Source organism: Streptomyces sp. enrichment culture, from assembly GCF_964272855.1.
GTDB lineage: Bacteria > Actinomycetota > Actinomycetes > Streptomycetales > Streptomycetaceae > Streptomyces.
In genome coordinates this window covers 7832817-7888181 of sequence record NZ_OZ186847.1, presented here as the reverse complement: position 1 = coordinate 7888181, position 55365 = coordinate 7832817, and the positions used below count along the sequence as shown (strand labels likewise).

Annotated in this window: 50 protein-coding genes and 4 pseudogenes (2 of these 54 running past the window's edge); 26 read left to right on the top strand and 28 right to left on the bottom strand. The window is 72.7% G+C overall.

Features of this window, described 5'->3' with window-relative positions; translation table 11 throughout:
• Together ACSU6L_RS35165 and ACSU6L_RS35160 are read left to right on the top strand one after the other, a co-directional pair.
• A protein-coding gene (locus tag ACSU6L_RS35165) for a cation:proton antiporter (protein ID WP_437063519.1) crosses the window boundary here: on the top strand, positions 1–584 show its 3' portion. 643 nt of this gene lie to the left of the window's left edge; the window shows 584 of its 1227 coding nt (coding positions 644–1227); its start codon lies off the left edge, out of view; it ends in the stop codon at positions 582–584.
• A gap of 59 nt (positions 585–643) precedes the next feature.
• A complete protein-coding gene (locus ACSU6L_RS35160) occupies positions 644–2593 on the top strand; it encodes an NAD-binding protein (protein ID WP_437063517.1) in 1950 nt (649 codons plus the stop codon).
• A 21-nt stretch (positions 2594–2614) separates the two neighbouring features.
• On the opposite strand, the gene ACSU6L_RS35155 is transcribed toward ACSU6L_RS35160, so the two are convergent.
• Positions 2615–3301 carry a potassium channel family protein gene (locus ACSU6L_RS35155; protein WP_437063515.1) on the bottom strand — a complete coding sequence of 229 codons (687 nt, stop codon included), beginning with the start codon at positions 3299–3301 and terminating at the stop codon, positions 2615–2617.
• Positions 3302–3848: 547 nt separating this feature from the next.
• On the opposite strand from ACSU6L_RS35155, the gene ACSU6L_RS35150 reads away from it, so the two are divergent.
• The 3 genes from ACSU6L_RS35150 to ACSU6L_RS35140 all read left to right on the top strand — a co-directional run bounded on the left by ACSU6L_RS35150 (position 3849) and on the right by ACSU6L_RS35140 (position 7169).
• Positions 3849–5384 (top strand): alanine/glycine:cation symporter family protein, encoded by a 1536-nt coding sequence (locus ACSU6L_RS35150; protein WP_437063513.1) that lies wholly within the window; start codon positions 3849–3851, stop codon positions 5382–5384.
• Positions 5385–5613: 229 nt separating this feature from the next.
• On the top strand, positions 5614–6903 hold the full coding sequence (nhaA, locus tag ACSU6L_RS35145; protein WP_437063511.1) for a Na+/H+ antiporter NhaA: 1290 nt from the start codon (positions 5614–5616) through the stop codon (positions 6901–6903).
• The gene (locus ACSU6L_RS35140; protein WP_437065250.1) at positions 6900–7169 is read left to right on the top strand and encodes a hypothetical protein; all 270 of its coding nucleotides are present in this window, start codon (positions 6900–6902) and stop codon (positions 7167–7169) included. Before nhaA ends, ACSU6L_RS35140 begins: the two co-directional genes overlap by 4 nt.
• A gap of 152 nt (positions 7170–7321) precedes the next feature.
• Here ACSU6L_RS35140 and ACSU6L_RS35135 read toward each other — a convergent pair.
• Positions 7322–7420: pseudogene (locus ACSU6L_RS35135) on the bottom strand (DUF1648 domain-containing protein); the annotation flags it as partial.
• A gap of 492 nt (positions 7421–7912) precedes the next feature.
• On the opposite strand from ACSU6L_RS35135, the gene dhaK reads away from it, so the two are divergent.
• The 3 genes from dhaK to ACSU6L_RS35120 are packed head-to-tail and all read left to right on the top strand — an operon-like array spanning position 7913 to position 9972.
• On the top strand, positions 7913–8905 hold the full coding sequence (gene dhaK / locus ACSU6L_RS35130; RefSeq protein WP_437063509.1) for a dihydroxyacetone kinase subunit DhaK: 993 nt from the start codon (positions 7913–7915) through the stop codon (positions 8903–8905).
• Between the two features lie 55 nt (positions 8906–8960).
• On the top strand, positions 8961–9560 hold the full coding sequence (dhaL, locus tag ACSU6L_RS35125; protein WP_437063507.1) for a dihydroxyacetone kinase subunit DhaL: 600 nt from the start codon (positions 8961–8963) through the stop codon (positions 9558–9560).
• A complete protein-coding gene (locus tag ACSU6L_RS35120; protein WP_437063505.1) occupies positions 9553–9972 on the top strand; it encodes a PTS-dependent dihydroxyacetone kinase phosphotransferase subunit DhaM in 420 nt (139 codons plus the stop codon). Before dhaL ends, ACSU6L_RS35120 begins: the two co-directional genes overlap by 8 nt.
• A gap of 25 nt (positions 9973–9997) precedes the next feature.
• Here ACSU6L_RS35120 and ACSU6L_RS35115 read toward each other — a convergent pair.
• Positions 9998–10645, bottom strand: a pseudogene (locus ACSU6L_RS35115) (TetR/AcrR family transcriptional regulator).
• Between the two features lie 75 nt (positions 10646–10720).
• On the bottom strand, positions 10721–11500 hold the full coding sequence (locus ACSU6L_RS35110; protein WP_437063503.1) for a glycoside hydrolase family 75 protein: 780 nt from the start codon (positions 11498–11500) through the stop codon (positions 10721–10723).
• 365 nt (positions 11501–11865) lie between these two features.
• On the opposite strand from ACSU6L_RS35110, the gene ACSU6L_RS35105 reads away from it, so the two are divergent.
• The gene (locus ACSU6L_RS35105; RefSeq protein ID WP_437063502.1) at positions 11866–12840 is read left to right on the top strand and encodes a fibronectin type III domain-containing protein; all 975 of its coding nucleotides are present in this window, start codon (positions 11866–11868) and stop codon (positions 12838–12840) included.
• A 159-nt stretch (positions 12841–12999) separates the two neighbouring features.
• On the top strand, positions 13000–13536 hold the full coding sequence (locus ACSU6L_RS35100) for a hypothetical protein (protein ID WP_437063500.1): 537 nt from the start codon (positions 13000–13002) through the stop codon (positions 13534–13536).
• Here ACSU6L_RS35100 and ACSU6L_RS35095 read toward each other — a convergent pair.
• The 3 genes from ACSU6L_RS35095 to ACSU6L_RS35085 form a co-directional block, all read right to left on the bottom strand.
• Positions 13524–14075 carry a PadR family transcriptional regulator gene (locus ACSU6L_RS35095; RefSeq protein WP_437063498.1) on the bottom strand — a complete coding sequence of 184 codons (552 nt, stop codon included), beginning with the start codon at positions 14073–14075 and terminating at the stop codon, positions 13524–13526. The two genes, ACSU6L_RS35100 and ACSU6L_RS35095, sit on opposite strands and share 13 nt — an antisense overlap.
• Positions 14076–14366: 291 nt before the next feature.
• Positions 14367–16382 (bottom strand): FAD-dependent oxidoreductase, encoded by a 2016-nt coding sequence (locus ACSU6L_RS35090; protein ID WP_437063496.1) that lies wholly within the window; start codon positions 16380–16382, stop codon positions 14367–14369.
• 135 nt (positions 16383–16517) lie between these two features.
• Complete coding sequence (locus ACSU6L_RS35085) at positions 16518–16886, bottom strand: hypothetical protein (protein WP_437063494.1); 369 nt, start codon at positions 16884–16886, stop codon at positions 16518–16520.
• Between the two features lie 290 nt (positions 16887–17176).
• Between ACSU6L_RS35085 and ACSU6L_RS35080 the strand changes: the two genes are divergently transcribed.
• Complete coding sequence (locus ACSU6L_RS35080; protein WP_437063492.1) at positions 17177–19255, top strand: SpoIIE family protein phosphatase; 2079 nt, start codon at positions 17177–17179, stop codon at positions 19253–19255.
• A gap of 71 nt (positions 19256–19326) precedes the next feature.
• On the opposite strand, the gene ACSU6L_RS35075 is transcribed toward ACSU6L_RS35080, so the two are convergent.
• The 3 genes from ACSU6L_RS35075 to ACSU6L_RS35065 all read right to left on the bottom strand — a co-directional run bounded on the left by ACSU6L_RS35075 (position 19327) and on the right by ACSU6L_RS35065 (position 22447).
• The gene (locus ACSU6L_RS35075; RefSeq protein ID WP_437063491.1) at positions 19327–20211 is read right to left on the bottom strand and encodes a hypothetical protein; all 885 of its coding nucleotides are present in this window, start codon (positions 20209–20211) and stop codon (positions 19327–19329) included.
• Positions 20212–20418: 207 nt separating this feature from the next.
• Entirely contained in the window at positions 20419–21231 is an 813-nt protein-coding gene (locus ACSU6L_RS35070; RefSeq protein WP_437063489.1) for a putative protein N(5)-glutamine methyltransferase, read from the bottom strand.
• 178 nt (positions 21232–21409) lie between these two features.
• Positions 21410–22447 (bottom strand): hypothetical protein, encoded by a 1038-nt coding sequence (locus ACSU6L_RS35065; protein ID WP_437063487.1) that lies wholly within the window; start codon positions 22445–22447, stop codon positions 21410–21412.
• Positions 22448–22527: 80 nt separating this feature from the next.
• Between ACSU6L_RS35065 and ACSU6L_RS35060 the strand changes: the two genes are divergently transcribed.
• Complete coding sequence (locus tag ACSU6L_RS35060; protein WP_437063485.1) at positions 22528–22980, top strand: MarR family winged helix-turn-helix transcriptional regulator; 453 nt, start codon at positions 22528–22530, stop codon at positions 22978–22980.
• A 46-nt stretch (positions 22981–23026) separates the two neighbouring features.
• Here ACSU6L_RS35060 and ACSU6L_RS35055 read toward each other — a convergent pair whose 3' ends face one another.
• Entirely contained in the window at positions 23027–23746 is a 720-nt protein-coding gene (locus tag ACSU6L_RS35055; protein WP_437063483.1) for a GNAT family N-acetyltransferase, read from the bottom strand.
• A gap of 181 nt (positions 23747–23927) precedes the next feature.
• On the opposite strand from ACSU6L_RS35055, the gene ACSU6L_RS35050 reads away from it, so the two are divergent.
• The 6 genes from ACSU6L_RS35050 (at position 23928) to ACSU6L_RS35025 (ending at position 29255) form a co-directional block, all read left to right on the top strand.
• The gene (locus ACSU6L_RS35050; protein WP_437063481.1) at positions 23928–24533 is read left to right on the top strand and encodes a sulfite oxidase-like oxidoreductase; all 606 of its coding nucleotides are present in this window, start codon (positions 23928–23930) and stop codon (positions 24531–24533) included.
• A complete protein-coding gene (locus ACSU6L_RS35045) occupies positions 24526–25281 on the top strand; it encodes a ferredoxin reductase (RefSeq protein WP_437063480.1) in 756 nt (251 codons plus the stop codon). Before ACSU6L_RS35050 ends, ACSU6L_RS35045 begins: the two co-directional genes overlap by 8 nt.
• A 104-nt stretch (positions 25282–25385) precedes the next feature.
• Positions 25386–25970, top strand: a complete 585-nt coding sequence (locus ACSU6L_RS35040; RefSeq protein WP_437063478.1) for an Rv1733c family protein — start codon at positions 25386–25388, stop codon at positions 25968–25970.
• 123 nt (positions 25971–26093) lie between these two features.
• Positions 26094–27062, top strand: a complete 969-nt coding sequence (locus ACSU6L_RS35035; protein WP_437063476.1) for an acetylxylan esterase — start codon at positions 26094–26096, stop codon at positions 27060–27062.
• Between the two features lie 102 nt (positions 27063–27164).
• A complete protein-coding gene (locus tag ACSU6L_RS35030) occupies positions 27165–28331 on the top strand; it encodes a serine hydrolase domain-containing protein (RefSeq protein WP_437063474.1) in 1167 nt (388 codons plus the stop codon).
• 141 nt (positions 28332–28472) lie between these two features.
• Positions 28473–29255 carry a GntR family transcriptional regulator gene (locus ACSU6L_RS35025; protein WP_437063472.1) on the top strand — a complete coding sequence of 261 codons (783 nt, stop codon included), beginning with the start codon at positions 28473–28475 and terminating at the stop codon, positions 29253–29255.
• Between the two features lie 15 nt (positions 29256–29270).
• On the opposite strand, the gene ACSU6L_RS35020 is transcribed toward ACSU6L_RS35025, so the two are convergent.
• On the bottom strand, positions 29271–30002 hold the full coding sequence (locus ACSU6L_RS35020) for a class I SAM-dependent methyltransferase (RefSeq protein ID WP_437063470.1): 732 nt from the start codon (positions 30000–30002) through the stop codon (positions 29271–29273).
• A 266-nt stretch (positions 30003–30268) separates the two neighbouring features.
• On the opposite strand from ACSU6L_RS35020, the gene rho reads away from it, so the two are divergent.
• Both rho and ACSU6L_RS35010 read left to right on the top strand, forming a co-directional pair.
• Entirely contained in the window at positions 30269–31414 is a 1146-nt protein-coding gene (gene rho / locus ACSU6L_RS35015) for a transcription termination factor Rho (RefSeq protein ID WP_437063468.1), read from the top strand.
• Positions 31415–31848: 434 nt separating this feature from the next.
• Positions 31849–32730: pseudogene (locus ACSU6L_RS35010) on the top strand (D-alanyl-D-alanine carboxypeptidase family protein); the annotation flags it as partial.
• A gap of 38 nt (positions 32731–32768) precedes the next feature.
• Here ACSU6L_RS35010 and ACSU6L_RS35005 read toward each other — a convergent pair.
• The 15 genes from ACSU6L_RS35005 to ACSU6L_RS34935 form a co-directional block, all read right to left on the bottom strand.
• Positions 32769–34124, bottom strand: a complete 1356-nt coding sequence (locus tag ACSU6L_RS35005; RefSeq protein ID WP_437063466.1) for a glycosyltransferase family 87 protein — start codon at positions 34122–34124, stop codon at positions 32769–32771.
• On the bottom strand, positions 34121–35515 hold the full coding sequence (gene mptB, locus ACSU6L_RS35000; RefSeq protein WP_437063464.1) for a polyprenol phosphomannose-dependent alpha 1,6 mannosyltransferase MptB: 1395 nt from the start codon (positions 35513–35515) through the stop codon (positions 34121–34123). The genes ACSU6L_RS35005 and mptB overlap by 4 nt, the downstream gene beginning before the upstream one ends.
• 108 nt (positions 35516–35623) lie before the next feature.
• On the bottom strand, positions 35624–36943 hold the full coding sequence (locus ACSU6L_RS34995; RefSeq protein WP_437063462.1) for a tetratricopeptide repeat protein: 1320 nt from the start codon (positions 36941–36943) through the stop codon (positions 35624–35626).
• Positions 36944–37173: 230 nt separating this feature from the next.
• Positions 37174–38106, bottom strand: a complete 933-nt coding sequence (locus ACSU6L_RS34990) for a glutaminase (RefSeq protein WP_073944596.1) — start codon at positions 38104–38106, stop codon at positions 37174–37176.
• Between the two features lie 56 nt (positions 38107–38162).
• Positions 38163–39572 carry an aspartate ammonia-lyase gene (gene aspA / locus ACSU6L_RS34985; protein WP_437063460.1) on the bottom strand — a complete coding sequence of 470 codons (1410 nt, stop codon included), beginning with the start codon at positions 39570–39572 and terminating at the stop codon, positions 38163–38165.
• A 124-nt stretch (positions 39573–39696) separates the two neighbouring features.
• A complete protein-coding gene (locus ACSU6L_RS34980; RefSeq protein WP_437065154.1) occupies positions 39697–40707 on the bottom strand; it encodes an asparaginase in 1011 nt (336 codons plus the stop codon).
• A gap of 44 nt (positions 40708–40751) precedes the next feature.
• Positions 40752–42221 carry an amino acid permease gene (locus ACSU6L_RS34975; protein ID WP_437063458.1) on the bottom strand — a complete coding sequence of 490 codons (1470 nt, stop codon included), beginning with the start codon at positions 42219–42221 and terminating at the stop codon, positions 40752–40754.
• On the bottom strand, positions 42218–42895 hold the full coding sequence (locus ACSU6L_RS34970) for a FadR/GntR family transcriptional regulator (RefSeq protein ID WP_073944599.1): 678 nt from the start codon (positions 42893–42895) through the stop codon (positions 42218–42220). Before ACSU6L_RS34970 ends, ACSU6L_RS34975 begins: the two co-directional genes overlap by 4 nt.
• A 173-nt stretch (positions 42896–43068) precedes the next feature.
• Entirely contained in the window at positions 43069–43431 is a 363-nt protein-coding gene (gene crcB, locus ACSU6L_RS34965) for a fluoride efflux transporter CrcB (protein WP_437063456.1), read from the bottom strand.
• The gene (locus tag ACSU6L_RS34960) at positions 43428–43775 is read right to left on the bottom strand and encodes a DUF190 domain-containing protein (RefSeq protein WP_437063454.1); all 348 of its coding nucleotides are present in this window, start codon (positions 43773–43775) and stop codon (positions 43428–43430) included. The genes crcB (ACSU6L_RS34965) and ACSU6L_RS34960 overlap by 4 nt, the downstream gene beginning before the upstream one ends.
• On the bottom strand, positions 43772–44236 hold the full coding sequence (gene crcB, locus ACSU6L_RS34955; protein ID WP_437063452.1) for a fluoride efflux transporter CrcB: 465 nt from the start codon (positions 44234–44236) through the stop codon (positions 43772–43774). Before crcB (ACSU6L_RS34955) ends, ACSU6L_RS34960 begins: the two co-directional genes overlap by 4 nt.
• A gap of 73 nt (positions 44237–44309) precedes the next feature.
• The gene (locus ACSU6L_RS34950; RefSeq protein WP_437063450.1) at positions 44310–45263 is read right to left on the bottom strand and encodes an SMP-30/gluconolactonase/LRE family protein; all 954 of its coding nucleotides are present in this window, start codon (positions 45261–45263) and stop codon (positions 44310–44312) included.
• Positions 45264–45356: 93 nt separating this feature from the next.
• Positions 45357–45641, bottom strand: a complete 285-nt coding sequence (locus ACSU6L_RS34945; RefSeq protein WP_437063448.1) for an ArsR family transcriptional regulator — start codon at positions 45639–45641, stop codon at positions 45357–45359.
• A gap of 229 nt (positions 45642–45870) precedes the next feature.
• The gene (locus tag ACSU6L_RS34940) at positions 45871–47430 is read right to left on the bottom strand and encodes a glycoside hydrolase family 53 protein (RefSeq protein ID WP_437063446.1); all 1560 of its coding nucleotides are present in this window, start codon (positions 47428–47430) and stop codon (positions 45871–45873) included.
• 147 nt (positions 47431–47577) lie between these two features.
• Positions 47578–49599 carry a beta-galactosidase gene (locus ACSU6L_RS34935; RefSeq protein WP_437063444.1) on the bottom strand — a complete coding sequence of 674 codons (2022 nt, stop codon included), beginning with the start codon at positions 49597–49599 and terminating at the stop codon, positions 47578–47580.
• 183 nt (positions 49600–49782) lie between these two features.
• Here ACSU6L_RS34935 and ACSU6L_RS34930 point away from each other — a divergent pair, with 183 nt between their 5' ends.
• Genes ACSU6L_RS34930 through ACSU6L_RS34915 form a run of 4 tightly spaced genes read left to right on the top strand, consistent with a single transcriptional unit; the run spans position 49783 to position 53958 of the window.
• On the top strand, positions 49783–51102 hold the full coding sequence (locus ACSU6L_RS34930) for an ABC transporter substrate-binding protein (protein WP_437063442.1): 1320 nt from the start codon (positions 49783–49785) through the stop codon (positions 51100–51102).
• A complete protein-coding gene (locus tag ACSU6L_RS34925) occupies positions 51099–52028 on the top strand; it encodes a carbohydrate ABC transporter permease (RefSeq protein WP_437063440.1) in 930 nt (309 codons plus the stop codon). Before ACSU6L_RS34930 ends, ACSU6L_RS34925 begins: the two co-directional genes overlap by 4 nt.
• A complete protein-coding gene (locus ACSU6L_RS34920) occupies positions 52025–52930 on the top strand; it encodes a carbohydrate ABC transporter permease (protein WP_437063438.1) in 906 nt (301 codons plus the stop codon). The genes ACSU6L_RS34925 and ACSU6L_RS34920 overlap by 4 nt, the downstream gene beginning before the upstream one ends.
• Positions 52927–53958: a LacI family DNA-binding transcriptional regulator gene (locus tag ACSU6L_RS34915; RefSeq protein WP_437063436.1), complete on the top strand. Its 1032-nt coding sequence runs from the start codon at positions 52927–52929 to the stop codon at positions 53956–53958. Before ACSU6L_RS34920 ends, ACSU6L_RS34915 begins: the two co-directional genes overlap by 4 nt.
• A gap of 396 nt (positions 53959–54354) precedes the next feature.
• Here ACSU6L_RS34915 and ACSU6L_RS34910 read toward each other — a convergent pair.
• A pseudogene (locus tag ACSU6L_RS34910) lies at positions 54355–54633 on the bottom strand (class I SAM-dependent methyltransferase); the annotation flags it as partial.
• 124 nt (positions 54634–54757) lie between these two features.
• On the opposite strand from ACSU6L_RS34910, the gene ACSU6L_RS34905 reads away from it, so the two are divergent.
• Complete coding sequence (locus ACSU6L_RS34905) at positions 54758–55054, top strand: MerR family transcriptional regulator (protein ID WP_437063434.1); 297 nt, start codon at positions 54758–54760, stop codon at positions 55052–55054.
• Positions 55055–55125: 71 nt separating this feature from the next.
• On the top strand, positions 55126–55365 hold the 5' end (the start) of the coding sequence (locus ACSU6L_RS34900; protein WP_437063432.1) for an arylamine N-acetyltransferase family protein. It continues 597 nt past the right edge of the window; the window shows 240 of its 837 coding nt (coding positions 1–240); its start codon is at positions 55126–55128; its stop codon lies beyond the right edge, outside the window.

Genomic DNA, 55365 nt, shown 5'->3' with positions numbered 1-55365 from the left:
AGCCCAAGCTGCAGCCGCTGCTGCCGCTGGCGATCGGTGTGATCCTTTACGCGCTGTGCCACCTCACGCACGCCAACCCCTATCTCGCGGCTTTCTCGGCGGGAGCGGTGCTCACCGCGCGCTCGCTGGAGGCGAAGGAGGCGTTCGAGCCGCTGGGTGAGGCGCTGGCGGAGCTGGCCAAGTTCGCGGCGCTGCTGGTGTTCGGTGCGCTGCTGACCCCACAGCTGTTCGGTGACCTGTCCTTCGGCGGCTACGTCGCCGTCGTGCTCGCGATCGTGCTGATCCGGCCGGCCTCGCTGCTGCTGTCCCTGCTCGGCACCCGCTTCACGCCGCAGGAGAAGCTGGTCGCGGCCTGGTTCGGGCCGAAGGGCTTCGCCTCCGTGGTGTACGGGCTGCTGGTGCTCCAGGCGGGGATTCCGCAGGGGGAGGAGGCGTTCACGCTCATCGCCGTGTGCATCGCCTTCTCGATCGTCGCCCACAGCTCCACCGATGTGCCGATCGCCCGCATGTTCCACGTGGAGGACATCGCCGGAGTGGATGAGGTGTCCGGTACCGCCAAGGTGCCTGAGCGCGTAGGTACTTGAGCGACTATCACCACCTGACTCTGCCCTCTCCTCCGTCCGAGTCGGAGGTGCCGTACAGCATGGCCCTACTTCCTCAGCCCGCTCGGCCGGTCGTCCGGCCGGGGCACATGATCGTCTGCGGTGACGACGCGCTCGCCGAGCGGCTGGCCGCCGAACTCGCCTCCGTCTACCGGGAGCGCGTCACGCTCGTCGTACCGGGCGCGCCTCGGAGCGCCCCGACGGCGTCCACTTCGGCGCTGTACGGGCGGGTGCAGGCCGCGATGCGCCGTGGTGGCGGTAACACGCACGGTCCGCGCGTGATCCAGGCGCCCGTTCTCGACGAGGCCGCCCTCGTCGAGGCGGGCACACGGGAGGCCGCGGCGCTGGCGCTCGTCCATGACGACGATGAGACCAACATTCACGCCGCGCTCGCGGCCCGGCGCCTCAACCCCCGGCTGCGGCTGGTGATCCGGCTCTACAACCGCAAGCTCGGCCAACATCTGGAAGAGCTCCTCGACCAGGCGGCCGTGCTCGCCGTGCCCGGACTGGACCCACATGCCCTCGACACCTCCACCACGGTCCTGTCGGACGCGGACACCGCCGCCCCCGCGCTCGCGGCCACCGCCGTCGCCGGCACCAGCAAGGTCGTCCAGGCCGACGGGCTGCTGCTGCGCGCCGTGGAACGCGCGCCGGCCGGACCCGGTCAGGTCCCGGACCCCGGCCTGTGCACGCTCGCGCTGCTGTCGTCGACCACCAGCGACCCGGCGGGGACGGAAGGTTCGGACACGAGCGGCTGGGAAGGGCCGACGCTGCTCCCCGACGACGCCGCGGTAGCCGCGGTCACGGGGCGTGGCACTGTGGTCCTGGAGACGGTCACGCACACCGGATCCTCTCCCCCACGGCGGCGGCTCGCGGGCCGTGGAGTCCCGCTGGGCTCGCTCTTCTCCCGCCGACTGCGCTGGTCGCTGACCGGACTCGTGACCTGCGTATTGGGCCTGGCGGTCGCGAGCCGTCTGACGACCGGCGACCATCCCCTGCACGCCGGATACGTCGTCCTGCTCGACCTCTTCGCCCTCAACGACCCCGCGCTCGGCGAGACCCCTGCCCGCCAGGTACTCCAGCTCCTCTCCGCACTGGCCGGCTTCCTCCTGCTGCCCGTGCTCTTCGCGGCCGTTCTGGAGGCGCTCGGCACCTTCCGCACCGCCTCCGCGCTGCGCCGCCCACCCCGCGGCCTGTCCGGCCACGTCGTCCTGCTGGGCCTCGGCAAGGTGGGCACCCGCGTGCTGGCCCGCCTCGACGAACTCGGCATCCCCGTGGTGTGCGTGGAGGAGGACCCCGAGGCGCGCGGCATACCCCTAGCCCGCCGCCTGCGCATCCCTACCGTCGTCGGCGACGTCACCCAGGAAGGCGTCCTGGAAGCCGCCGCCGTGGATCGCGCGCACGCCCTGCTGGCCCTGACCAGCAACGACACCACCAACCTGGAGGCGGCCCTGTACGCCCGCTCGGTCAAGCCGGACCTGCGGGTGGCGTTGCGCCTGTACGACGACGACTTCGCCGCGGCCGTCTACCGCACCCTGCGCGCCGCGTACCCCCAGGCGCTGACCCGCAGCCGCAGCGTCTCGACCCTGTCGGCACCGGCCTTCGCCGGAGCCATGATGGGCCGCCAGATCCTCGGCGCCATCCCGGTCGAACGCCGCGTCCTGCTCTTCGCGGCCCTGAACGTCGCCGGGCATCCCCAGCTCGAGGGACGCACGATCGCCGAGTCGTTCCGGCCCGGTGCCTGGCGCGTGCTCGCGCTGGACACCGCCGAACCCGACCATCGCCTGCCCGACCTGGCCGCCACCCCGTCGCACGACGGCACGGAGCGGCCGACCGGGCTCATCTGGGACCTGCACCCGGGCTATGTACTGCGCGGCGAGGACCGGGTCGTACTGGCCGCCACCCGGCAGGGACTGGCCGAGCTCCTCGGCCGGCACCCCCTGCCCACCGTGCGCCCGCCCGACCCCGCGCCCGAGGGCCAGGACCTCTGACCGGGACCACCGAGCCGCCTCTCACGACCGAGCCGGTCTCGTGCCGTGACCGTGGTCCGCCGCGTACGCGGTGATGACTTGGCCTGCGCTTCCCTCGGTGTGCAGGAAACGGTCGTCGAGGATCAGGGCGAGGTCGTCGAGGGCCGTACGCAGAAGGGAACCCGCCAGGCGGACGTCCGGGTGGGCAGCGGCGGCGGCCTGTTGCCCCAGGGAGACCGCGTGGTCGAGCTGGAGCGGCAGGGAGGTGTGGTCGTCGACGTCATAGAAGTAGTACGACTCCGGGTACTGCATGAAGTCGACCGACACCACGGACACCGCGGTGGCGAGGCCGTCCAGCAGCGCGGCGCCCCCGTCCGAGTCGAGCGACGACGCCGGGACATCACTGCGGCGCAGGTGGGACAGGCGCAGAGCAAGTGCCCGGCGCCTGGCCAGGGCCGGATAGATGCCGAGGATCCACGCCACGGTCGCCGACAGCAGGGCGAACCCGGACAGGGCCTCGACAGGGGCGAGGACCCGCAGCCAGCCGGCCGTCGGGGCGATGTCGCCGAGACCGAGCGTGCCCAGCATGACCAGGGATACGTAGAGCGCGTCGAGCGGGCCGGCGTGCTCGCCGGGGGACAACTCAGTGGCGTACGAGAAGTGCTCCGGCATGTGCGGCCAGTAGATGAGTGCCCAGCCCGCTGCCATGGCGGAGGCCCACACGGCCACGACGGCGACCATGCCCAGCGGCCCGGTCAAGCCTGCGGGCCGGCGTCGCAGTGCGAGGTGGGGAGAGAGCCGCCAGACGCAGGTCATCACCAGTCGGCTCAGCCCGCCATGCCGGGTGGGGTGCCAGAGCGTGTGAAACACATCCCGGAGGGCGCCCAGAACGAGAAGGGCGCCCACGAGTGTCGCGAGCCACGTCATCGCTTCCCCCGTCCGTAGATACATGCACAATAAACGGACTCAGGTGTCCGGATAACGGTCGCGTCACGGATGCTGGACTTTCGGAACATTACCGTCCGCAGCGTGACATGCATCACCCCTCGGGGGGTGGGTGCTGTGGTACCAATACGCAACTTCGCAGGTGGCAACCCCTCGCCGCCCTGCGGACCGGCCGGCCCATCCCGGCATGCCAGACCTGACGATCACTGTCCGAGTCCGCGGACAGCATTGTTTTCGGTCGCCGATCGGACAACGGCGTTCGCTCACAGCCCGTCCCCCTCTCCGGCGCAGTCTCCCTGTGCGCCGGCCACGCGCTACGAGGTACCCACCCGTGTCACTCGATGCCTTCACCCAGTCCGTCGACAAGGCAGTCAGCGGATTCTTCGAGCCCATAGCCACCTGGCTCGGCGAGGTCGTCTTCTACTCCGTGCCCGTCGCCGGCACCGAGCTCCCCCTGATCGTCGCCTGGCTCGTCGTGGCCGGCATCGTCTTCACCGGCTGGTTCGGCTTCGTCCAGCTGCGCAAGTTCAAGCTCGCCGTCGATGTCGTACGCGGCAAGTACGACGAGAAGGGCTCGGCCGGCGAGGTCAACCACTTCCAGGCCCTCACCGCCGCCGTCTCCGGCACCGTGGGCCTCGGCAACATCGCCGGTGTGGCCGTCGCGGTCTCCATCGGCGGGCCCGGCGCCACGTTCTGGATGATTCTCTGCGGCCTGCTTGGCATGGCCACCAAGTTCGTCGAGGTCACCCTCGGTGTGAAGTACCGCGAGGTCCACGCCGACGGCACCGTCTCCGGCGGACCCATGCACTACCTGCCCAAGGGCCTGGCCGACCGCTTCGGCAAGAACGGCAAGACCCTCGGCAAGGTCCTCGCGGTCCTCGCCTCCTTCTTCGTGCTGTTCTTCGGCCTGTTCGGCGGCAACCTCTTCCAGGTCAACCAGTCCTACGCACAGCTGGTCTCCGTGACCGGCGGCGAGAGCGGCGCCCTGGGCTCCTCCGCCGGTGCCCTGCTCTTCGGCATCCTCATCGCGGCGCTCGTCGGCATCGTCCTCCTCGGCGGCATCCGCTCGATCGCGTCCGTCACCAGCAAGCTGGTGCCCGCCATGGCCGGCATCTACATCGCCGCCTGCCTCGTCGTGATCGCCGTCAACGCCTCCGCCGTCCCCTCCGCGATCTCCTCCATCGTCGAAGGCGCGTTCAACCCGCAGGGCGTCGCCGGCGGTGTCCTCGGCGCGCTGATCATCGGCTTCAAGCGGGCCGCGTTCTCCAACGAGGCCGGTCTCGGATCGGCCCCCATCGCGCACTCCGCAGTGAAGACCAAGCACCCCGCGAGCGAGGGCCTGGTGGCGCTGCTCGAGCCGTTCATCGACACGGTCGTCATCTGCACCATGACCGCCCTGACCATCGTCATCGCCAACCCGGCCAGCTGGGCCGAGGCCCGGGCGGGCGAGTCCATCGGCGGTGTCACCATCACCTCGGACGCCTTCGGCACCGTCATGCCCTGGTTCCCGTACATCCTGACCCTCGCGGTCATGCTGTTCGCGATCTCCACCGTGCTGACCTGGGGCTACTACTGCATGAAGGCGTGGACGCACCTGTTCGGCCGCAGCCGCGCCAGCGAGCTGACCTTCAAGGTCCTCTACACCGTCTTCGCGGTGGCCGGCTCGCTGCTCACGCTCCAGACGCTGATCGACATGGCCGACGCGGTGCTCTTCATGCTCGCCGTCATCAACATCATCGGCCTCTACCTGCTCGCGCCGGTCGTCAAGCGAGAGCTGAACTCCTTCCTCGCCTTCGTCAAGCGGCGCGACGCCGGCCTCGACACGGACGAGGACACCGACCAGGAGCCGGTGAAGACCACCGTCTGACCGTCCCCCCGGCGGCCCGGCTCCTCGAGTGGGCCTGCCCCCACCTCGCGCCTTGGTGGGGGCAGGCCCACTCGCCTGTCCCAGCAGGTGAGAGGCGTTCTGGCTAGACCCCCGGTCACCCGATAGGGTGTAAAGAACGCATCAAGACGATGCTGGTGTGCCGGGAAGTCTGGTCGGCGTCCGAGGGCCTGTGTGCCCGCCGCCGACATGCCCCGGAGGGTTTCTCCCCATGACGCAGGCACGCCCGCGCAAGATCGTCTTCGGATTGCTTCCCTGGCCCGAACGGCAGGCCGTCGGCGAGGCCCTGCGTACGGAGACGGTCGGCGGACTGGTTCTGCTCGCGGCGGCCGTCATCGCCCTCGTGTGGGCGAACAGCCCGTGGAACGCGGCGTACGAGTCCCTGCGCGACTTCCACTTCGGCATACCCGCCCTCGGCCTGGACCTGTCCGTCGAACACTGGACCGCGGACGGTCTCCTCGCCGTCTTCTTCCTCGTCGCCGGCATCGAGCTGAAACGCGAACTCGTCGTCGGCGAACTGCGCACCCCCGCCACGGCCGCTCTCCCCGTGATCGCCGCGCTGTGCGGCATGGCCGTACCGGCCGCCCTCTACACCCTCACCGCCGCCACGGGTGGCGGAAGCCTCGGCGGCTGGGCGGTCCCCATGGCCACCGACATCGCCTTCGCGCTCGCGGTCCTCGCGGTCGTCAGCACCCATCTCCCGGCCGCGCTGCGGGCGTTCCTGCTCACCCTCGCCGTCGTCGACGACCTCGGCGCCATCGTCATCATCGCGCTCTTCTTCACCAGCGACCTCAACTTCTGGGCCCTGGCAGGGGCGTTCGCCGGCCTGGCCCTCTTCTACGTCCTCCAGCGCTTCGGGGTACGCGGCTGGTGGTGGTACGTGCCCCTGGGCATCGCCATCTGGGCGTTGATGTACAACTCCGGCGTCCACGCCACCGTCGCGGGCGTCGCCATGGGGCTGATCCTGCGCACCACCCGCGAGACGGGCGAGGAGCAGTCCCCGGCCGCCCGGGTCTCGCACCTTCTCCACCCCTTCTCGGCAGGCGTCGCCGTCCCCCTCTTCGCCCTCTTCGCCGCCGGCGTCGCCGTGTCCGGGGACGCCCTGATCAAGGTCTTCACCGAGCCCGAGCCGATCGCCGTCGTCGTCGGCCTGGTCGTCGGCAAGACCCTCGGCATCTTCCTGGGCACCTACGCGGCCGTCCGCTTCACCCGCGCCAGCCTCAACCCCAACCTCGCCTGGGCCGACGTCCTGGGGCTCGCCGTCCTCGCGGGCATCGGCTTCACCGTGGCCCTGCTCGTCGGCGAGCTGTCCTTCACCGACCCCGTCCATGCCGAGCACGTCAAGGCCGCGGTCCTGCTCGGTTCCCTCACCGCCGCCCTGCTCGCCTCCGTCCTCCTGCGCCGCCGCAACCGCGTCTACAAGCGCCTGTACGAGGAGGAGGAACGCGACGAGGACGCCGACGGCATCCCCGACATCTACCAGGTCGACACCACCCGATGACCGCGGAGGACATCGGCCCGGCAGCCCTCGCCGTCAGCGTCGTGCTCGTACTCCTGGTCATCCGCACCGCCGTAGCAGAGCTCAAGGCCCCGGGCTCCGCCCGCCGCGAGTGGGCGTTCCTCCGCGACGTCCGAGCGCTCGCGACCGGCCTGACCGCGCTGACAGTGTTTGCCGTTCTCGGCTGGGCGATCTCCGGCCCGGCAAGTCTGCCTTGGGCGGCCCTCGTCGGCCTTCTGGTCGCGCGCATCGAACACAGCACGAAATGAGGCCGCCCCCGCGGCTGGCCGGGCCGGGAACGTCCGGCCGGAAGCCTGGGGACGTCGTCAGGGACTGCCGGCAGGAGCGCCCGGGGGTCGCCTGATGACAGTGGTGGACGCCGGCATGGCTCGTCAGCGGGCGATAGCGGGATTTCCACAGGGGATGCGGAGCGGTTGACGTCTCCCCTTTCGTCGAAGTGCACGGCCATCGGATCTGGCAGGTTCGGCCACGAAGCGGTGAACACCACAGCCACTACCATTGCGGCCACCAGACAGGGGACTCCGGCGAACCATCGCAACGGGCCCCGTTGCTGGATTCGGGAAGTCCGGTCGGGCAGATCCATTCTGCCTCCTCGGCGAGACTCAGAAACAGCACTCGTCGGCTTATAGGGGCTCCACGAGATCAGCGCCGCCTGCCTCGGGGCCCGGCGGCTCGATGCCGCGCGGGCCCCTTGGGGTCAGTGGCATGAGTGCTGTTGATCGACCTTCCGTCGCCGCGCGGGGCACCAGCAGCGTGACCTTCGCTGCCGTAAGGCCGATACTGCCGTCAACAGGAGCCGCAGTCGTCCCACAACCGATCACCCGCCGGACCTGACGGGCCGTCACCGAAGTCAGCATCGGGTCAGCATCAGTACCGTCAGAACCCGCCCCGGACCGCCACGAACCGCCAAGATCGAAAACTGACCTTATCTGCTCTGACCTGGGAAAACGCAGGTCCAGGGCCTGCCTGCTAGTCTCTTCAGGAGGTACCCATGAGGATGCTGATCAACGTCCCGGAAACCGTCGTCGCGGACGCGCTGCGGGGTATGGCGGCCGCGCATCCCGAGTTGATCGTGGATGTGGAGAACCGGGTGATCGTGCGGCGGGACGCGCCCGTCGAGGGGAAGGTCGGGCTCGTCTCCGGTGGCGGGTCGGGGCATGAGCCGTTGCACGGCGGGTTCGTCGGGCCCGGGATGCTGTCGGCGGCCTGTCCGGGAGAGGTGTTCACCTCGCCGGTGCCCGATCAGATGGTGCGGGCGGCGGCGGCCGTGGACAGCGGGGCGGGGGTGCTGTTCATCGTCAAGAACTACACCGGTGACGTGCTGAACTTCGACATGGCGGCGGAGCTCGCCGAGGACGAGGGCATCCAGGTCGCCAAGGTGCTGGTCAACGACGACGTGGCCGTCACCGACAGTCTGTACACCGCCGGGCGGCGCGGCACCGGTGCCACGCTGTTCGTGGAGAAGATCGCGGGGGCCGCCGCCGACGAGGGGCAGCCGTTGGAGCGGGTCGAGGCGATCGCCCGGCAGGTCAACGAGAACGCGCGCAGCTTCGGCGTGGCGCTGAGCGCCTGCACCACGCCCGCCAAGGGCAGCCCCACCTTCGATCTTCCTCCGGGCGAGCTGGAGTTGGGCATCGGCATCCACGGCGAGCCGGGCCGTGAGCGGCGGGCGATGATGACGTCGGGCGAGATCGCCGACTTCGCGGTGAACGCCGTGCTGGAGGACCTCCACCCGCGCAGTCCGGTCCTGGTCCTGGTCAACGGCATGGGGGCGACGCCGCTGCTGGAGCTGTACGGGTTCAACGCCGAGGTGCAGCGGGTGCTCGCCCAGCGTGGGGTCGCCGTCGCCCGCACCCTCGTCGGGAACTATGTGACCTCCCTCGACATGGCGGGTGCATCGGTCACCCTGTGCCAGATCGACGAGGAGCTGCTGCGGCTGTGGGACGCGCCGGTGCGCACGCCGGGGCTGCGCTGGGGCATGTGACCTGGCGGCCGACGCGGCCGACGTGATCCACCCACCTCTCACGCAAGGAGATCCAGTGCTCGACGCCGATTTCTTCCGCCGTTGGATGACGGCGACCGCCGCGTCCGTGGACCGCGAGGCGGAACGGCTCACGGCCCTCGACTCGCCCATCGGGGACGCCGACCACGGCAGCAACATGCAGCGTGGGTTCGCCGCCGTGACCGCGGCGGTGGAGAAGGAGGCTCCCGCGACGCCGGGGGCCGTGCTGATCCTGTCCGGGCGGCAGCTCATCTCGACGGTCGGCGGCGCGTCCGGGCCGCTGTACGGCACCCTGCTGCGGCGCACCGGCAAGGCACTGGGTGACGCCGGTGAGGTGGGAGAGGAGGAGTTGGCGCGGGCGCTGCGGGAGGGGGTGGACGCGGTGATGGCGCTGGGCGGTGCCGCGCCCGGCGACAAGACCATGATCGACGCCCTGGTGCCGGCGGTGGACGCGCTCGGTGACGGTTTCGGCGCGGCGCGGGCCGCCGCCGAGCAGGGCGCGATCGCGACGACGCCGTTGCAGGCCCGCAAGGGGCGGGCGAGCTACCTCGGTGAGCGGAGCATCGGTCACCAGGATCCGGGCGCCACCTCGTCGGCGCTGCTGGTCGCGGGGCTCGCGGAGGCCGCCGGTGAGTGACACGACGGCCGGGAAGCTCGTGGGGATCGTGCTGGTGTCGCACAGCGCGCAGGTCGCCTCGTCGGTCGCGGACCTCGCGCGGGGGCTGGCGGGCGGAGGTGCGGAGGTGCCCGTGGCGCCGGCGGGCGGCACGGAGGGCGGGGAGCTGGGCACCAGTGCCGAGTTGATCGCCGCGGCGGCCGCCTCCGTGGACCGGGGGGCCGGTGTCGCCGTGCTCACCGATCTCGGCAGCGCCGTCCTCACCGTGAAGGCGCTGCTCGCCGAGGGCGACGAACTGCCCGCCGGGGCCCGTCTGGTGGACGCCCCGTTCGTGGAGGGCGCCGTAGCCGCCGTGGTCACGGCCGCCACCGGAGCGGACCTGGACGCGGTGGTCTCGGCGGCACGGGAGGCGTACGACTACCGGAAGGTGTGAGTCCGCCCGCCACATCCCTCGCCTGTCACCGCACTCCCTCCCCCGCCACCACCAGCGCCGAGCGCATCGCCTTCGCCTGTTCCGCCTCCGACGTACCGGCATCGTGGGCGGCGTCGGCGGCGTCAGCGGTGCTCCAGGCCTGGTGTTCGACGGCCGCGCGCAGGGCGGCGTTGAACATGGCCGCCTGGAGGGTGGGCCGCAGGTCGTCGGGCGGGAGTCCGGCGCGTTCGGCGAGGGCGTGGGCGAACGCCGGTTCCGCCTCGTCTTAGGTCTGCAGCCAGACCGCGCGCAGTCCGGGTTCGGCGCGGGTGAGGCGTACGAGCGCGCCGAAGGTGGCGCTCTCCGGTCCGGCCGTCCGGCGCGGGCCGGGGGTGAAGGCCCGGTCGAGGGCGGCCTCGAGGTCCTGGCCGGGCCGCCATTCCCGCAGGCACCGGGCGATCACGTCGATCCCGGCGGTGAACAGCGGCCGGACGCAGCTCTCCTTGCTCGGGAAGTACCGCCAGACCGTGCGCGCCGAGACGCCGGCCGCCTGTCCGATCTGCTCGCCCGTGGTCTCGGCGACGCCCTGACGGACGAACAGGTCGACCGCGACGCGGGCGATCTCCAGCCGGATCTCCGCCTTGCGCTCCTCGGTCAGGGGCGGTCGGCCACTGCGTCCGCCTGCTGCGGTCATCTCTTCCGCCGGCACCGGCGATCGATCTCCGGCATTCTCCCCGAAGCGATGGACACGGCGGTCACGGCGGCCGTATCACCAGCTCTCAGGGACCGGGTCACCCCGCCATGACGCCCCCTCGCTCTCCTCGCTCCCGTCGCGCTCCTCAGTCCCCCCGGTTCCTTCGACAAAGCGCCGCGCCAGCCGCTCCCCCTCCGCCACCGCCGCGGCGTGGCTCTCGATGGGTGAGACCTGGGAGTCCCTGAAGACGATGTAGGTGACACCGGAGTCCGTTCCGCCGCTCTGCGGGTCGGGTGAGATGCCGAGGCCTTCGGCGGTGGCGTACGACGCCTCGCCGATGATGTGGCTCGGGCCGGTGTCGCCCACGACCGCGTACTGGACCCGGTCGTCGTGTATGACGGCCGCGACCGAGCCGCCGCGTACCCCGTGGTCCCGGTAGTCCCAGATGTCGCTGGGGGCGGGGACGACGATGTAGGGCAGCTCCTCGGCGCTCAGGTAGCGGCCGTCGGACTCGGTCTGGGCCGTGGTGGGCGAGAAGTGCGGGTCGGTGAGGGCGTTGCAGAGGTGGCCGGGGCGGCCGTCGCAGTCGATGTCCATGTCCGCCGTCCAGTAGACGGCCTCGGGGGTGCCGCAGACCGGGATGTCGGCGGGCTGTCCCTCGTCGCTGCGGTAGTGGCCGCGGGAGACGCGGGTGCAGTCTCGCGCCCGGTCCAGCAAGTCGGCGGCGCGGACCGTTCCCTCACTGTGGGCGACCGGCGCCATCAGGGGGCGGGCCGGGGCGACGGCGCCGGCGAGCACCGCCGGGACGAGCAGGGCGGCGCTCGCCGCGGCAAGGGTGATTATTCGGACAGGCACGATCGGGGACCCTCTCGTCGGGGGCTCATGGATACTCAGCCCAATCTGCGCCCCCGGTGATGCGGTGGCCAGCCGGAGGGGGCCGGACGGCGCACGGCCCTCGAGACGTCTCATGGGGACCGGGGGCCTGAGCCTGTGTCGGCTCGGGCCGCCCGGCCGCCCGCAACCGGAGCGCGGGATCAGCGACGACAGCGGTCCGCGCCGCGGACGTGAACTCCCCTGTCCTGGTGGCGAGTTCGCCTGCGGGAGCGTTCAGCATACGCATATCGGCGGAGGCGTCACCAACACACCCTCTTGATGTGGCCGCGTCAGCGGCGCCATATTGGTCCGGACCATTCCGTCGTCCCGCCCCGGGAGGCCGAGTCGTGCGACGCGTTCCCGTGCCCGCGCTCCTGGTGTGCGGCACCCTGACCCTGGCGGTGTCCTGCGGCTGGGGCGGCGACGGCGGCGAGACCGGCGCGGCGCCCGGCGCGCCGACCGGGGTCACCGCGGCGGCGGGCAGCGCGACCAGCGTGCACGTGATGTGGAACGCGGTGTCCGCGGAGGCCGGGGTGAGCGGCTACGAGGTGTATCGCGGCCCCACCAAAATCAAGGACGTGCCGGGCTCCGAGCACATGGTGGACGTCACCCGGCTGCGTCCGTCCACCGCCTACGTCTTCACCGTGCGCGCCCGCGACGCGGACGGTCGGCTCGGGCCGCCCAGCCGGGAGGTCCGGGCCACCACCCCCGCCGCCGTGGCGGCGGACCGCTCCGCGCCCTCCCGGCCGGACGGGGTGCGGGGGCGGACGACGGGAAGCCGGGCCGTGCAGCTGCGCTGGGAGGCGGCGACGGACGACCGGAGTGTGGTGTCGTACGACATCCACCAGGGCGGCACGAAGATCCACAGTGTGGGCGGGACACAGACGGCGACGGTCGTCACGGGGCTTCGGCCCGGCACCCGGTACTCCTTCACCGTCCGGGCCCGGGACGCGGCGGACAACGTCTCCCCGGCGAGCACCGTCGTCCGGCTCACCACCGCGCCCGGCGACGACGACGGACGCGGCACCGCGCCCACCGGGTTCCGGGCCGCCGCCCGCAGCGAGGCGGGCGCCCACTACCTCGACCTGTCCTGGGTGCCGCCCCGCGCCGACGGGGAGATCACGGAGTACGAGATCCAGCTCGACGGGCGGCCGGCGACCTCCCTCGTCTGGGGCGGGACCGCGCCGCGCGGGAAGGCGTCGTACAGCTTCTACGTGGGCCGGGAGGACGGCGTACGGCACCGGGTGCGGATCCGCGCCAAGCTGCCGGACGGCACCTGGGGCGGCTTCTCGGCGGAGCGCACGGTCACGACGGGCGGCTGAGGGCCGTCACCCGGACGGCGGCACACGTCACCTGAGTGGGTGCGGCCCGCATGCGCGACAGGCGCGGGGGACATTGGCTGACCCTGAGGCAGCACGGGCGTTCCCCGACCCAGGCGGCGCAAGGGATGTACCGCCAACCGTGCCGCCGGAGGGCAGACCATGAGCAACCGTCAACGACTCCTCCGCTCCGGGCTGGCCGTGGCCGCCTCCGCCGCGCTGCTCGCCGTGGCCGCCCACCCGGCCGACGCGGTCTCCGGGATCTCGGTGAGCACCAACGGCTCCACCGTCTCGGTGGTGACCAGCGCCTGCACCCAGGTCGGCGGCAGCTGGGGCAACGCCTCCCTGCTGACCAGCAACCAGACGAGCTTCGGCCAGGGCCGTCAGGCGGCGCTGACGGGCGCGGCCAGCCTGCAGTCGGCCGCCTGGTCCGATGTGAGCCCGGGGACCTACACGGTCATCGTGGTGTGCTCCAACGGCACCACCGCGGGCAGCCAGTCCGTCATCGTCTCCGCGCCCACGCCCACGCCGACGGCCACCGCGACGCCGTCGCCCTCGCGGGGCGTGATGGGCGGCATGGGCGGCGGCACCAAGGACTACGGCACGGTCACGCTGGTGGCGGGCGGTGTGCTGGCCGGGGCCGGGGTCATCGCGGCGGGCTGGTTCCTGCGCCGCCGCTCCAAGCCCTACCGGCTCTGATCCGGCGGCAGCTCGGCGAACTCCGCGAGCGCGTGGGTGAGCCACTGGGTCCAGAAGGTCTCCAGATCGATGCCCGCCCGCAGCACCAGATGCCGCAGCCGGTCCTGAGCACTGTCCCGGCCGGGCGGGAAGTCCCGCTTCTCGATCTCCTGGTACTCGGCCAGCTGCCGTCGGTGCAGCTCCAGATGGCGGCGCAGGTCATCCGCCAGGCCGTCGGTGCCGACCACCGCCCCGGCGCGCAGCCGCAGCAGCATGGTGTCGCGGAGCGGCTTGGGGTCCTGCGACGCGGCGGTCCAGCGGGCCAGTTCGGCGCGGCCGGCGGGCAGCACCTCGTAGCTCTTCTTCTGGCCGCGGGCCGGCTGCTCGCTGGGCAGCGCCCGGATCAGGCCGTCGGCCTCCAGTTTTCCCAGCTCGCGATAGATCTGCTGATGTGTCGCCGACCAGAAGTAGCCGATCGACTTGTCGAACCGTCGGGTCAGCTCCAGCCCCGAGGAGGGCTTCTCGAGCAGAGCGGTGAGGATCGCGTGCGGGAGTGACATGGGGGCCATCCTAGGGACGGCCCCCACGCCCGGTCGGGTGCACTTGGCCCTGCCTTTGGATCAGGCCGGCTGTGATCGACGGTGCGGCCTGGCCGAGCCGAGCGGGGCCTGGTGCGTGCAGCTGCAAGGCGGAGGAGGGAGTCGACGCGGAGCGATGGGGGTGCCCCCGCGGGAGCTCGTCCGAGCGTGGGGGAGACCGACGACAACGCGGCTGGGGGTCCCCCCTGCTCGAAGAGCTCGGGGGAGTGCGTGCCAGACCCCGCGACGCCGGGATGATCCGAACGGCAGGGCCTACAGCGCCGCCGCCAGCTCGGTTCCCTGCTTGATGGCGCGCTTGGCGTCGAGTTCGGCGGCCACGTCGGCGCCGCCGATGAGGTGGGCCGGCCGGCCGGCGGCGACCAGCTCGTCGTACAGGTCGCGGCGCGGCTCCTGGCCGGTGCACAGCACGATGGTGTCGACCTCCAGGACGGTGCTCTCCTCGCCGACGGAGATGTGCAGTCCGGCGTCGTCGATCCGGTCGTAGCGCACCCCCGGGACCATGGTGACGCCGCGGTGCTTCAGCTCGGTGCGGTGGATCCAGCCGGTGGTCTTGCCGAGGCCCGCGCCGACCTTGGTGGTCTTGCGCTGCAGGAGGTGGACGGTGCGCGGCGGGGCGGGCCGCTCGGACGCGGCGAGGCCGCCGGGTGCCGCGTAGTCCATGTCGACGCCCCACTGGCGGAAGTACGCCGCCGGGTCCTCGTGCGCCTTGTCGCCGCCGTCGGTGAGGTATTCGGCGACGTCGAAGCCGATGCCCCCGGCGCCGAGGACGGCGACGCGGTCGCCGACGGGCGCGCCGTCGCGCAGCACGTCGAGGTAGCCGAGCACGCTCGGGTGGTCGACGCCGGGGATGTCGGGCGTGCGCGGGGTGACGCCGGTGGCGACCACCACCTCGTCGTGATCGGCGAGGTCGGCGGCGGTCACCCAGGTGTTCAGCCGTACGTCCACGCCACGGGCGTCGAGCTGGTGGCGGAAGTAGCGCAGCGTCTCGTCGAACTCCTGCTTGCCGGGGACCTGCCGGGCCACGTTGAGCTGGCCGCCGATCTCGGCGGCGGCGTCGAGGAGGGTGACCTGGTGGCCGCGTTCGGCCGCGGAGACCGCGCAGGCGAGGCCGGCCGGTCCGGCGCCGACGACGGCGATCCGCTTGCGCAGCCGGGTCGGGGAGAGCACCAGCTCGGTCTCGTGGCAGGCGCGCGGGTTGACCAGGCAGGAGGTGATCTGCCCGCTGAAGGTGTGGTCGAGGCAGGCCTGGTTGCAGCCGATGCAGGTGTTGATGGCCTCGGGGGTGCCGGCGGCGGCCTTGGCGACGAAGTCGGGGTCGGCGAGCATCGGGCGGGCCATGGAGACCATGTCGGCCGTGCCGCCGGCGAGCAGCTGCTCGGCGAGTTCGGGGGTGTTGATGCGGTTGGTGGTGACGAGCGGGACGGTCACCTCGCCCATGAGCCGCTTGGTCACCCAGGTGTAGGCGCCGCGCGGCACGGAGGTGGCGATGGTGGGGATGCGGGCCTCGTGCCAGCCGATGCCGGTGTTGATGATGGTCGCCCCGGCGGCCTCGACCGCCTTGGCGAGGGTGATCACCTCGTCCAGGGTGGATCCGCCGGGCACCAGGTCCAGCATGGACAGCCGGTAGACGACGATGAAGTCCTCGCCGACGGCCTCGCGCACCCGGCGGACGATCTCGACGGGGAAGCGCATGCGGTTCTCGTAGGAGCCGCCCCAGCGGTCGGTGCGGTGGTTGGTCGGCGCGGCGATGAACTCGTTGATCAGGTAGCCCTCGGAGCCCATGATCTCGACGCCGTCGTAGCCGGCCTGCCGCGCGAGGCGGGCGGTGCGGGCGTAGTCGTCGATGGTCCGTTCGACCTCGGCGTCGGTGAGCTCGCGCGGCGGGAAGGGGCTGATGGGCGCCTGGAGGGGGCTCGGGGCGACCAGGTCGCGGTGGTAGGCGTATCGGCCGAAGTGCAGGATCTGGAGCGCGATCCGCCCGCCCTCGCGGTGGACGGCCTCGGTGACCACGCGGTGCTGCTCGGCCTCCTCGTCGGTGGTGAGCTTGGCGCCGCCCTCGTAGGGCCGTCCCTCGTCGTTGGGGGCGATGCCGCCGGTGACGATCAGCCCCACTCCCCCGCGCGCCCGGGCGGCGTAGAACTCCGCCATGCGCGCGAAGCCGCCCTCGGCCTCCTCCAGGCCCACGTGCATGGAGCCCATGAGGACGCGGTTGGGCAGCGTGGTGAAGCCCAGGTCGAGCGGGGTGAACAGGTGGGGGTAACGGCTCATCGACGCCTCCGTGCGCGGTCCGGTGCCCTGTAGTTGTAGAGGACCGCGCACGGTTTATGCAACTAGTTGCACAACAAGGGGCCGCAGGACGTGACGGGACGCACACCCGCGGCGACCGCCGTCACCTCCCACGGGTCAGCGGCTTTCCAGGACCAGGTGCAGCTCGCGCTCCTGGTCTCCGGAGGCCGTGCTCATGTCGTGGACCGAGAACAGCGAGTCCAGGGTCGTACGGAACCGGTCGATCGCCCAGTAACCGCCCTGCACGTCGGCGGTGACGGGGGCCGAGAGCCGGGCGGGGCGGCCCCCCTCGTGGGCGTCGGCCACGTCGAAGGTGCCGAGCCAGACCATGGGGCGCGTCTCGTGCCACTGCTCGGGCACGTCCTCGGCGCACCGGTCGGACGCGAAGCACGAGCACAGGGTGTCGAAGACGATCCGGGCGTCCTCCTTGCTGCAACCGCTGATCTCCACGGAGACGGACTCCGGGTGGGACCGTTCGGCGTTCATGGTGACCGCTCCTCTCGTGGCAGTGCCGGGGGTGCGCGAGTGCCCCGCGCGACGGCCCGCACTCACTCAGGAAAGCACCGGCGCCAGGAGAGCACCACCGGCGACAGCCGCTCACCGTGCGACACGAGCCGCCCCTATTGCGCCGCTCACGGGTGATTTGTCCGACGCGTCGGGTCGTATCGGGGGATGGTGGAGAAGGGCGGGGTGGCGTAAGAGAGATGGTTGAGCGCAGGACGACAAGGGGAGTCGGCACGGGGGACGGCGTGCCGAGGCCGAAGGCGGTGCGTGCGATGGGTGCAACGGGGCCTCCCGTGGCCGACGGATCCGAGCCGGAGCGCGGCTCGGACCGGCCCAGCGGGCTGCTCGACGTGCTCGGCGTGGCCTCGGTGGTCCTCGACGCCGAGGGGCGGATCGTGCTGTGGAGCCCCCAGGCGGCGGAACTGTTCGGCTATTCGGCGGACGAGGCACTGGGCCGGTTCGCGGCCCGGCTGATGCTGCACGAGCAGCACTTCGACCTGGCCGTGAAACTGTTCGCCGACGTCCTGGCCACGGGCCGGAGCTGGGCGGGCGCCTTCCCGGTGCGCCACAAGGACGGCAGCACCCGGCTGGTGGAGTTCCGAAACATGCGGCTGCTGGACGACCAGGGCGACACCTACGCCCTCGGGCTCGCCGCCGACCACTCCACGGTGCGCCGGCTGGAGCGGGACGTGGCGCTGTCGGCCCGGCTGGTGGCCCAGTCGCCGATCGGGCTCGCCGTCCTCGACACCGCGCTGCGGTACGTCTCCGTGAACCCGGCGCTGGAGCGGATCGACGGCATCCCGGCCGAGCTGCACCTCGGCCGGACCGTGCGCGAGGTGCTGCCGCTGATGGAGGCCGACGCCCTGGAGGCCGCGGCACGCCGGGTCCTGGAGACCGGGCAGGCGGTCGTCGACCGCTCCTGGGTCGGGCGTACCCCGGCCGACCCGGACGAGGACCACGCCTGGTCGGTGTCGCTCTACCGGCTGGAGGACGCGCTCGGCACGGTGCTCGGGGTGGCGCTCTCCGTGGCGGACGTCACCGACGAGTACCGGGCGGGCGCGGAGGCCGAACGGGCCCGGCGGCGCCTGGCGCTGATCGCCGACGCGTCCGCGCACGTCGGCACCACGCTCGATCTGGAGCGGACCGCCAGCGAACTGGCCGACGTCGCCGTGCCCGAGCTGGCCGACGTGGCCGCCGTGGACCTGCTGGAGGCGGTGGTGGAGGGCCGGCCCAGCAGCCTCGGCCCGGCCGAGTCGGCCGTGATCCGCGCCCTCGCGGTCCGCGCGGAGGGGTCGCCGGAGGCGCTGACCGCCGCCGACCCGCCGGGGCAGGTGGCCCGCTACGGACCGGACCGGCTGGTCACCGAGTGCGTGCGCACGGGGCGGCCGGTGCTGGTGTCGCACGTCAAGGACGACGACCTGCCGCGCATCGCGCGCTCGCCGGAGGCCGCCGTACTGCTCGGCCGGGCGGGCGTCCACTCGTATCTGGCCGTGCCCCTGATCGCCCGCGGCGAGGTGCTGGGCGCCCTGGACCTGAAACGGACCGGCAATCCGCTGCCGTTCGGTGAGGACGATCTGCTGCTGGCCCGGGAGCTGGCGGCCCGGGCGGCGGTGCAGATCGACAACGCCCGCTGGTACCAGAACGCCCGCGACACCGCCCTCACCCTCCAGCGCAGTCTGCTGCCCAGCCATCCGCCGGTCACCGGCGGCCTGGAGGTGGCCTCCCGCTACCAGCCGGCCGGGGCCACCATCGAGGTCGGCGGCGACTGGTTCGACGTGATCCCGCTGGACGACGGCAAGACCGCGCTCGTCGTCGGCGACGTGATGGGCAGCGGCATAAACGCCGCCGCGACCATGGGCCGGCTGCGCACCGCCACCAACACCCTGGCCTCCCTCGACCTCGACCCGGCCCGGCTGCTCGAACACCTGGACAAGATCACGGAGGGCCTGGACCACTCCATCGCCACCTGCCTGTACGCCGTCCACGATCCGCGGCTGCGGCAGTGCCGGATCGCCAACGCCGGGCATCTGCCGCCCGTGCGGGTGCGCGCCGGGAACGGTCCCGCCCTGCTCGACCTGCCCACCGGGGCGCCGCTGGGCGTCGGCGGGGTCGCGTTCTCGACGACGGTGTTCGACCTGGACCCGGGCGATCAGCTGGTCCTCTACACCGACGGGCTGGTCGAGACCCGCCGGCACTCCCTCGACGAGCGGCTCGACACCCTGCTGGGCCTGCTCGACGACCCGGAGCGGCCGCTGGACGAGGTATGCGACCTGCTGGTGAACACCCTGCACCACCCCGACAACCACGACGACGTGGCGCTGCTCATCGCCCGCGCCCGCACTGAGGACTGACCGGGTGCGGGCTCCCGCCGGGGTGCCGCCCGCGCCGCTCCTCGAACGGGCGCAGACCGGCGGCTCGGGAACTACCCGCGCCGCTCCGCGAACGCCACCGGCCGGCCGGTGAAGGCGTCCAGCAGCACCCGGTCGCCGACCGGCCGGTCCATCCGCACCGTCACCTCCGCGGCGAGCAGCTCCGCGGTGCACGGGCCGTCGTCGGCGCCGGCGACCGACGCGGACAGCACCACGCTGCCCGCCGTCTCCAGCGCGTGGACGGCGGGACCGTCGTCGCAACCGCCGTGCCAGGCGGCGACGGTGACGGCCCGTCCGTCCTCGGCCACCCGGCCCGGCCCCGGCAACGGCCCCAGATCGTCGCCCAGCGTGTCCCGGGCCGGGCCGATCGGCGACCGCGGCGGCTCGGACGGGCTGACCGCGGCCTGCCTCAGCGGGGTGCCGTACCCGTCAAGTGTGAACAGCCACGCCGGTACGGTCGCCGGGCCGCGGTCGGTGGCCAGCGTCATCTCGCCGAGCCGCACGCCGGTCACGGTGAGCGGCGCGCGGCCGTCGGAGCGGTCCAGGTCCGCGAACGCCTCCCGGGCGTCCGTCAGCGGCAGGGTGAGCGAGCCGCCGCCCTTCCACCGCACCGTCCCCTCCTCGCGTGGCAGGTCGGGGAGTTCGCCCCGCAGCTCGAAGTCCCGGGCGGCGTAGGCCTCCTTGTCGGTGCCGCGCAAGGCACCGTCGGGCAGCTGGACCGTCTCCCCCGACGGGTGGTAGCCCGCGCGCCACACCTCGGCGGCCCGTGAGCCGTCCCAGGCCTCGGCGACCAGCCGGGCCCGCACGGCGGCGCCTGGCGACGGGCCGCCGGTGTCGCCGCGCTGTTCCTCCGCGTAGGCGGCGAGCGCGCCGCCGCCGACGGCGACCAGAAGCGACACGCCGACGAGTCGGACCGAGCGGGCGTGTGTCCTGCGCATGGGCTCTCCAAGGGGTGGTCGGCTGCTACCGCTCCTGTGACGCCCGAAGCCGGCGGGGCGTTCGCCGGAGAGCGGCTGCTGTGCCGTGTCCGCGAAGCGGCGCCGCCTGCTCGCGGGCGGGCGGCACGATGCACCGGCGTGCCGTGTTCCGGCCCGCCACATCACCTGCCGGGCGTGGCGAGCCGGACAGGGCTTGGCGGGCACGCCCTAAACGGCGGCGTCCCCTCCCCTGACGCCGATCACGACCTGGGCGTACAGCTCCTCGGAGACCGCCAGGCGGGCCGTCAGGCCGGCCCGGGTGAAGGCCTCCACCGCCACCGGGGCCTGCCGTTCGCTCGTCTCGATCAGCACGCAGCCGCCGGGCGCCAGCCAGTGCGGGGCCCCGGCGGCGACCCGGCGGGCGAGGTCGAGGCCGTCGGTGCCGCCGTCGAGGGCGGTCAGCGGCTCGTGGTCGCGGGCCTCCGCGGGCAGCAGACCGACCTCGCCGGTGGGGACGTACGGCACGTTGGCGGCGAGGATGTCCACGCGGCCGCGCAGCGCGGTGGGCAGCGCTTCGAACAGGTCGCCCTCGTACACCCGCCCGCCCGGACCGGCGAGGTTGCGGCGGGCGCAGCGCACCGCGGCCGGGTCGATGTCGGCGGCGTGCAGTTCGACGGCGCCGAGCGCGTCCGCCAGGGCGGCGCCGACCGCGCCGGAGCCGCAGCACAGGTCGGCGACGACACGCGCGTCCGGCGCCTGCGCGAGGGCCTGTTCGACGAGGAACTCGGTGCGGCGGCGGGGGACGAAGACGCCGGGTTCGACGGTGACGCGCAGGCCGCGGAACTCGGCCCAGCCGAGGACGAGTTCGAGGGGCAGTCCGGCGACCCGGCGGTCCACCAGGGCGGCGAGTTCGTCCGGGGTGCGGGCGGCGCCGAGGATCAGTTCGGCCTCGTCCTCGGCGAACACACAGCCCGCGGCGCGCAGCGCGGCGACGACGGAGGAACGGGAGAAGGGTGTGGGTGAGACAGGTGAAAAGGGCATGTACCCAGAGCCTTTCGGGAGCCGAAGGGTGCCCTCGCGGTCAGCCGGACCGGCGATCCGCGCCGTGGTGAGGTGAGGACACCCGAGCCGTCACAGCGGTAATGGGTCTCACCTCCCAGGCTTCGCGCGGCCGGGTACGTCCACGGCCGGACCGTCACCCTATCCCAACCTCCGCCGCTCAGACGCCGATCGCCTCCTCGGCTTCCTCCTCCGCCTCCCGCCCGGCGCGGGACCGCTGGGCGTCGACGACGGCCCGGCGGGTGCCGCCGCGCTCGTACGCGCCGGCGATCGCGGTCAGGGCGAGGCCCGCCACCAGCCAGGCGAGGAGGGTCCACACGCTGCGGCCGAGTCCGTCACCGTCGAAGTACAGGACGCTGCGGGCGCCCTCGACGAATCCCGCGCCGTTCCAGAAGGCGTGCAGGGTGCCGAAGAAGCCGTTCTGCAGCTCGGGCCGGTACAAACCGCCGGAGCTGGTGAAGTTGAGCATCACGAACAGCACCATCATGGCGAGCGTGGTCCAGCGCTTGAGGAAGGTGTGCAGGCCGACGCCGATCAGCAGGATGCCCGCCGAGTACAGCCAGGCCAGTCCCCAGATCCCGGCGAGGTCGTGGTGGGCGAGGTGGAAGACGGGGCCGGCGAGCAGTGCGCCGATGCCGCTGACCACGGCGGAGACGCCGAGCGTCAGCAGGGCCCGCAGCGGCATCGGCAGGGTGCCGCCGGCGCCGCCGAGCACGGCGACCGAGGCGTAGGAGCCGATGCTCACGGCGATCATCAGGAAGAACAGGCCCTGTCCGGTGGGGTCGTCGTCGACCGGGGTCGCCACGTCGGTCACCTTCAGCGGGAGGCCCCGCTCCGCGGCGACGGGTGTGAAGACCTTCTCGACCGCCATGGCTCCCATGTCGGAGGCGGCGGTGGCGACGAGGACCTCGGGTGTCCTGGCGCTCGGCACGTAGGCGCCGGTGATGTCACGGGACTTCAGCAGGTCGACGGCCCGCTCGCGGTCAGGCACGGTGCGCACGTCGAGGGCGTCGCCCGCCCCGTCCTCGACGGACCGGGCGAGCGTCTTCACCTGAGCGCCTGTGCCGACGACGGCGATGGGCAGGTGGTTCGGTTCGGGGGTCACGAACGCCCCCATGTACGCCAGTCCCATGCCCACGCACATCAGCAGCGGCGTGATCAGGTGCGTGAGCACATGGCGCAGCGCGGGTGACCGCATGCTCCGGTCCTCCAATTGGTTGGCATATACAACTCTCATTTCAAGTTGTACTATACAACTAGAAGCGTGAGGGAGGTCCCGTGACAGCAGCCGAGGCCGTGGAGGCCATTCAGCGCGAGATGACGGTCTTCGCCCGCCGCGCCCGCGCCTCGGCGGGGCGGCTGCACCCGGAGCTGTCGCTCGTGTCGTACACCCTGCTCGGTCATCTGGAGGAGCGCGGCGCCCGCCGCGCCACCGACCTGGCCGCGCACTACGCCCTCGACAAGTCGACCGTCAGCCGCCAGGTGGCCGCGCTGGAGCGGGCCGGGCTGATCGAACGGCGACTCGACCCGGACGACCACCGGGTCCAGGTGCTGCATCTGACCGACAGCGGCCGGCGGCTCCTCGCCCAGGTCACCGAGAGCCGCCGGGCGGCGTTCCGGGAGCGGCTGGCCGACTGGCCGGAGGAGGATCTGGAGCGGTTCGCCGCGTATCTGATCCGGTACAACGCCTGGACACCGCCGGACGACGGGGACGACGCCAAAGGCGCCTGAGGCTCCTTGGACAGCGAGGACGGCGCCGAGGGCGCCCGGCCCGGGACTACCGCGCGGCCGGTGCCGCCGCCACCCGCTCCGGCACCCGCGCCGACAGGAACGCCGTCGTGCGGCGCAGCCGGAAGCCCAGCGACTCGTACAGGCGGATGGCCCCGGTGTTGTCCGCGCCGGTGTGCAGGAACGGGGTCTCGCCGCGCTCCCGGATGCCGTGGGCGACGGCGAGGATCAGCCGGGTCGCCAGGCCCTCGCCGCGTACGACGGGGTCGGTGCACACCGCGCTGATCTCGGTCCAGCCGGGCGGCCGCAGCCGCTCTCCGGCCATGGCGACCAGTACGCCGCCGCGCCGGATGCCCAGGTAGTCGCCGAGTTCTATGGTGCGGGGCAGGAAGGGGCCGGGCCGGGTGCGGGCGACCAGGTCGAGCATCTCCGGTACGTCGGCGGGGCCGAGTGGGACCGCCTCCGGGTCCGGCGCGGCGGCCAGCCCGGCGTCCACGTACTGCACGCCCGGCATCCTGAAGGTGATCTCCCAGCCGTCCGGCACCGGCCCCCGGTACCCGAGCAGCGGCACCTCGCCGCCGGGGCCCGCCAGCGCCGCCAGGTCCGCCCAGTCGCGGGCGTCGGGCTCGTCGGGCAGGGCCAGCCAGGGAGTGACGTCGACGGGGTAGCGCAGGATCCGGCCGTGCCGCTCGGCGAAATGCGCGTGCGGGCCCGTGAGCGCGGCGCGCGCGGGGTGGTCGAGGACATGCCCTCCGGTCGCTTCCTGCATCACTCCTGCTCCCTCTCGCCGCCACCGGCCGGGACTCGCCGCCGCCACCGGGGCTCTCCGGTACCACCAGAGATCAAGAGGGCGCGACCTGCGGGTATTCCCGGGCGCCAGGACGTTCACACGCCTGTCACGATCGACCCCGGGCGTCGGGGCGGGACCCGGAGGCACGTACCGTTGAACCATGAACGTCACCCGAGGCTTCACCGGACGCCCGCGCGTCCACCGTCCCGGCCTGCCGCCGGGACAGTACGACGCGGGCGACGACTGGCCCGTCCTGTCCGCCGAGGTCACCCCGGACCTGGCCCCCGCCGACTGGACCTTCCGCGTCGACGGCCTGGTCGAGGAGCCCCGCACCTGGAGCTGGGAGCAGGCGCAAGCGCTGCCCGGTTCGGCGTACGAGGGCGACATCCACTGCGTGACGAGCTGGTCGAAGTTCGGAGTGCGGTTCGGCGGTGTGTCGCTGGACACGTTCCTGGGCGCCGTACGGCCCCTCGCCTCCGCCACGCACGCGGTCGCCTACTCCCACACCGGGTACACCACCAACCTGCCGCTGGCCGACCTGACCGGCGGGCGGGCGTGGATCGCGTTCACCTACGACGGGCGGCCGCTCGCCCCCGAGCACGGCGGCCCGGCGCGGCTGCTGGTGCCGCACCTGTACTTCTGGAAGAGCGCCAAGTGGATCGCCGGCCTGCGGATCCTCGACCACGACGAGCCCGGCTTCTGGGAACAGAACGGCTATCACGCGCGGGGCAACCCGTGGGAGGAGCAGCGGTACTCCGGTGACTGACACCTTCACTCCCCCGAGCCGGTTCGCCATCCCGGGCCGGATCGCCGTGACCCACCAGGGCGCGAACGTCTGGCAGACCGCCACCCTCACCGAGATCCGCCGGGAGACCCCGCGCGCCGCCACCTTCCGGTTCTCGGTGCCCGCCTGGGTGGGCCACGTGCCCGGCCAGCACCTGCAGCTGCGGCTGACCGCCGAGGACGGCTACACCGCCCAGCGCCACTACTCGCTGGCGTCCGCGCCCGACGACTCCGGGCACATCGAGCTGACCCTGGACCATGTCGAGGGCGGTGAGGTCTCCGGCTGGTTCCACAACGAGGCCCGGCCCGGCGACCGGGTCGAGGTGCGCGGCCCGGTCAGCGGCTTCTTCGCCTGGCCAGGCGACCGGCCCGCGCTGCTGATCGGCGCCGGGTCCGGCGTCGTACCGCTGATGTCGATGGTCCGGCACCACCGGGCGCTCGGCCTCGACGTGCCCCTGCGGCTGCTGGTGTCCGCGCGCAGCCCCGAGGAGCTGATCTACGCGCGGGAGTACGGCGCCGAGACCACGCCGGTGTTCACCCGGAGCGCTCCGGACGGCTCGCCGGTGGGCCGGATGGCGGCCGCGCACCTGGCGCCGGTCCTGGCCGAGCGGCCCGCGGGCGGCTGGGAGGCGTACATCTGCGGCTCCAACGCCTTCGCCGAGCACGCGTCCCGGCTGCTGGTGGAAGCCGGGCAGCCGGTGGACCGCATCCGCATCGAACGCTTCGGCTGAGCCCGGCCGGAACCGCCCGCCCGCACTCGGCGTGAAGGAACCCCGTCGGACGGGGTACGAGACGCATGTGGGTACTCGCACGCGGACGCGGCGAGGAGGCGGAGATGCGAACCCGGGAGCGCGGCTGGCGATGGCGGTGCAGTCCGCTGCGACGCCGGTCGGACGTGGTGGAGGCGTGGACGGTGCTCGTCGTGACCGTCCTGCTGGTTCTGGGCGCGCCGCTGGCCGGCGTGGCCGCCGGCTGGTGGGCGCACCAGGACGCGCGGTCGACGGCGGCCGAGCAGCGCGCGGACCGGCAGCGGGTGCGGGCCGAGGTGGTCGGCCGCGTCGCCGACACGGTGCCCGCCGTGCAGGGCGGCCGGGAGTACGCGTACCGCGTGGGCGTCCGCTGGACCGACCCCGAGCAGGGCGTCCGGACGGCCGTCGCCCGGGTCCCGGTGGGCACCGAGCGGGGCGACACCGTCGACGTGTGGCTGGACGACCGCGGTCGCAGCGTGGCCCCGCCGCCGGACGGCACCGCGATCTGGCAGCACACCCTCGCCATGGGCATCTGTGCCGCGGGCGGCGCGGTCGGGGTGGTCGTCCTCGGCCACCTGCTGGTCCGCCACACGGCGATGCGGCACCGGCTGGCCGAGTGGGAGCGGGACTGGGCGCGCACCGAGCCGGAGTGGACCCGCCGGTGGGCGTGAGCGGCCGGCGCCGGGTGTCTCGTGCCGCTTCGTGCGGGCGAAAGTTTTCGGACCTGGCGATCGATCATGGCGCCGCCTTACGGTGTGATCATCACCCGGCCCTCTGCACAAAGGCGGTCCTCCATGGCCTTGTTCGACCTCCCGCTCGACGAGCTGCACGCGTACCGCAGCGACGCGACCGAGCCAGAGGACTTCGACGCCTTCTGGTCCAAGACCCTCCAGGAGGCCCGCGAGCACGACCTGGACGCCCGGTTCGAGCCGGTCGACACCGGCCTGTCGACCGTGCGGGTCCACGACGTGACGTTCGCCGGGTTCGGCGGCCACCCGGTGAAGGGATGGCTGATCCTGCCCGCCGGGGCGCGGGAACCGCTGCCGCTGGTGGTGGAGTTCGTCGGCTACGGCGGCGGGCGCGGCCTGCCGCACGAGCATCTGCTGTGGGCGTCCAGCGGCCGGGCGCACTTCGTGATGGACACCCGCGGCCAGGGCAGCGCCTGGGGCGGCGGGGGCGGAACCGCCGACCCGGTGGGCGGCGCCCCCGCCTACCCCGGCTTCATGACCCGGGGCATCGACGCACCGGAGAACTACTACTACCGCCGGGTGTTCACGGACGCCGTACGTGCCGTCGAGGCGGCCCGCTCGCACCCGCTGACCGACGCCTCGCGGACCGTCGCGCTCGGCGCCAGCCAGGGCGGCGGCATCACGCTCGCGGTGGGCGGCCTGGTGCCGGACCTGGTGGCGATCGCGCCGGACGTGCCGTTCCTGTGCGACTTCCCGCGCGCGACGACGGTGACGGACCGCCACCCGTACCGGGAGATCGGCCTCTACCTGAAGACGCACCGCGGCCGCACCCAGGACGCCCTGCGCACCCTGTCCTACTTCGACGGTGTCCACTTCGCCGCCCGCGGCCGGGCGCCCGCGCTGTTCTCGGCGGCGCTGGAGGACCAGACCTGCCCGCCCTCGACCGTGTTCGCGGCGTTCAACGCCTGGGCGCACGACGAGAAGGCGATCGAGGTGTACGACTTCAACGACCACGAGGGCGGCGGCCCTTACCAGGAGCAGGCCAGGCTGCGCTGGCTGCGCTCGTACGCCTGATCTCGCGGGCGAACGCTTCCCTCCAGTCCGACCAGTCGGTACGTTCATCCGGCGCCCGGTGCGCAGCAGCGCGCCGGGTACTCGACGGACGACGGAGGATGCATGTCCGAGCGCGAGCCGGAAGTCCACGGCCACTGCGACAGCCGCTTCTCGGCAGTACGAACGGCGTTCGAGGAGAACTTCCGCGACCGCGGCGAGCTGGGTGCCGCGGTCGCCGTCACGGTCGGCGGGGTGACCGTCGTGGACCTGTGGGGCGGCTGGGCCGACCCGGCCCGCACCCGCCCCTGGGAGCGCGACACGCTGGTCAACGTCTGGTCCACCACCAAAGGGCCGGTCGCCCTGTGCGCGCACATTCTGGCCGACCGGGGCCTGCTCGACCTGGACGCGCCGGTCGCCACGTACTGGCCCGAGTTCGCCGCGGCCGGCAAGGAGAAGGTGCTCGTCCGGCATCTCCTGTCGCACCGCGCCGGGCTGACCGGCCCGCGCGAGCCGCACTCCTTCGCGGACCTGTGCGACTGGGAGCTGACCACGGCCCGGCTCGCGGCGACGGAGCCGTGGTGGGAGCCGGGCACCCGCTCCGGGTACCACGCGCTGACCTACGGCCATCTGGTGGGCGAGGTGGTGCGCCGGGTGTCCGGCCTGCGGCCGGGCGCCTTCCTGGAGCGCGAGGTGACCGGGCCGCTCGGCGCCGACTTCACCATCGGGCTGCCGGAGCGGGAGGCCGGGCGCGCCGCGACCCTGGTGCACGCGCCTGCCGCCCGGAACAGTGAACAGGCGGCGGCGTTCAGCCAGTTGACGCCCGCCGCGCTGGCCGCGCTGACCAACCCGGCGGTGGGTGCGAAGGAGGCCAACACGCCCGCGTGGCGGGCCGCCGAGATACCCGCCGCGAACGGTCACGGCACCGCCCGCGCGGTCGCCGCCCTCTACGGCGTACTGGCCGGCCGGGGCACATACGGCGGCCACCGTGTGCTGTCCGCCGAGGCGGCCGAGCGGGTGCGCGAAGGGCAGGGCGCCTGCCGGGATCTGGTGCTCGGCGCCGGGTTCGACGGGGAGACGGAGGCCGGGCTCGGCCTGTGGCTGAGCGGGCCGCACGGCTCGTACGGACCCAACCCGCGGGCCTTCGGCCATGACGGCTTCGGCGGTTCCTGCGGGCTGGCGGACCCGGAGGCGGGAGTGTCGCTGGGCTATGTGATGAACCGCATGGGCCCGCGCATCGCGGACGACCCGCGGAAGATGGCGCTGGTGGAGGCCGTGTACAGCGCTCTGTGAGACACCGGGAGGGGCGGTCCGGGCGGTGCGGTTTCGGCCGAACCGCCGGGCCGCCCTTCCCTGGTGGTTTAGACCAATGCTAATTGTGGTGGCGCAATGAGCCCGCACGGCTACGGCACGTCACCAACAGGAGGGCGCGGCATGGCCCGCACCACCCCGCACGACCACCCCCGGACCGCCGACCGGACGACCGACCGGCCCGACCACCGCCCCGACGATCCGCCGCTGTACTGGCGGATCGCCCTGGAGCTGCTGGGCGAGCTGCGCGACGGCAGCATCCCGCCCGGCGAACGGCTGCCCGGGGAACGGCACTTGGCCGACCACTACGGAGTCAGCCGGGAGACCGTACGGCAGGCGTTGGAGGTGCTGCGCCGCGACGGCCTGGTCGCCACCGACCGGCGCGGCAGCCACGCCACCCTGCCCGGTCCGCCGGTCGAGCACCTGTCCTCGCTCGCCTTCCCCGTCGGCGCGCGGCGCCCCGCCGACCCGCGCGCGGTCGACCGGGCCACCGTCGCCTGGGAGACGCCGCCGCCGGAACACGCCGAGGCACTGGGGCTCGCCCCGCACCGGCCGACGCTGGTGCACCGCTACGAGTCCGCCGGAGCCGACGGCCGGAGCCGGCGCACGGCGATGACCTCCTTCTCGGCGGTGGTCCTCGCCGAGGTCGAGGAGCTGGGCCGCTACCGCGACCGCGCCGACGGCACCTCCTCGGCGCAGCTGCGTCGCGCCTACGACTGGATGCGCCGGGCCGGCCTGGCGCTGCACCACCGCGACACCATCACCCGCATCCCGGACGCGCCCTCGGTCCGGGTGACCCGGCTCGTACAGGACCAGTACGCACGGCCGTTGGAGATCACCGATCTCGTCGTGTACGCCCAACAGGAGGCGCTGGTCTACGAGTTCACCCTCCCGGCGGCGGTCTGACCCCCGCGCCGAACGCTACGGGAGCCGCCGGGCCGCCACCATCCGGACCCGTGGGCTCCCGTCCCGCCGGCGCCCGAACTCCGGCAGGGCGTACAGTTCCACGGCGAACCCGGCGCGGGCCAGCTCCCGCCGGACCTCGCCGAGCGCGAAGGTGCGGTAGTACATGACGAACGGCGGCCGCCACACGGCGTTGCGGACCCGCATCGCCGCATCGAAGCCGAGCAGCGCCCAGTACGCGCGCGAGACCGGGCGGGGCGGGGCGAGGACCGGGAAGACGAAACGGCCGCCCGGCCGCAGCACGGAACACACCTGCGCGAACAGGCCCGGCAGCTCGGTGGGCAGGAAGTGCCCGAACGCCCCGAAGCTGACGACGACGTCGAACACGGGCCCGAAGGGCAGCGCACGGGCGTCCGCCCGCACCCAGGAGATCGGCGGCCCGCCCGCCGAGGGCCGGACCCGCCGACGGGCAACGTCGAGCATGCCCGCACTGAAGTCCACCCCGACGACACCGCGCTCGCACACCCGCGCCAGTGTTCCGACGCCCGCACCGGTGCCGCAGCACAGGTCGAGTCCGGTCCCGAAGGGTCCCATCCGGCTCAGCGCCGTGCCGACGGCGTCCAGGACGGTGTCCGGGGTGCGGAACGGGGTGTGGTCGAACTTCGGGGCGAGCAGGTCGTAGCCGCGCTCGACCGACGACAGCGCCTGGACGGCGAGTTCGCGGAGGCTGGGACCTTCGGGGCTGAACATCCACACCAGCTTACGCGGTCACGAGCATCGGGACCGGCCCATGTGCTAGGTTGGCTTTAGCACTTGTGTACGCCCCGTCGTGGGCGCCGGTGCCGTTTCTTTCTCTTTCTTCTCTCTCACCTCGCGGTACGGCTCACGAGCCAGATTTTCGGTTTTCGTCGCCGAGGTGTCTCCGCCGCCCCAGGGCGCCCTCTGTCCGGCCCTGCCCTCCATGCGGCCTCTCCCCCTCGCCTGCTTCTTCCGCAGTCCTCGAAAGGACCCGTCCCATGACCACCACCTTGGAACACCCTCCGCTCCAGCACCCCTCCCCCGCGTCCCAGGCCGTCGGCGGGATCCTGGACATCGACGCGGGCGGGAAGGGGCACCTGCGCGCGGCGCACTTCCTGCCCTCGCCCGCCGATCCCCACGTCCCCGCGGCGCTGATCCGCCGTCACGGGCTGCGCAAGGGCGACCTCGTCGAGGGCGTCAGCGGCGCGCGGCGCACGCTGACCGGCGTCGAGAGGATCGACGGCCGTACGCCCGAACAGGCGCGCGGCCGACGGCAGTTCCGCGACCTCACCCCGCTGCACCCCGTACGGCGGCTGCGCCTGGAGCATCCGGCCGCCGGGCTCACCGGCCGGGTCGCCGACCTCATCGCGCCGGTCGGCAAGGGCCAGCGCGGCCTGATCGTGGCCCCGCCCAAGACCGGCAAGACGGTCCTGCTCCAGCAGTTCGCCGCCGCGATCGCCGGCAACCACCCCGAGTGCCGTCTCATGGTCGTCCTGCTCGACGAGCGCCCCGAGGAAGTCACCGACATGCGGCGCTCGGTGCGGGGCGAGGTGTACGCCTCGACCTTCGACCGGACGCCGGCGCAGCACATCGCACTGGCCGAACTCGTCGTCGAGCGGGCCAAGCGGCACGTCGAGCGGGGCGAGGACGTGGTGATCCTGCTCGACTCGCTGACCCGGCTGTGCCGGGCCCACAACAACGCGGCGGCCTCCGGCGGCCGCACGCTCAGCGGCGGTGTCGACGCGGGGGCGCTACTCGGCCCCAAGCGTTTCTTCGGCGCCGCACGCCAGGCGGAGGAGGGCGGTTCGCTCACCATCCTCGCGACGGCTCTGGTGGAGACCGGGTCACGGGCCGACGAGTACTTCTTCGAGGAGCTGAAGAGCACCGGCAACATGGAGATCCGGCTCAGCCGCGAGCTCGCCTCCCGCCGGGTGTTCCCGGCCGTCGACATCACCGCGTCCGGCACCCGCCGGGAGGAGCTGCTGCTCTCCCCCGCCGAGTCCGCCGCCGTGCGCGGGCTGCGCCGCGCCCTGCGGTCCCGGGACACGGAGGCCGACCTGGAGACACTGCTCCAGCGGATGCGTGAGACCCCGGACAACGCGACGTTCCTGCGGCGGATCCAGCCGACGCTGCCGTCGGGCTAGGCTCTGTCGTTTGGATCAGGCCGGCTGTGAGGGACGGTACGTCCTGTCCGAGCCGAGCGGGGTCTGGTGCGTGCAGCTGCAAGGCGGAGGAGGGAGTCGACGCGGAGCGTCGGCGACCGACGACAACGCGGCAGATACGCGTGCCGGATCCCGCGACGCCGGGATGATCCAAACGACAGGGCCTAGGGGGTGTCTCGTCGATCAGGCCGGATCAGGGAGCGGCGCCTGGTGCCGTGCATCGCAAGGCGGAGGAGGGAGCCGATGCGGCGCATCGGGGACCGACGACAACGCGGCGAGGCACGGTGCCAGACGCCGCGAGCCCGGCATGATCGGCGAGACGCCCCCTAGCAGGCGCGTGCGGCATCCGGGTGCACGCGTGCGGTGTACGGCGCGGGCAGCGTGGCGGACGCGGGGCACCTTTCTAGGTTGATCGTATGACGATCGGATTCTCATCCCGGATGGCTGTGTCGGCCTGCGGGGCGTGTCTGGCGGGCGCCCTGGCTCTCGCGCCCGTCGCGACGGCCGCCCAGACCCGTACCGACCCCGGCGGGCCGGGCGGGGAGCGGGCGGCGGCGCCGTCCCCGTCGCTGCTGTACCGGTCCGGCACCCACGTCCGGCCGCTCGCCGGGGCACCCGAGGTCCCGGAGGTCTCCGCGCTGTCCTGGCTGGTGGCCGACGCCGACAGCGGCGAGGTGCTGGCCGCGCACGACGCGCACCGCGAGCTGCCGCCCGCGAGCACCCTGAAGACCCTGTTCGCGCTCACCGTGCTGCCGGTGCTGCCCGGCGGCATCCGGCATCGTGTCGAGGCGGAGGAACTGGAGGGCATCGGGGAGGGCAGCAGCCTGGTCGGGATCGCCGAGGGCCGCTCCTACCGGGTGTCCGACCTGTGGCGCGGCGTCTTCCTCAGCTCCGGCAACGACGCCGTGCGGGTGCTGGCCGGGCTCAACGGCGGCTGGCGGACCACGGCGAAACGGATGCAGGCCAAGGCGCGGGCGCTGGGGGCGCGGGACACGCACGTGGTGTCTCCCGACGGCTACGACGAACCGGGCCAGGTGTCCTCGGCGTACGACCTGGCCGTGTTCGGCCGCGCCGGACTGCGCAACGAGGACTTCGCCCGGTACTGCGGCCTGGCGGAGGCCCGCTTCCCGGGCGGCGACGGCCGGCGGTACAGCATCCAGAACACCAACCGGCTGCTGACCGGCGCCGACGGCGTCGAGCCCTACCCGGGACTGATCGGCGTCAAGAACGGCTACACCAGCAACGCGGGCAACACCCTGGTCGCCGCGGCGCGCAGGGGCGAGCGGACCATCGTGGTGTCGGTGATGAACCCGCAGTGGGGCAACGGGCTCGAGGTCTACGAGGAGGCCCGCTGGCTGCTCGACTGGGGGTTCGACGCGACCGGCCGGGTCGATCCGGTCGGCTCGCTGGACGCCCTGCGGGTCCCGCCCCGGCCGGGCCCCGACGCGGTACCGGCGGCGGCGCCCCCCGCGCCGGTCGCCGCCGGGCCCGGCTGGCCGGAGACCGCGGAGATCGGTCTCGCCGCGGTGCTGGGCGCCGCGGTGGTCGCGCTGGCGCTGCGGCTGGTGTGCGGCCGTGCGGTACCGGAGTGACGGGTCGGCAGCCGGAGCAGCAGGCCGAGGGTGATCCAGGCGTAGGCGTTGCCGCCGAGGAAGCCGTCGACGCCGGACGCGTCGTGGAACCACAGCCACACCACGCTGGTGCACAGCACCGCGTACAGGGCGCCCGCGAGGCGCGCCCGGCCGGCGCGGACCAGCACGGCGAACGACGGCAGCAGCCACACGAGATGGTGCACCCAGGTCACCGGGCTGACCAGACAGGCCGTCAGCCCGGTCAGCGCGAACGCGGCAGGCCAGTCGCCCGCCGCCACCGCCCGCCGGGACCGCCACGCCCACACGCCGAGGACGAGCAGCACGGCCACCCCCCACACGGCGTGGCCGGGCTGGCCGAGGCGGGCGAGGACGCCCTGGAGGGACTGGTTGGAGACGTAGTCGAGCCGGCCCACCCGGCCGGTGTCCCACAGCGCCCGCGTCCAGTAGAAGCGGGAGGCCTCCGGCGCGACCCACGCGGCGAACGCCGTCGCGGCGGCGGCCACGCCGGTCGCCAGCGCCGCGGGCCGCCCCCGGCGGGCGAGCAGCAGCAGGCCGATGAAGAGCGCGGGCGTCAGTTTGACCGCCGCCGCGAGCCCGATGCCGACGCCCGCGTACCGGCCCCGGCCCGTGGCCAGCAGCCAGGCGTCGCCCAGCACCAGCGCCAGCAGCACCAGGTTGACCTGCCCGAAGCTGACGGTGTCGCGGACCGGTTCGTACAGCGCGAGCGCGCAGGCCGCCAGGGCGCAGCCGTACCAGCCGTAGCGCCGCCAGGCGTCGCCGGTCAGCACGCGCAGGGTCACGGCGAGGGCGGCCAGGTCGAGCAGCAGGGCGATCACGATCGCGGTGCCCAGCCCGACGAGGGCCATCGGCAGCATGGCGACGGCCGCGAACGGCGGGTAGGTGAATCCGTACGGCGTCCCCGGCACCCGGTAGTCGTAGAGGGGCTCGCCGTCGTGGATCCAGTGGTGGACCGCGCCGTGGTAGACGCGCAGGTCGAACCAGTCCCGCAGCAGCGGCACGGTCGCGGTGAAGACGGTCACGGCGGCGGCGAGGAGGAGGACGAGCAGCAGCCGGCCGCGGTCGGTGCGGGGAACGTTCATGCCGTGCGTCCCACGACCGGTGCCTGCGCGGCCTGGTGGGCCTGCCACAGCACGACCACGGCGAGGGCGCCACCGGACACCGCCAGCAGCAGCTGGCCGAGGTCCGCCGGTCCGCCGCTGGGCAGGACGGCGAGGGCGAGCACACCGGTCACGGCGGCCACCCGGTGGCGTACCGAGGTGGTGGGGGCGGCCGCGGCGATGAGGAACAGGCCCCACAGCGCGTACCAGGGGCGGATCGCCGGTCCGAACGCGGCCACCGCGGCGAGGCTCAGGCCGAGCGCGTACACGGGGCGCGGGCGCAGCCGCACCCAGATGAACAGCAGTGCCGCCGCCGTCAGGGCGAGGCCGAGAACGTGCCAGACGGGGACGGCGAGCGGGGCCAGATCGCTGCCGAGGCGGTCCAGCAGGGCGGCGGTCGCGCGGCCGAGCAGGCTGGTGAGCGCCCAGTTGTGCGGGGAGACAGGGGTGTCGAGGGCGGCGATCCAGCCGTAGCCGGTGCCCGCGACCGCCGTCGCGGCGACGGTGGTGGCGGCCGCGGCCCCGGCGGTCGTCAGGACCGCCGGTACGGGACGCCCGCCCGCGCGTGTCCGGAGCAGGACGACAGCGGCCAGACCCAGCACCGCGGGTGCCTTGACCAGGGCGGCGAGGGTCACGAGGACCGCGCCGAGGACCGGTCGGCGGCCGAGCGCGGCGACCAGGCCGACCCCGAGCAGGCCCAGCATCATCGCGTCGTTGTGGGCGCCGGCCACCAGGTGCAGCAGCACCAGCGGGTTGAGCGCGCCGAGCCAGAGCGCGGCGGCCGGGTCCGCGCCGCTGTGCCGGGCGAGCCGGGGCAGCGCCGCCGCCATCAGGGCCACGCCGAGCAGGGCGACGAGCCGCATCCCCATCAGCCCGGCGGGGAGTTCGCCGCGGGTCAGGCCGGACAGCGCGGAGGCGACGGCGAGGAACACCGGTCCGTACGGGGCCGCGGTGTGCTGCCAGAGGGGGGCGACCTCGTCGGCCAGCGGACCGCCGAGGGCGGACGGGCCGTGGGTGTAGACGTCGATCCGGGCGTCGACCATCGCGCCCTGCGCGAGGTAGCTGTAGACGTCCCGGCTGAACAGCGGCGGGGCGAGCAGCAGCGGCGCCGCCCAGACGGCGAGGACGAGCAGCAGGGTGCGGGGCGTGGGCGGCTGGGGCCCGCGGATCAGCCGCCCGAGCAGGGCCCAGGCGGCGATCAGCAGGACGACGCCGAAGTAGACCCCGACCAGGCCGAGGGCGGCGGCCGCCGACGCCGGGGAGAGCACGTCGCGGACCGGCAGGGCTCCGGCCGTCTCACCGCCCAGGGCGAGGACGGCGGTGCCGGCCAGTCCCAGGATCTGGCAGCGGCGAAGATCGACGGAGGAAGCCATGGCCAACACTCGGTCAGCGTGTCAACGCGGGGTGGCCGGAAAACGAAGCGGGGCCCTCGGGGCGGCGGCCTGCGTGTGACCGCCGCGTGATCGGTGCCGGTGAGGGCGTCAGAGGAACCGGGAACTGGACACCGGGCCCGACGACGTGAGGCCCGCCCGGTCGCCCCGCAGCCAGGAGCCCCGGACTGCGGTGACGAACTCGGCGAGCCGTTCGTCCGGGTCGGCGGGTGCCGATCCGTCCCCCTCGTCGGCCGACGGATCGGCCGCCAGGATCTCCGCGGCGATCTCCTCCTCGGGCCGCCCGTCGGGGGCGCCGCGCTCGATGTTCCCGTCCTCGTCCGCCCGCAGCTGCCCCTCCCAGGGGGCCGTCGCCGACTGGTGCAGCAGCGTGACGCTGTCGGCGGTGACGACCGGCGGGTCGGTCCAGTTGCCGGCGTGCTCGTGCAGCACCTGTCCCGGCACCCGCTCGACGAGCCGGCCGAGGATGTCCGGGCCTCCAGGCGCGCCCGCCACCTCGTTCAGGTCGTACGCGACGACGACGGTGTCCTCCCGGCCGGGCGCGAACGGCTCGGGCGGCAGTTCCAGCAGCCGGGCCGCGGCCAGGCCGAGGATCCTGCTGCCGCGGTCCGGCAGCAGGGACACGGACGTGGGGCGGAGGCCGGCGGCGCCGAGGACCGTCCTCAGCCGCAGCAGGCCGCGCAGGCACTGGTCGTGGGAGTCCTGCAGCCAGGCGAACCGCCCGGCCATGCCCGCGTCGAAGCCGTACGGGGACAGCGTGCCGAGCACGGTGCCGCCCATGACGTACTGCCATCCCCGGAGATCGGTCGGGTCCAGCGGGCTCACCGGCTCGGCGCTCGCCGCCCGCTCCAGCATGCCGCGCTGACGGGCCTGCGCGGGCAGCCACATCGGGTCGTCCGGATCGGGCAGCAGCGCGTGCTGGCGGCGGGCCAGGGCCAGGTCACCGGCCATGACGGCGTTGAAGACCAGCAGGTAGCGGTCCGGCCAGTCGGCGAACTCGCTCTCGCGCGCGAGCAGGACGTCCGCCGCCTCGCGGTGGCGGCCTTCGCGCTCGTACGCCGAGACCAGCTCGCGCAGGACCGCCGCGGAGCCCGGCGCCTGGTCAAGGGCAGTGCGCAGGGCCGGTATCGCCAGATAGGGCACGCCGCGCTCCACGCACGCGTACCCGAATTCGTAGAGCGCCTGCGGGTTTCCGGGGCGGGCGGCCAGGGCGCCGGCGGCCGTGTGCAGGTCGTCGAAGCCGGCCGCGCCGGCTGCCCGGCCGACGACCAGGGCGACCTCGCCCAGCGGCAGGTCGTCGATGCCGTGCCGCAACTGGCGCAGGGCTCCGGGGATGTCCCCCTCGTCGAGGGCTTCCCAGGCCTTGAGCAGTTCGGAGGTCTTCGGTCGGCGATTCCTGCGCGAGGACATGGGGCCGATCCTCACCGGCGGCCGGGCCCTTCCTCTAGGGGGTGTCTCGTCGATCAGGCCGGATCAGGGAGCGGCGTCTGGTGCCGTGCATCGCAAGGCGGAGGAGGGAGTCGATGCGGAGCATCGGGGAGTGACGACAACGCGGCGAGGCGCGGCACCAGACGCCGCGAGCCCGGCCTGATCGGCGAGACACCCCCTAGTGCATTTTCGCGGTGCGGGCGGTGCCGGTGTCAGAAGACCGAAAGTCCCGTGAGCGTCGTGAAACGGTCCAGGGCCGCCACCCCCGCCACCGAGTTGCCCCGCTCGTCCAGCCCCGGGCTCCAGACGCACAGCGTGCAGCGGCCCGGGACGACCGCGATGATGCCGCCGCCCACGCCGCTCTTGCCGGGCAGGCCGACCCGGTAGGCGAAGTCGCCCGCCGCGTCGTAGGTGCCGCAGGTCAGCATCACCGCGTTGACCTGCTTGGCCTGGCTGCGGCTGAGCAGCCGGGAGCCGTCGGCGCGGACGCCGTGGCGGGCCAGGAAGGCGGTGGCGCGGGCCAGGTCGGCGCAGGACGCGCGCAGGGAGCACTGGCGGAAGTACTGCTCGAGCAGCAGCGGCACCGGGTTGTCGATGTTGCCGTACGACGCCATGAAGTGGGCGAGAGCGGCGTTGCGGTCGCCGTGCGCGGCCTCGGATGCGGCGACCTCCTCGTCGTAGGACAGCTCCTGGTTGCCGGACTCGGCGCGCAGGAACTCCAGGAGGGTGCCCGACGCGTCGCCGGTGCGGGTCTGGAGGCGGTCGGTGACGACGAGCGCGCCCGCGTTGATGAACGGGTTGCGCGGGATGCCGTTCTCGTACTCCAGCTGCACCAGGGAGTTGAACGGGTTGCCGGACGGTTCGCGGCCCACGTGCTCCCAGAGTTCGTCGCCCTCGCGGGCCAGGTCGAGGGCGAGGGTGAAGACCTTGGTGACGGACTGCGTGGAGAACGGCTCGCGCCAGTCCCCCACGCCGTACACCGTGCCGTCCGGCTCCGCGACGGCCATGCCGAAGCGGCGCGGGTCGCAGGCGGCGAGCGCCGGGATGTAGTCGGCGGGCCGGCCGCGGCCGGGGGTCCGCTCGATCTCCTCGGCGATGCGCTCCAGGACCGGCTGGAAGCTCGTCGACGATGTCATGATCACCATTGTGCCTCCGTGCCGTTCCCGGTGCGCATCGGCGAGGTCGTCGGGGTCGGCGCGCGTCAGACGACGGGCGAGCCGTTGCCCGCGACGACCTCGGGCCGCAGCAGCGCGGCCAGCTTCTCCTGGGGCAACAGTCCCTTCTCCAGGACGAGTTCGGCCACGCCCCGGCCGGTGGCCAGCGCCTCCTTGGCGATGTCGGTGGCCGCCGTGTACCCGATGTGCGGGTTGAGAGCGGTGACCAGGCCGATGGAGTTCTCCACGCCGGCCCGCAGCACCTCGGTGTTGGCGGTGATCCCGGCGACGCAGCGCTCGGCGAGGGTGACGCAGGCGTTGCGCAGGTGGGTGATGCTCTCCGAGAGGGAGTGCAGGATGATCGGCTCGAAGGCGTTGAGCTGGAGCTGTCCGGCCTCGGCGGCCATGGTGATGGCGACGTCGTTGCCGATCACCTCGAAGGCGACCTGGTTGACGACCTCGGGGATCACCGGGTTGACCTTGCCGGGCATGATGGACGAACCTGCCTGCACCGGCGGCAGGTTGATCTCGCCGAGGCCGGCGCGCGGCCCGGAGGACAGCAGGCGCAGGTCGTTGCAGCTCTTGGAGAGCTTGACGGCGATCCGCTTGAGCACACCGGACATCTGGACGAACGCGCCGCAGTCCTGGGTGGCCTCGACCAGGTTGGCGGCGGTCACCAGGGGCAGACCGGTGATGTCGGCGAGGTGGCGGCGGGCGGCCTCGGCATAGCCGACGGGCGCGTTCAGGCCGGTGCCGATGGCGGTCGCGCCCAGGTTGATCTCGTGGATCAGCTCGACGGCCTCGGCGAGACGGCTGCGGTCCTCGTCGAGCATGACGGCGTACGCCGAGAACTCCTGCCCGAGTGTCATCGGCACGGCGTCCTGGAGCTGGGTGCGGCCCATCTTCAGCACGTCGCGGAACTCGACGGCCTTGCGGGCGAAGGCGTCCTGGAGCACCGACATCGCCTTGAGCAGGCCGCGCACCGCGAACACCGTCGCGATCTTGACGGCGGTCGGGTAGACGTCGTTGGTGGACTGGGAGAGGTTGACGTCCTCGTTGGGGTGCAGGTACGCGTACTGGCCCTTGTCGTGGCCCAGCAGCTCCAGCGCCCGGTTGGCGACGACCTCGTTGGCGTTCATGTTGGTGGAGGTGCCGGCACCGCCCTGCACGACGTCCACCACGAACTGGTCGTGCAGCTCACCGTCCCGGATCTCCCGGCAGGCGGCGACGATCGCCGCGGCCTTCTTCGGGTCCAGCAGTCCCAGCTCCTCGTTGGCGAGCGCGGCCGCCTCCTTGACGGCGGCCAGGGCGGTGATCAGATGCGGGTAGGCGGAGATCGGCGTGCCGGTGATGGCGAAGTTCTCGGTGGCGCGCAGGGTGTGGACACCCCAGTAGGCGTCGGCGGGAACGTCCCGGTCGCCGAGGAGGTCGTGCTCGCTGCGGGTGGCGGCGGTCATGAGGTACGGGTCGCTTTCTCGAGAGAGGGAGGGGAAGTGCCGGGTAGGGGCGCGGGGAACTGCGCGACCAGCCACAGACGGCCCGCAGACCGAGGACGGCCGGCAGTCCCCATGCGATCCGAGGTCAGGACGTCACAGGAACCGGGTCCAGCGCCCGCACCGGCCGCACACTGCCGACCGGCAGCCCACCGCCGAGCAGCGGCTCGCCCGCGAACTCGGCGAGCGTGGACGGCTCGACGCCCGCGAGGGCCAACGCCGCCGCGGCGACGGGAATCCGCGCGCGGTTCGCACCGTCCGCGATCTTGACGGCGATGGCACGGCCGTCCGGCAGCGCGGCGACCTGCACGCCCTCGAAGCCGTCCTTGGCGAGCAGCCCCGGCACGGCCCGCATCAGCGCGGCCACGTCCCGCCCGGCGCCGGAGGCCATCTCCGCGTGATCGCGCATCGCGTCCGCGACCCGCGCCTCGGGCGTACCGGCCGCGGCGGTCGTGATACGGGCGGCGGCGCGGGCGAGGCCGTGCAGGGAGACGGAGAACAGCGGCGCCCCGCAGCCGTCGACGGTGACCGCGGCGACCCGCTGCCCGGTCAGGTCCTCGACGATCTCGGCGATCGCCTGCTGGAGCGGGTGGGCCGGGTCGAGGTAGTCGTCGAGGGACCAGCCGTTGAGCTTGCAGGTGTACAGCATGGCCGCGTGCTTGCCGGAGCAGTTCTGGGCGAGCCGGGACGGCGCCCGGCCCTCGCGCACCCAGGCGTCCCGGAAGGCCGGGCCGTACGGCATGTCGGGCGTGTTGCGCAGGTGGTCCTCGGTGAGCCCGGCCGACTCGAGGATCCGCCGGGTCCCGGCGAGGTGGCGTTCCTCGCCGGAGTGGCTGGCGGCGGCGAGCGACAGCAGTTCCCCGTCGAGCGGCAGTCCGGCCCGCACCATGGCGACGGCCTGGACCGGCTTGAGCGCCGAGCGCGGGTAGAAGGCCGCCTCGATGTCGCCGAGCTGGAAGGTGACCTGGCCGTCGGCGCCGAGGACGACGACGGAGCCGTGGTGGACGCCCTCGACGACGCCGCCGCGGACGAGGTGGGCGACGGGGGCGTGGAGGGGTTCACGGACGAGGGGTGCGTCCGCGACGGAACTGCTGTACATCACTGCCTGGTTCTTCGGGGGGTCGGTGTCGGCCGGGGCGTGGTTCACACGTCGGCCCTGGTGGGGGTCTCGGGGGTGGTCCCGATCCGGCCGCGGACGGCGTACCAGCCCGCGACCAGCGCTGCGACGATCAGCGGCAGGCACAGCACGGTGGTGCGTCCGGCGCCGCCGTCGGCGTACATGAGGACCAGGACGGAGGCGAGGAAGGCCAGCGTCACGATCTCGGTCCAGGGGGAGCCCGGCAGCCGGTAGCCGGGGCGGTCCAGTTCGCCCTGCCGGGTCTTCCGCCAGAAGAGCAGGTGGCAGAGCATGATCATGCCCCAGGTGGCGAGGATGCCGATCGCGGCGAAGTTCAGCACGATCTCGAAGGCCTCGGCCGGGACGACGAAGTTGAGGCCGACGCCGAGGACGCACATGCCGCTGGTGAGCAGGATGCCGCCGTACGGGACCTGGTTGCGGCTCATCCGCGCGGTGAACCTGGGGGCGGACCCGGCGACGGCCATGGAGCGCAGGATGCGGCCGGTGGAGTAGAGGCCGGAGTTGAGCGAGGACATGGCCGCGGTGAGCACGACGAGGTTCATGATGCCGCCGGCCGCGGGGACGCCGATGTTGGAGAGCACGGTGACGAAGGGGCTCTCCCCCGCCTTGTACGACGACCAGGGCAGCAGCATGGAGAGCAGCACCACCGAGCCGACGTAGAACAGGCCGACGCGCCACATGATCGAGTTGATCGCCTTCGGCATGATCTTCTCGGGGTTCTCGGTCTCGCCCGCGGCGACGCCGACCAGCTCGACCGAGGCGTAGGCGAAGACGACGCCCTGGATGATCAGCAGCATCGGCAGCAGGCCGCTGGGAAAGACGCCGCCGTTGTCGGTGATCAGCGACGGGCCGGGGGTGTGGCCGTCGACGGGGTGCTGGGTGACCAGCAGGAAGATGCCGATGCACATGAAGACGACGAGCGCGCCGACCTTGACGATCGCGAACCAGAACTCCAGTTCGCCGAACATCTTCACCGAGATCAGGTTCACGGTGAGCACGACGGCGAGCGCGATCAGGGCGAGCACCCACTGCGGGATGTCGGAGAACATGCCCCAGTAGTGGGTGTAGGTGGCGACCGCGGTGATGTCGGCGATGCCGGTGGTGGCCCAGTTGAGGAAGTACATCCAGCCCGCGGTGTAGGCGCCCTTCTCGCCCATGAACTCCCGGGCGTACGACACGAAGGCGCCGGAGGAGGGCCGGTACAGCACGAGTTCGCCGAGGGCGCGCACGACGAGGAAGGCGAAGACGCCGCACACCGCGTAGGCGATGAAGAGGGAGGGGCCGGCGTCGGCGAGGCGGCCGCCGGCGCCGAGGAAGAGGCCGGTGCCGATGGCGCCGCCGATGGCGATCATGTTGACATGCCGGGACTTCAGGGACTTGCTGTAGCCCTCGTCTCCGGCGTCGACATGGCTGGAACGTTTCTGCACAGCGTTGTGCCCGGTCTGCACCTCTTTGTGCAGGGACTGCTCGCTCACGCCTCGGGTCCGCCTTCCATGGGGGTGTCCGTGCGCGCGGGGCGCACGATGTGGGTGAGGGTGGTCTCGACGCGGTCGAGGTGGTGGGACATCGCCTCGACGGCGTCGTGCTCGGAACCGTCTACCAGCGCCTCGACGATGGCCCGGTGCTCGCGGTTGGACTGCTCGCGCCGGCCGCCGACCTCGTTCAGGAACGCGGACTGGCGGGCCAGCGCGTCCCGGATCTCCTCGATGACCCGGCGGAACACCGGGTTCTGGGCGGCCTCGGCCACGGCCAGATGGAAGAGGGTGTCCATCGCCACCCACGCGGTGGTGTCGGTCTCCCGCTCCATCCGCTCCATCAGGTGGGCCAGGTGGTCCAGGTTCTCGGGCGTGCGGCGCAGCGCCGCGTACCCGGCGACCGGGATCTCGACGTGCCGGCGCACTTCGAGCAGATCGCTGGCCGCGTAGTCGCCGAAGGTGGGGTCCTCGACGCTGTTCGCCACCACGAAGGTGCCCTTGCCGGTCTTGGCCACGGTCAGCCCGAGGGCCTGCAGCGCGCGCAGCGCCTCACGCAGCACGGGCCGGGAGACCTCGAGGGTGCGGCACAGTTCCGCCTCGGAGGGCAGCTTGTCGCCGACGGCGTACTCGCCGCGCTCGATGGCGCCACGCAGGTGGGTGAGCACCGCTTCCATGGCGCTGACGCGCCGCGGGCCGGGAAAGGCTGTCTGGCTGTCTGACAGGTTCACGGGGGTTGATCCTGCGGGTAGTGCGAGGGGCGTGTCAAGAGAAGTGAAAGGAAAGATTCACACAGACGGCATCATGCAGTGATCCTTTTCAGCGGGTCGCCTCTCCGCAGGCGGCGCCGCTACCCCAGCACCGCCCGGGCCAGCGCGACCCCCGCGAACGCCGCTCCGAGGCCGGCCACCACGCTCGCCGCCGCATTGACCGCCGCCTGCGTCCGCGCCCCGGTCCCGGCGAGGCGGAGGGTCTCGTACGAGAAGGTCGAGTACGTGGTCAGGGCGCCGCACAGGCCCGTTCCGAGCAGCAGCCGCAGCGGGGAGGCGACGGCCGCGCCGGTCAGCAGGCCGAGGACGAGACAGCCGGTGACGTTGACCGTGAAGGTGCCCCAGGGGAAGACCGAGTCGTGGCGGGCCTGCACCGCCCGGTCGGTGAGGTAGCGCAGCGGGGCGCCGATCATGCCGCCTGCGACGACCAGCAGCCAGTTCACCCGGCCCCCTCCCCCGCGCCGGGGCGGACGATCTCGCAGGGGTCGAGGGTCACCAGTCCATCGGTGACCAGTTCGTCCAGGTCGGGCAGGAAGGCCCGTACGCGTTCCTCGGTGTCGACGATCACGACGGCCACCGGCAGGTCCTCGCTCAGCGACAGCAGCCGGGACGTGTGAACCACCGAGGACGCGCCGAAGCCCTCGACGCCGCGGAAGACACTGGCTCCGGCGAGGCCCGCCGCGTGCGCGCGGTGCACGATCTCCGAGTAGACGGGCCGATGATGCCAGGTGTCCTGCTCGCCGACGAGGACGGTGAGGCGCAGGGCGGGGCCGGTCGTCCGGGTCATCGTTGCCTCGCTTTCAGAAGCCGGCGGGCCGCGCCGGCCGCGAGCCACACCGCGGTGAGCGCCGCGAGCAGGGTCGCGGCGAGGTAGGCGAACGCCGTGGTGAGGCGGCCGGCTTCGATCAGCCGCTGGGCCTCGACGGCGTAGGTGGAGAAGGTGGTGAAGCCGCCGAGCACTCCGGTGCCGAAGAAGGGGCGGACCAGCGGGTGCGCGGGGCGCACCTCCGTGACGGCCACCAGGAAGACGCCGATCACGGCGCAGCCGGCGACGTTGACCCAGAACGTCGTCCAGGGAAAGCCGGCCGGCGCGGCGGGCCACCACAGGGCGGCCGCGTAACGGGCGGTGGCGCCGAGGCCGCCGCCGAGGGCGACGACGCCGACGACGGGGGCCTGGGCGCGCCAGGCGGGCCGGTGCGGTGCGGGGGCGGGGGCGGTACGCAAAGGAGTGCTGTCCGGGCTTGTCATGGTCGGTCGGTTCCTGCTCGCCTGGGTTTCACAAGCGGCCGGTCGACAGGGTAGCTCCGAGGTCGTACGGGGGTCACTTCGGCGCCGGTGCCGCGCAGACCGCGACCCCGCGTTCCTGGACGCTGCCCAGCACCAGCAGCTCGCCGGTGCGGCACACGCTGGTCACCATCCGGTAGCCGGAGCGGCGGCGGGTGAGGTGGTGGACGGTCTCTCCGTGGTCGTCGACCGCGAGTACGCCGATCGTGCCCGAGGGGCGGAAGGGGGCGTGGAGGGCTAGCCGGGCGGCGGCGCGGCGGACGGCGGGGGCGGTGCGGTGCAGCAGGTCGAGGGGCGGGACACGGGGCCCGGCCAGGGACACCCAGACCGGTTCGTCGGGGGCACCTCGCCAGAGGTTGTCGGGCATGCCCGGCAGGTTCTCGACGAACGGCTCGGTGTGCCCGGCGCGCGGGCCGGTGAGCCAGTGGCGGCTGAGGCGGCGGGCGCCGGTCTCGGCGACGACCAGGAAGCTCTCGTCGGCGCTCGGCGCCAGGCCGTTGGCGAACTGGAGGCCTTCGGCGACCACGTCGAGACCGCCGTCGGGAGTGAGCCGCAGGAGTCGTCCGGTGCCGGTGTGTTCGACGATGTCGCCGATCCACTGGGTGAGGGGGTAGCGGCTGCTGGAGACGGTGAAGTACACCGTGCCGTCGGAGAGCGCGACGGCGTTGCTGCAGAACCGCAGCCGCTCCCCCGCCACCGCGTCCGCGAGGAGGTCGACGGTGCCGTCGGTGAGGTCGACGCGCAGCAGTCCGCGTTCGGCGTCGCACACCAACAGGGCGTCGTCGGCGAGGAGTTCGAGGCCGAGGGGGCGGCCGCCGGTGTCGGCGAGCGTGGTGACGCGGGGCGTGCCGTCCAGTCCGTCGAGGCGCAGAACACGGCCGTCCTCGACGCCGGTGAGCACCCGGCCGCGGGCGTCGGCGACGACGTCCTCCGGGCCGTGGCCGCCGACGTCGACGTAGCGCAGGGGAACGAGCGTGGCTGATCGGTCCATGGTGCCCATCCTGTCAGGTGACGTGTCGTCAGGAGCAGGCTCCAGGAGCGGGCGTCGGGGGTGGGCATCACGAGTGGGCGTCGGGAGCGGCCGTCACCAGCCCTTTTCGAAGATGCGGGCCACCTCCGCGGCCCGGACCTCGTCGCGGCGGTAGTGGACGCGGTCACCGATCCGGTGGCTGCGGAGCAGACCGAGGGCGGCGAGGAGGGCGAGGTGGGTGTCGGCGACCGGGCGCGGCAGGCCGAGTTTCGCGGCGACGGCGTCGGCGGTGACGCCGTCCGTGGGACAGGTGCCGGGATCCGGCGGGAAGTGGGCGGCCGGATCCTTGAGCCATTCCAGGATGCGCATGCGGGTGTCGTTGACGGGAGTCCTCAGCATCTCGTCCCCCTCGGTCGGGCCCCTCACTGCCGGTTTTCCCCGCGCGGCGTGGGGCGAGACATCGCATCCCGGCCTCCGCGCCTCTTGTCCGATGTCGAACGGGTCTTCGACTCCCGGTGGCGGGAAAGGCCGAGGGCCCGGCCGCGCGGGTGCGTGCTCGCGCGGCCGGGCCCCGGGGTGCGTGGGCCGGCAGTGGCCGAAGCGGCTCAGCGGGAGCCGGCCGGCGGGCTCAGCGGTGGCCGAACCACGCCATCGCCGGGAGCGCCCGGTCGTCGTAGCCGAACAGGGCCTGGTTCTCCCAGCCGTTGCCGGAGGAGGCGTCGGTGGGGTCCCAGCCGTTGCCGGTCACCGCCGTCCAGGTGGCCTCCCAGTAGAAGACACCGAGACCGCGGCCGTTCGGGACGGCCTCGACGATGCTCGCGATGTCGTTCATCCACTTCGTCTGCCCGGCGGTGGTGGCCGGGTAGCCGGCGACGAGTTCCCCGGAGAGGTCGATGATGTTCTCGTGCGCGTCCTCGCTGTCGAGCCGGAAGGGGTAGGCCGTCTCGGCGACGAAGACCGGCTTGCCGTAGCGGGTGGCGGCGTCGTCCAGGGTGGTCTGGAAGTCGTACAGGGAGCCGTGCCAGTAGCCGTAGAACGACAGGCCGATGGCGTCGAACTTCACGCCGTTGGCCACCGCCGAGTCGAACCACCAGCGGGTGCCGGTCAGGTCACCGCCCTTGGCGAGGTGCAGGGCCACGGTGGTGGAGGAGCTGACCGCCTTGACCGCGTCGTATCCGGAGTTGAGCAGTCCGGCCAACTGGGACCAGTTGCTTGTGGAGCCCTCGTTCCACAGCATGCCGCCGTTGATCTCGTTGCCGACCTGGACCATGTCGGCGGTGGTGCCCTGGGCCTTCAGCGCGTTCAGCACGTCGTACGTGTGGTTGTACACGTCCGTCTTCAACTGGCTGTAGGAGTGGCTCGCCCAGGCGGCCGGCTTGGACTGGGCGCCCGGGTCGGCCCAGGTGTCCGAGTAGTGGAAGTCGACGAGCAGTTTCATGCCCTGCGCCTTGATCCGCTTGGCCTGGGCGAGCACGCGCGTCTTGTTGTTGTAGCCGTCGGCCGGGTTCACCCAGATCTTCAGCCGGGCGTAGTTCATGCCCGCGGACTTCATGACGGCGAGCGGGTCGGCCTTGCCGCCGGAGCTGGTCCGGTAGACCCCGCCGAGGGCCTCGCTCTTGGCGATGGAGGAGACGTCGGCGCCGTGGATGGTGGTGCCGGACGTGCCCGAGGTGAACGTCAGGTCGTCGACGTTGATCCAGTTGCCCGCGTTGGCGTCGCTGTTGATGCTGATCGTGCACTGGTTGGTGGTCACGTCGACCGGTACGACGATGCGGATCCAGCCGTCGGCGGAGACCGGCAGGTCGGTGCGCTGTTCGGCGCCGCCGCAGTTCTTCAGGGCTATGTACGCGGAGTTCTGGCCGCCGCCGGAGCGGACCCAGGCGGTCAGCTTGTATGTGCCGTTGGTCAGGCCGGAGAGGTACTGGTACGTCTCCACCTTGTAGGCGGTGGACGCCCAGTGGCTCAGCCGGTAGCTGCCGCCGTGGCCGCCGGCCTCGGTGAAGGAGGCGCCGGTGGAGCCGTACTCGGACCAGCCGCCGGGGGTGGCCGCGCCCGCGCCGTCGGCCTCGAAGCCGCCGTTGGTGAGGGTGCTCGCCGCCTGGGCGGTCTGCGCGGGCAGGAAGGTGAGGGCGAGCCCGGCGGCGAGCGGCAGCAGCAGGGCTCTCAGGGTGCGTCTGGGATGGAACATCGTCGTCCGTCGTCCCTTCGACGTAAGGGGGGATGGAGACCTCCGCGCCCCGGGCAGGGCCTGCCCGGTGGTGGAGGCGGCCCCTCCGCCCGCGGCTCTTCCGGCTCGCGCGGGCGGAGGGGAGTCGGTTCGGCCCTCGGGCCGGATTCAGCCGTCGAGCCGGACGACCCGTACGGCTCCCGCGGGGACCTCGACACGGCCCGCGGCACGCTCGCCCGTCAGCAGCTCGGTGCCGGGCGCCTCCAGCGGCACCTTGGCGTCGGTGCCGGTGTGGTTGACGGCGAACAGGTACGTGCCCGACTCGCCGGTGCGCAGCACCACTTCGACGTCCCGCGGCAGGTCGGCGCGCGGGGCGAGGCGCGCGTCCTCGGCGGCCCGGCCGAGGACCGCGTCGATGCCGTCCGCGCCGAGGCGGGTGGAGACGTACCAGGCGGTGCCCTCGCCGAGGCGGTGGCGGGTGACGGCGGGGCGGCCGGCGGTGAGGCCGTCGGCGTAGGTCCACACCGTCTCGGCGCCCCGCGGCACGACGAACTCCGTCCACACGTCGGCGGCCAGTTCTCCGCCGTCGGGGCCGGTGACCCGGACCGTTTCGCCCTTCAGCAGCGGCGAGAACTCCTCGACGGTCAGGCCGAGGACGTCGCGCAGCGCGCCCGGGTAGGCGCCCTCGTGGACGGCGTCGTGCTCGTCGACGATGCCGGAGAAGTACGACACCAGCAGGGTGCCGCCGTTCTCGACGTACCGGGTGAGGTTGCGGCCGGCGGCCTCGGTCATCAGGTACAGCGCGGGCACCACGACCAGGGGGTAGGCCGACAGGTCGGCCTCCGGGTGGGCGAAGTCGACGGTGAGGTGGCGGTCGTAGAGCACCTCGTAGAAGGCGTCGGCGCGTTCGCGGGCGTCGTGGTCCTCGCTGGGCCGCCAGTCCAGGTTCTGCGCCCACCAGGAGTGCCAGTCCCACAGGACGGCCACGTCGGCCCGCGTGCGGGTGCCGCGGATCTCGTTCAGCGTGCCGAGGGAGGCGCCGAGTTCGACGACCTCGCGCCAGACGCGGGTGTCGGTGCCGCCGTGCGGGACCATCGCGGAGTGGAACTTCTCGGCGCCGCGCCGGGACTGCCGCCACTGGAAGAACATGGCGCCCTCGGAGCCGCGCGCCACGTGGGCGAGGGAGTTGCGGGCCATCTGGCCGGGGGCCTTGGCGGGGTTGCGGGCCTGCCAGTTGACGCCGGAGGTGGAGTGCTCAAGGAGCAGCCAGGGGGCGCCGCCGGCGACCGAGCGGGTGAGGTCGGCGGCCATGGCGAGGTTGACGTGGGTGCGGCGGCCGTCGGTGATCAGGTAGTGGTCGTTGGTGACGAGGTCGACCTCGCGGCCCCACGCCCAGTAGTCGATGGAGTCGCACTGGCTGAGCGCGGTCATGAAGTTGGTGGTGACCGGGACGCCGGGCGAGAGGCGGTGCAGGATGTCCCGCTCCGCCACGAAGTTCTCGCGGATGGTGGCGTCGGCGAACCGCCGGTAGTCCAGTGCCTGGCCGGGGTTGCCGACGGTGGGCGTGCGGCGCGGCGGGTTGATCTGCTCGAAGTCGGTGTACCGCTGGCCCCAGAAGGCGGTGCCCCAGGCCTCGTTGACCGCGTCGACCGTGCCGTACGTGTCCGCCAGCCAGCGGCGGAAGTGGGCGGCGCAGCTGTCGCAGTAGCAGGCCGAGACCGGCACCCCGTACTCGTTGTGCACGTGCCACATGGCGAGCGCGGGGTGGTCGCCGTAGCGCTCGGCGAGCTTGGTGGTGATGTTCGCGGCGGCCGCCCGGTAGTCGGCGTTGCTGTGGCAGATGGCGCCGCGGGAACCGAACTCGTAGCGGGTGCCGTCGGCGGTCACCGGCAGCGCCTCGGGGTGCGCGCGGTAGAACCAGACCGGGGGCACCACGGTGGGGGTGCCGAGGTCGACGCGGACGCCGTTGTCGTGCAGCAGGTCCAGCAGGCGGTCGAGCCAGCCGAAGTCGTACTGCCCGGGTGAGGGCTCCAGCAGCGCCCAGGAGAAGATCCCCACGCTCACCATGGAGACGCCGGCCTCCCGCATCAGCCTTACGTCCTCGTGCCAGACGCTTTCCGGCCACTGCTCGGGGTTGTAGTCCCCACCGAAGGCGAGCCTGGTGAGGCCCTTGGGGGTGGTCTCCGGCATGGATGTCTCCCGGGTTGTCGATCATTTGGGAACGTGCACACACATCGGTGGCGGTGTGAGCCCAACATAACCGCACAGCAACAACCATTGACAAGTGTCCGGGATGTTTCTCTACTGTGAACGCTCACAGAAGCATGGCAGGTCCATCGCGAGAGGCGAGGACCCAGGTCAGGGGAGATATCCATGCCGAACACGAAGCGAGTTCGCCTCGTGGCTAGCACCGTCGCCGTCACACTCGGCGCCACCGTCCTCGCCGCCTGCGGCTCGGAGGACGGCGACAGCGAGGCCCGGTCCGGGCCCGTCTCGCTCACGTACTGGACCTGGACGCCCGGCATGGACAAGGTCGTCGACCTGTGGAACAAGGGCCCGGGCAAGAAGGAGCAGATCACCGTCACGGTGAAGAAGCAGGCGTCCGGCGACACCCTGGTCACCAAGATCCTCACCGCCCACAAGGCCGGCAAGGCGCCCGACCTGGTGCAGGCCGAGTACCAGGCGCTGCCGACCCTGGTCAGCAATGACGCGCTCGCCGACATATCGGGCGAGGTCGGCGGCGCGAAGGACAAGTTCGCCGAGGGCGTCTGGCAGCAGACCACGCTGGGCACGGACGCGGTGTACGCGGTGCCGCAGGACATCGGGCCGATGATGTTCTACTACCGCGAGGACCTGTTCGAGGAGTACGGCCTGAAGGTCCCGACCACCTGGGAACAGTTCGCCGAGACCGCCCGCGCGCTGAAGAAGAAGGCCCCCGACAAGGACCTCACCACCTTCTCCGCCAACGACTCCGGCCTCTTCGCGGGCCTCGCCCAGCAGGCCGGGGCCAAGTGGTGGAGCACCGAGGGCCAGAAGTGGAAGGTCGGCATCAACGACCCGGCGACCCGGAAGGTCGCCGAGTTCTGGGGCGGCCTCGTGAAGGAGGGCGCCATCGACAACCAGCCGATGTACACCCCGGCCTGGAACAAGGCGCTCAACACCGGAAAGCAGATCGCCTGGGTCAGCGCCGTCTGGGCGCCCGGCACGCTGACCACCGCCGCGCCCGACACCAAGGGCAAGTGGGCCATGGCCCCCCTCCCCCAGTGGTCCGGCAGCGAGAACGTCACCGGCAGCTGGGGCGGCTCCTCCACCGCCGTCACCACGGACTCCGGCGACAAGGAGGCCGCCGCCAAGTTCGCCGCCTGGCTGAACACCGACGGCGAGGCGCTGAACGCGCTGGCCAAGGAGAGCGGCATCTACCCGGCCTCCACCGCCGCCCAGCTCAGCGGCGCCTTCACCAAGTCGCCGGAGTACTTCTCCAACCAGGCCGACTTCTACACCCAGGCCGCCGAGATCGCGCAGACCACCGCGCCGTCCGCGTGGGGCCCGAACGTGAACGTCGCGTACACCACCTTCAAGGACGCCTTCGGCGCCGCAGCCAAGAACAAGTCGGACTTCACGGCCGCCCTGGACACCATGCAGGAGGCCACCGTCGCCGACATGAAGAAGCAGGGCTTCGAGGTCGCTCAGTGACCAGCACCACGGCACGCCGGAAGTCATACGGGGTCAAGGGGGCCCCGTATGCCTTCCTCCTCCCCGCCACGATCCTCTTCGCCCTGTTCTTCGCGCTGCCCATCGGGTACGCGGTCTGGCTCAGCTTCCGCAAGGTGAAGGTGTCCGGCCTCGGCCTGGGCTCCGGCGCCCGCACGGAGGTCTGGGCCGGCCTGGAGAACTACACCGCCGCCCTCTCCGACAGCGAGCTGCTGGACGGCGCGCTGCGCGTGCTCGGCTACGGCTGCGTCGTCGTCCCGCTGATGCTGGGCCTCGCCCTGCTGTTCGCGCTGATGCTCGACTCCGACAAGGTGCGGCTCGCCCCGTTCACCCGGCTCGCGATCTTCCTGCCGTACGCCATCCCCGGTGTGGTGGCCGCCCTGCTGTGGGGTTTCCTCTACCTGCCGGACGTGAGCCCGTTCTACTTCGTGCTCGACAGGCTGGGTCTGCCGCAGCCGGACCTGCTGGACGGCGGGCCGCTCTATCTCGCCCTGTCGAACATCGCGATCTGGGGCGGCACCGGCTTCAACATGATCGTCATCTACACCTCGCTGCAGTCGATCCCGGCCGAGGTGTACGAGGCGGCGAAGCTGGACGGCGCCACCCCGCTGCAGATCGCGCTGCGCATCAAGATCCCGATGGTGGCGCCGTCGCTGGTGCTGACCTTCTTCTTCTCGATCATCGCGACGCTCCAGGTGTTCAACGAGCCGACCACCCTCAAGCCGCTCACCAACTCCGTGTCCACGACGTGGAGTCCGCTGATGAAGGTGTACCAGGACGCCTTCGGCAAGGGTGACATCCACGCGGCGGCCGCCCAGGCCACGATCATCGCCCTGGCCACACTGCTGCTGTCCTTCGGCTTCCTGCGGGCCGCGAACCGTCGTCAGAAGCAGGAGGCGGCACGATGAGTTCTCTTGCCATCACCAAGACCGACACGGCCACGGACGCCACGCCCGGCACCGGCCGGCGCCCGCCGCTGCGCCGCCGGATCGCGCTGATCCCGACGGTGACGCTGCTGCTCGGCGCGCTGTACTGCCTGCTGCCCGTGGCATGGGTGGTGATCGCCTCGACGAAGTCCGGCAGCGAGCTGTTCTCCACGTTCACCTTCCTGCCGGGCTCCGGCTTCACCGAGAACCTCTCGGACCTGAGCGCCTACCGCGACGGCGTGTACTGGCAGTGGATGGCCAACTCCGCCCTCTACGCGATCCTCGGCGCCCTGCTGTCCACGGCGGTGTCGTCCTTCGCCGGGTACGCGCTGGCGACGTACCGCTTCCGCGGCCGCGAGACGATGTTCAACGTGCTGCTCGCGGGCGTCCTGATGCCCCCCGTGATCCTCGCGATCCCGCAGTACCTGCTGCTGGCGAAGGCCGACCTCACCGACTCCTACCTGTCGGTGCTGCTGCCGCAGCTCCTCTCGCCGTACGGCGTCTACCTCGCCCGCATCTACGCGGCGGCCGCCGTGCCGGGCGACGTCGTGGAGGCCGGGCGGATGGACGGCGCGAGCGAGTGGCGGATCTTCACCCGGATCGCGCTGCCGATGATGCTGCCGGGCCTGGTGACGGTCTTCCTGTTCCAGTTCGTGGCGATCTGGAACAACTTCCTGCTGCCGTACATCATGCTCAGCGACGACGAGAAGTTCCCGATCACTCTCGGCCTGTACACGCTGCTGGAGCAGGGCTCCAACACCCCGGCGCTGTACACGCTGGTGATCACCGGAGCGTTCCTCGCGGTGCTCCCCCTGGTCGCGCTGTTCCTGGTCATCCAGCGGTTCTGGAGCCTGGATCTGCTGTCCGGGGCCGTAAAGTCATGACCATGGGCAATACGGGGGGCCGGCGCAAGCCGCCGACGATTCACGACGTGGCGCGCGAGGCGGGCGTCTCGCGCGGCACCGTCTCGCGCGTGCTCAACGGCGGCCACTACGTCAGCCCGGCGGCACAGGAGGCGGTCGACGCCGCCATCCGCAAGACCGGGTACGTCGTCAACCGGCACGCGCGCTCCCTGATCACCGGCCGCTCGGACTCCGTCGGCTTCCTGCTGACGGAGCCCCAGGAGCGGTTCTTCGAGGACCCCAACTTCAACGTCCTGCTGCGCGGCTGCACCCAGGCGCTGGCCGCGCACGACATCCCGCTGCTGCTGATGCTGGCGGGCACCGAGGACGAACGGCGGCGTATAACCCGGTACATCACCGCCGGGCACGTCGACGGGGTGCTGCTGGTCTCCAGCCACTCCGGCGACCCGGTCGCCCAGGAGCTGCGCGAGGCGGGCGTGCCGCTGGTCGCCTGCGGCAAGCCGATCGGGCTGGGCTCCAAGGTGAGTTACGTCGCCGCCGACGACCGGGACGGCGCCCGGGACATGGTCCGGCACCTGCTCTCCCTCGGCCGCCGCAGGATCGGCGTGGTGACCGGTCCGCTCGACACGCCCGGCGGTGTGGAGCGGCTCGCCGGTTACAAGGAGGTGCTGGCCGAGGCGGGCCTCCCGGTCGACGACGACCTCATCGTCTCCGGCGACTACAGCCGCGCCAGCGGCGAGGCGGGCGCCGAGCGGCTGCTCGCGCAGGCCCCCGGCATGGACGCGGTGTTCGTCGCCTCCGACCTGATGGCCCAGGGCGTGCTCACCGCGCTCCAGCGGGCCGGGCGGCAGGTGCCGCAGGACATCGCCGTCGGCGGCTTCGACGACTCCCCCGCCGCGCTCGCCGCGAGCCCCGAGCTGACGACCATACGGCAGCCGTGGGACCGGATCAGCGCCGAGATGGTGCGGGTGCTGCTCGCCCAGATCGGGGGCGAGGACCCGGCGGCGGTGATCCTGCCGACGGAGCTGGTGAGGCGGGAGTCCACCTGAGGGCCTGACGGACGGCTCATGCCTCGCCCGCCGCGAGGAACATCGGCAGGGCCGTGAACAGCCGGTCCTGTCCGGCACGGACGCGCTGCTCGGCGATCCAGCCGCGGCGCGTTCGGCGTCCACGGCGCCCGTGTCCGCCACGGCGCGGGCCAGGGCGGTCAGGAAGGGCAGGGCGTCCGGTCCGGTGAGGACCGTCGTGCGGACCTCGACGGTCACGTCCCGGAAGCCCGCGTCCTTCAGCAGGGTGCGGTGGCGGCGGGGCGCGGTGACCAGGTCGGCGCGGGCGTGCACCAGGGTGCGGGTGAGGGCGGGGTCGTCGGAGTCGATGACGAAGGCGTCCCAGTCCTGGTCGGCCGGCACCACCCGGCCGCCGGGCACGAGGACGCGGCGGGCCTCGGCGAGGGCGCGGTCGGGGTCGGCGAGTTCGTGGAAGACCTTGTCGGCGCGGCAGCCGTCGACCGAGCGGTCGCCGAGCGGCAGGTCGTAGGCGTCGCCCGCGCGGAAGCCGGCGTCCGGCCACCGGGTCCGGGCGGCGGCCAGCCTCCGTGCGTCCACGTCGACGCCCACCGCGGCCACGCCCCGCCGCGTCAGTTCGGCCACCGCCCGTCCGGCGCCGCAGCCGACGTCGACGACCGAGCGGGCGGTGCCCAGCAGGCCGTAGGAGAGGTCCCGCATTTCCCGCGCGCCGGGCAGCCGGTCGGCGGCGTCGAGCCGGGCGAGGAGGGGGGCGAGGGTGTCGACGGGAGGCTCGGAGGGCTGCTGCTTGGTCATGGGCGTCAGCGTGCGACTCAATGTCGGCATGAGGTCAACCGAGCGGGACGAGACGATGGGCATCGGGGCGCTGGCCGGACGCTTCGGGCCGGCCGCGCACGTGCTGCGGCACTGGGAGTCGGTGGGGCTGCTGACCCCGGCCCGCGACGCGGCGGGCCGCCGGCGGTACGGTGCCGCCGACGTGGTGCGGGTGGGGGTGATCCTGCGGGGCAAGCAGGCGGGGCAGTCGCTGGAGGCGATCCGTACGCTCACGTCCGGTGACCATCGCGCCCGGCGGGACGTGCTGCGCGGGAGGCGGAGGCGCTGCGGAGGTGGTCCGCCCTAGGACCAAGGCCCTACGCCGGCTCAGACCCTGGCCCGCCGACGGTGTGCCGCCGGCTGCCTAGGGTGAGGGGCATGCCTGACACGACGCCGTTCGACCTCGACGCCTACCTTCGCCGAATCGGATGGGAGGGGCCGCGGCGCGCCGACCTGGCGACGCTGCGGGGCCTGCACCTGGCCCACGTGAGGGCCATCCCCTTCGAGAATCTGGAGGCCCTGCACGGCCGAGCGCCGTCCCTGGACCCGGACGACCTGATGGCCAAGCTGGTGCACAGCCGCCGGGGCGGCTACTGCTACGAGCACAACCTGCTGTTC

What these genes read in the sequence shown, in the direction of transcription:
- ACSU6L_RS35160 (WP_437063517.1), top strand. Translation starts at nt 644, where the DNA reads ATGGCCCTACTTCCTCAGCCCGCTCGGCCGGTCGTCCGGCCGGGGCAC.
- nhaA (WP_437063511.1), top strand. Translation starts at nt 5,614, where the DNA reads ATGACGCAGGCACGCCCGCGCAAGATCGTCTTCGGATTGCTTCCCTGG.
- ACSU6L_RS35140 (WP_437065250.1), top strand. Translation starts at nt 6,900, where the DNA reads ATGACCGCGGAGGACATCGGCCCGGCAGCCCTCGCCGTCAGCGTCGTG.
- dhaK (WP_437063509.1), top strand. Translation starts at nt 7,913, where the DNA reads ATGAGGATGCTGATCAACGTCCCGGAAACCGTCGTCGCGGACGCGCTG.
- ACSU6L_RS35100 (WP_437063500.1), top strand. Translation starts at nt 13,000, where the DNA reads ATGAGCAACCGTCAACGACTCCTCCGCTCCGGGCTGGCCGTGGCCGCC.
- ACSU6L_RS35095 (WP_437063498.1), bottom strand. Translation starts at nt 14,075, where the DNA reads ATGTCACTCCCGCACGCGATCCTCACCGCTCTGCTCGAGAAGCCCTCC.
- ACSU6L_RS35090 (WP_437063496.1), bottom strand. Translation starts at nt 16,382, where the DNA reads ATGAGCCGTTACCCCCACCTGTTCACCCCGCTCGACCTGGGCTTCACC.
- ACSU6L_RS35085 (WP_437063494.1), bottom strand. Translation starts at nt 16,886, where the DNA reads ATGAACGCCGAACGGTCCCACCCGGAGTCCGTCTCCGTGGAGATCAGC.
- ACSU6L_RS35080 (WP_437063492.1), top strand. Translation starts at nt 17,177, where the DNA reads ATGGGTGCAACGGGGCCTCCCGTGGCCGACGGATCCGAGCCGGAGCGC.
- ACSU6L_RS35075 (WP_437063491.1), bottom strand. Translation starts at nt 20,211, where the DNA reads ATGCGCAGGACACACGCCCGCTCGGTCCGACTCGTCGGCGTGTCGCTT.
- ACSU6L_RS35070 (WP_437063489.1), bottom strand. Translation starts at nt 21,231, where the DNA reads ATGCCCTTTTCACCTGTCTCACCCACACCCTTCTCCCGTTCCTCCGTC.
- ACSU6L_RS35065 (WP_437063487.1), bottom strand. Translation starts at nt 22,447, where the DNA reads ATGCGGTCACCCGCGCTGCGCCATGTGCTCACGCACCTGATCACGCCG.
- ACSU6L_RS35055 (WP_437063483.1), bottom strand. Translation starts at nt 23,746, where the DNA reads ATGCAGGAAGCGACCGGAGGGCATGTCCTCGACCACCCCGCGCGCGCC.
- ACSU6L_RS35050 (WP_437063481.1), top strand. Translation starts at nt 23,928, where the DNA reads ATGAACGTCACCCGAGGCTTCACCGGACGCCCGCGCGTCCACCGTCCC.
- ACSU6L_RS35040 (WP_437063478.1), top strand. Translation starts at nt 25,386, where the DNA reads ATGCGAACCCGGGAGCGCGGCTGGCGATGGCGGTGCAGTCCGCTGCGA.
- ACSU6L_RS35035 (WP_437063476.1), top strand. Translation starts at nt 26,094, where the DNA reads ATGGCCTTGTTCGACCTCCCGCTCGACGAGCTGCACGCGTACCGCAGC.
- ACSU6L_RS35030 (WP_437063474.1), top strand. Translation starts at nt 27,165, where the DNA reads ATGTCCGAGCGCGAGCCGGAAGTCCACGGCCACTGCGACAGCCGCTTC.
- ACSU6L_RS35025 (WP_437063472.1), top strand. Translation starts at nt 28,473, where the DNA reads ATGGCCCGCACCACCCCGCACGACCACCCCCGGACCGCCGACCGGACG.
- ACSU6L_RS35020 (WP_437063470.1), bottom strand. Translation starts at nt 30,002, where the DNA reads ATGTTCAGCCCCGAAGGTCCCAGCCTCCGCGAACTCGCCGTCCAGGCG.
- rho (WP_437063468.1), top strand. Translation starts at nt 30,269, where the DNA reads ATGACCACCACCTTGGAACACCCTCCGCTCCAGCACCCCTCCCCCGCG.
- ACSU6L_RS35005 (WP_437063466.1), bottom strand. Translation starts at nt 34,124, where the DNA reads ATGAACGTTCCCCGCACCGACCGCGGCCGGCTGCTGCTCGTCCTCCTC.
- mptB (WP_437063464.1), bottom strand. Translation starts at nt 35,515, where the DNA reads ATGGCTTCCTCCGTCGATCTTCGCCGCTGCCAGATCCTGGGACTGGCC.
- ACSU6L_RS34995 (WP_437063462.1), bottom strand. Translation starts at nt 36,943, where the DNA reads ATGTCCTCGCGCAGGAATCGCCGACCGAAGACCTCCGAACTGCTCAAG.
- ACSU6L_RS34990 (WP_073944596.1), bottom strand. Translation starts at nt 38,106, where the DNA reads ATGGTGATCATGACATCGTCGACGAGCTTCCAGCCGGTCCTGGAGCGC.
- aspA (WP_437063460.1), bottom strand. Translation starts at nt 39,572, where the DNA reads ATGACCGCCGCCACCCGCAGCGAGCACGACCTCCTCGGCGACCGGGAC.
- ACSU6L_RS34980 (WP_437065154.1), bottom strand. Translation starts at nt 40,707, where the DNA reads ATGTACAGCAGTTCCGTCGCGGACGCACCCCTCGTCCGTGAACCCCTC.
- ACSU6L_RS34970 (WP_073944599.1), bottom strand. Translation starts at nt 42,895, where the DNA reads ATGGAAGCGGTGCTCACCCACCTGCGTGGCGCCATCGAGCGCGGCGAG.
- ACSU6L_RS34960 (WP_437063454.1), bottom strand. Translation starts at nt 43,775, where the DNA reads ATGACCCGGACGACCGGCCCCGCCCTGCGCCTCACCGTCCTCGTCGGC.
- crcB (WP_437063452.1), bottom strand. Translation starts at nt 44,236, where the DNA reads ATGACAAGCCCGGACAGCACTCCTTTGCGTACCGCCCCCGCCCCCGCA.
- ACSU6L_RS34950 (WP_437063450.1), bottom strand. Translation starts at nt 45,263, where the DNA reads ATGGACCGATCAGCCACGCTCGTTCCCCTGCGCTACGTCGACGTCGGC.
- ACSU6L_RS34945 (WP_437063448.1), bottom strand. Translation starts at nt 45,641, where the DNA reads ATGCTGAGGACTCCCGTCAACGACACCCGCATGCGCATCCTGGAATGG.
- ACSU6L_RS34940 (WP_437063446.1), bottom strand. Translation starts at nt 47,430, where the DNA reads ATGTTCCATCCCAGACGCACCCTGAGAGCCCTGCTGCTGCCGCTCGCC.
- ACSU6L_RS34935 (WP_437063444.1), bottom strand. Translation starts at nt 49,599, where the DNA reads ATGCCGGAGACCACCCCCAAGGGCCTCACCAGGCTCGCCTTCGGTGGG.
- ACSU6L_RS34930 (WP_437063442.1), top strand. Translation starts at nt 49,783, where the DNA reads ATGCCGAACACGAAGCGAGTTCGCCTCGTGGCTAGCACCGTCGCCGTC.
- ACSU6L_RS34920 (WP_437063438.1), top strand. Translation starts at nt 52,025, where the DNA reads ATGAGTTCTCTTGCCATCACCAAGACCGACACGGCCACGGACGCCACG.
- ACSU6L_RS34915 (WP_437063436.1), top strand. Translation starts at nt 52,927, where the DNA reads ATGACCATGGGCAATACGGGGGGCCGGCGCAAGCCGCCGACGATTCAC.
- ACSU6L_RS34905 (WP_437063434.1), top strand. Translation starts at nt 54,758, where the DNA reads ATGAGGTCAACCGAGCGGGACGAGACGATGGGCATCGGGGCGCTGGCC.